Genomic DNA, 55,323 nt, shown 5'->3' with positions numbered 1-55,323 from the left:
GCTTCGGCGGGGCGATGACGCGCGAAGACATGCTCAAAAGTGCGGCCCTCATCCCTGTCGACTATGAAAAGAATTACATCATCGGCGGTGGCTACCAGCTGTTTCCCTACCAGATCGGCGGAATCAGGCTGGGCGTCGAGGCCGGCATCGCGGCCCGCTTTGGCGAAGGTTTCACCGGCGAGGTCTGGGGCGGTGGCGTTGTGCGCTATGACCAGATCCGCCTCGGCGACGGCCTCTTTCTTTCGCCTGCATTCACGGCCGGTCTGAGCTTCGTCAATAAAGCACATCCGGGCCGCGAGGCTGATGAAGAGCGCGAGGACCAGGGCAATGCCCGCGCGCTCTTTTACCTCGGGCCGGAGGTCAATCTGTCCTTTAGCGAGACCTCGAATACGGAATTCTTCTGGCGTCTGCACCATCGCTCAGGCGCCTGGCGGACACTCGGCAACATGAAGGGTGCGACGAACGCCAATGTCGTTGGCGTTCGCTACAAGTTCTGAGCCCCTAAGGCCCCGTTCAGCCGCCGACCTGGGCGATCCAGTCGGGGAGGCTGTAATAGTTGGAAATGCGGGCGACCTTGCCGTCACGGATCTCGAAGAAGGCGCCGGCAGGCAGGCGGTAGGTCTGGCCGTTTGCTTCCGGCAGGCCCTCGTCGGTTGCGAGATAGGTGCCGTTGACGATGAATTCGGCTGCACCCCGCGTGCCGTCCTCGTTGACCATCACCACCATGTCGGTGAGCTCTTCCCTGTAGCAGCGGTTCATGTGGTCCATGAACTTGGCAAAGGCGTCCTTGCCCGTCTGGCGGGCACCCTGGTTGATGTCGTGCGCGACGTCATCGGTCAGGAGTGCCAGAAAACGGTCCATGTCGCCGGCATTGAAGGCGTCGTAATAGGCGCGGATGGTGGTGGCGGCGGTCATTGGTCACTCCTCGTCGTGGAATTGCTTTCTCGGGTGGTCGCAGATGGGTATAACCACTCCGCAACGGACTGAAAACACTCTATGGCCACCACCATTCAATCCTTTTCCGGCAGCGACGCGATACCCTTCTTCGACGACCTTGCTCGGCTGAGAACTACCGTCTTCCGCGCCTTTCCCTACCTCTACGAGGGGAACCCGGACTACGAACAAACCTATCTGTCGACCTATGCCAAGTCCGAAGGCTCCATCTTCGTGCTCGCCATCGATGGCGACCAGGTGGTCGGCGTTGCCACGGGAACGCCGATGGCCGGCGAGACGGACGAGGTGAAACTCCCCTTCCTCCAGGCCGGGCTCGATCCGCACGAGTTCTTCTATTTCGGCGAAAGCGTGCTTTTGCCTCAATATCGCGGCCAGGGCATCGGCGTGCAATTCTTCGAGGGCCGCGAGCAGCAGGCCAGAAAGCTCGGCCTGCGCTACGCCACTTTCTGCGCCGTCGAGCGCCCCGCCGATCATCCGCGCCGCCCGGCCGATTACGTGCCGCTCGACTCCTTTTGGGCCAAGCGCGGCTATACCCATCACCCCGAGCTTCGCACGACATTCACCTGGCGCGACCTTGATGAGACCGCTGAAAGCCCGAAGCCGCTTTCCTTCTGGATCCGGGATCTGAACCCATGACAGCCCTCACCCTTGCCGCCTGCCAATACAAGATCGATCTGATCGAGAGCTGGGAAGATTACGTCCTCCACCTGACGGGCCTGGTGCATCAGGCCGTCGAGCGCGGCGCGAAACTCGTGCTGCTGCCGGAATATGCCGGCCTGGTGCTCGCGGGCCAGCTCGACACAGCCACCCGCTCCGACCTTCACGGCTCGATCGCCGGCATCCAGCCGCTGATCCCGGCCTGGGTCGAGCTCTGCGAGGAACTCGCCCGCACCCACGACATCGTCTTCCAGCCCGGCTCCGCACCCGTCCTCGACCCCGACGGTCAATACCGCAACCGCGCCTTCCTCTTCGGCCCCGACGGCCTTGTTGGCCATCAGGACAAAATCATCATGACCCGCTTCGAGCGGGAGCAATGGGGCATTGCCGCCGGACGCGACGGCCTCACGGCCTTCGACACGCCACTCGGCAAGCTCGGAATCCTGATTTGCTACGACAACGAATTCCCGATGCTGGCCCACACCCTCGCCGAACAGGGTGTCGACCTGATCCTCGCCCCCTCCTGCACCGACACGCTGGCAGGTGCCTATCGTGTCCGCATCGGCGCCCAGGCCCGGGCGCTGGAAAACCAGATCGCCGTCCTCTCTTCGCCCACGGCAGGAACCGCCCCCTGGTCACCGGCACTCGATGAAAACCGCGGCCGCGCCGCGCTTTACGTGCCCTCCGACTACGGCATGCCACCCAGTGGAATCTATGCCGAAAGCGAGAGCGACGAAGTCGAGGAAAGCCACTGGCTGATCACCGAGATTGATCTCGACACCGTCCGGCGCCTGCGCACGGAGGGCCAGGTCGCCACCCGCCGCGACTGGCCGGAGCAGTTCGGGGTGTGAAAAGCCCGCTTCTCCGGGCAATCGCGACAATTTCCCGCTAGGCGCGGAGAGACGTCGCTGCTATATGCGCGTGCCATGAGCACATCGTCCCGCACCCCCCTCGACCATATTCGCAACTTCTCCATCGTCGCGCATATCGACCATGGAAAATCGACCCTGGCCGACCGCCTGATCCAGTCGACCGGCGGCCTCGCCGATCGCGAGATGTCGGAGCAGGTTCTCGACAACATGGAGATCGAGAAGGAACGCGGCATCACCATCAAGGCCCAGACGGTGCGGTTGCACTACAAGGCCAATAATGGCGAGACCTATGTGCTGAACCTGATCGACACGCCCGGACACGTCGACTTCGCCTATGAGGTGTCGCGCTCGCTGTCGGCCTGCGAAGGCTCGCTGCTGGTCGTCGACGCCTCTCAAGGGGTGGAAGCCCAGACGCTCGCCAACGTCTATCAGGCGATCGACAACAATCACGAACTGGTCACCGTCCTCAACAAGGTGGATCTCCCGGCCGCCGAGCCCGAGCGCATCAAGGAGCAGATCGAGGAAGTCATCGGCATTGATGCCTCCGAAGCCGTCCTGATCTCGGCCAAGACCGGTCTCGGCATCCCCGATGTCCTCGAAGCCATCGTGCATAAGCTGCCGGCGCCGAAGAGCGAAGGCGGCGACAAGGCGCCCTTGAAGGCCCTTCTCGTGGACAGCTGGTACGACACCTATCTCGGCGTCATGGTTCTCGTCCGCGTGCTCGACGGCGTGCTGACCAAGGGCCAGACCATCCGCATGATGGGAACGGACGCAAAATACGCAGTCGAGCGCGTCGGCGTTCTCACACCGAAGATGGTGGCCGTCGATAGCCTCGGTCCCGGTGAAATCGGCTTCTTCACCGGTTCGATCAAGGAAGTGGCCGACACCCGCGTTGGCGATACCATTACCGAAGATAAGCGCCCGACCGCCAACATGCTGCCGGGCTTCAAGCCGGCCCAGCCGGTCGTGTTCTGCGGTCTCTTCCCCGTCGATGCCGCCGATTTCGAAGACCTGCGCGCTGCCATGGGCAAGCTTCGCCTCAACGACGCCTCCTTCTCCTTCGAAATGGAATCGTCTGCCGCGCTCGGCTTCGGCTTCCGCTGCGGCTTCCTTGGCCTGCTTCACCTCGAAATCATCCAGGAGCGCCTCGAGCGCGAATTCGATCTCGACCTGATCGCGACTGCCCCTTCCGTCGTCTACAAGCTGTTCATGACCGACGGCACGGAGCGCGAGCTTCACAATCCGGCGGACATGCCCGACGTGGTCAAGATCTCCGAAATCCACGAGCCGTGGATCAAGGCAACGATCCTGACGCCCGACGACTATCTCGGCGGCATTCTCAAGCTCTGCCAGGACCGTCGCGGCATCCAGACCGAACTCACCTATGTCGGCAAGCGCGCGATGATCACCTATGAGCTGCCGCTCAACGAAGTGGTCTTCGATTTCTACGACCGCCTGAAGTCGATCTCGAAGGGTTACGCCTCCTTCGACTACCATCTCGACGGCCATCGCGAGGGCAACCTCGTCAAGATGTCGATCCTCGTCAACGGCGAGCCGGTCGATGCGCTCTCGATGATGGTGCACCGCATGGCAGCCGAAAAGCGCGGCCGCGACATGTGCGAAAAGCTCAAGGACCTGATCCCGAAGCACATGTTCAAGATCCCGATCCAGGCCGCCATCGGCGGCAACGTGATCGCCCGCGAAACCATCTCCGCGCTCCGCAAGGACGTGACCGCGAAATGCTACGGCGGCGACGCAAGCCGCAAGCGCAAGCTGCTCGACAAGCAGAAGGCCGGCAAGAAGCGCATGCGCCAGTTCGGCAAGGTCGAAATCCCGCAGGAAGCGTTTATCGCTGCGCTGAAGATGAGCGACGAGTGAGGGGTGGCGGGAGCCTTTCCAAGGCTCCCGCTCGCCGTTTCCGCTTCATCACTCCACCCCGCGCGCAGCCTCAGCCGCGATCGGCAAGGTCGGCCGCGGCCGGGCAGACAGCAGGGACGGAAGATCCGTACGGCCGGAGTGCAGAAAGCCTGCAGTCGCGCTGGAGTATATCGACATCAGCATTGGCGGCTGGAAAGCATTGAGCGGCGCGCCGGCCAATGACGCACGCGCCTGTTCGAGGCTCCACGGCTGGTAGGATATGCTAAGCATTGCCGCCATATCAGGAAGGCTCCAGGCCTCGCCTCCCGACAACTCGTAGCTCGTCCCTGCATGAGCCTGCGGGTCCTTGAGAACCGTAACGGCCGCATCGGCCAGATCCTGCCTTGCCACAGGCGACAAAAGTGCTGTCCCGAACGGTGCGCGCATCACGCCATCGACCGGCGCGGCGAGCGCCCCGATCAACTCGGCATAGAGACCATTACGCAGGATCGTCCAGTCGAGCACGCTCTCCTTCAGCCGCTTTTCGGTCCAGCGATGGGCAAGCGAGAATGCAAGATGGTCACCCGTTCCGCTGAGGCTCGTATAGACGACATGTCGGACGCCGAAGCGGATCGCAGCCGCAATCACCGCATCATGGCGGCGGATGACGACATCGTCTTCCGCATAGCCCGCTGAAACCATGAACAAGGTTTCCACATCCCAGAAATCAAGGGATCGCGGGTCGTCAAAATCGATCCGGCGTCGGCTGGGATCACTCGCATCTGGCATCTGGCGGCTGCCAATGCGGATGTCGAGGCCGGCATCCCTGGCACCATGGGCGATCAAAGAAGAAAGATGGCCGGAGCCTCCGGTGAGCAAAATCATGGGTTGCGTCCTTTTCGTTGTGGGCGCATCCATCTATTGCGCCCTGAAGAACGAGGTAAGGAGGCACATTGATGTTCGCCGCGACAAAGCCGGAGATCCGCACGCTCGAACCCTGCGGCACACCGGAACACGAAGATTGCGGTCTTCGCCTCACCCTTGATCGCCTCGGTGAAAAATGGACGGTCATGGCAATTGCCGAACTGTCGGCCGGTCCGCGCCGCTACCGAGAAATCGAGCGCGCACTTTCAGGCGTCACGCAGCGCATGCTGACGCTGACACTGCGCCGTCTCGAGCGGGACGGATTGGTCGACCGTCATGTCGCACCCACCATCCCTCCCTCCGTCACCTATTCGCTTACGTCCCGCGGCATCGGCTTCTCGGCCCTCACAGCCGGGCTGGTCGAATGGTCGCGGGAACACAAGGGAGCGATCCTATCATCGCGGGAAGCCTATGACGGACGAGGCAAGGGCTGATCTGCCCATTCTCAGCGAGTTGGAGCCGTGCTAGATTTCGCTCAACGCCGGAGACCACCCATGTCGATCGAAGCCCGCAAAGCCCATGACCTAACCGTCAGCGGAGCCCTCGTTGCCGAGGCCGAAACCCTCGGTCTCGACATCACGGGCGCCGCCGAAAAGGGCATCGCGCTTGCCATCAAGGCCGAGAAAGAACGGCGCTGGAAAATCGAGAACGCCGAGGCGATCCAGGCCGACAACGACTATGTTGCAAAGCACGGTCTGCCGCTTGCCAAATACCGGCAGTTCTAACCATGGCGCGATTTCGGGTCCATCGCCTGAAATCGGAAGACCAGTTGGTCGTGGATCTCCAATCCGACTTTCTCCATGACCTCCCCACACGGGTCGTCGCAGTTGCAGCCGGTCGAAACGGTCACATGGGTGATAGCCCGCCTGACGCCTCGCTTTGAGGTAGGCGGCAAAAACTACGTCATGGCGACCCACCGTCTCGCCGCTCTTCCACTCTCTGAGATCGGCCCCTCGATCGCTGATCTCTCCGCCCGTGCTGACGAGATCACCACTGCCACGGATTTCCTCTTCCAGGGCTTCTGAGGCCTTCTTGCCCGCTCGCCCCAGTCACGCTAGCATTCGAATGCAATCATAAGCCGATGGGCAAGAGAGGGGAGACGGGCATGCACAAGTTCAAGATCCTGAAGACCGAAAAGGGCGAGTTCCGCGTCCAGTTCGTCTACAATGCCGAAATCATGGTCTGGTCGGAGAATTATGCGTCAAAGGCCAGTGCGAAGAACTGCGTCGAGTCGCTGAAGAAAAATGCGCCCGCCGCCCCCGTCGTCGACCTCACCAAGGAGGAGACGGGCAGCGGCTATCGCTTCGAGATCGACGAAGCCAAGAACGGCGAGACCTTTGTCCGCTTCCGCGCCGGCAATGGCGAGATCATGGTGCGCTCGGAAACCTACAAGTCGAAATCCAGCGCCAAGAACTGCATCGAGTCGCTTCAGAAGCGGGTGGCGGAGGCTGCGGTCGAAGAGGTGGAGTGAGCGCTGATTATGCCTCTCCCCTTGTGGGGGAGGACGACGTCGCGCAAAGACGCCATTGCCCCTCATCCGCCCCTTCGGGGCACCTTCTCCCCGCAAGCGGGGAGAAGGCCGAGACGGCCACCGCGTGGGCCTCCCTCTCCCCGCTCGCGGGGAGAGGGTAGGGTGAGGGGCTACGCCACAAACTCGGCATTTCTGGCCAAAAAAGGGGATGAATTCCAAAAATTCCCCAACAAAATCAACAAAACAAAGTTTTTTCATCCCCGCCCATTTTCCCTGTTTTACCCTAGTCCCCGTCCCGCCCTCGGATACACCTGACGATGCGATGTCAGGCGAGGCGGGGCCGGCGCCGGGGGCGAGTACTCTCGCAGGTGCAGATCCCCGGCCCGCTGCAACGGTCTCCCTCCGGACGTGGGGCTGGTAACGAAGGTGACGAGGTCGGATGCCTCTTCACCGGATACCCCGATCGGAAGGACGTGCCTCAGAGGCACACAGACAAGGCGCCCACGCCGTCGCAAACATCCAGTCGGCGGGGCGGATAAAACGGCGGGGATGAGCGCCGGGCCGCAAATGGCCAGACGATCATCCCCCGGGCGAGGGTCCCGGTCGGTATGGTGCACCATCCGCCGGGAACCTCCCGGGCCACCGGCCAGGCTGAAGCGTCATCTTGTATGACGTGGCAGCCGGACCCGCGCCCGGTCATCCTCGGGCCTGACCCAAGGACCGTCGCCGCCTTGCCAGAGAGACGCATGCAGCGGGAAGAAACGCCGAACGAGGCGCCGGAAGGAGCCACATTAAACTACTTAGACAGGTTGCTTCTGGCGCCTCGTCCGAGACAAGCATTGATCACCCGGAGGACGACGAGTCCGACCGGCGGCGAAGCTTGGGGTTTTTGACAATTGGTTTTCCCCTCACCCTGAGCTGCCGGGCGAGCCCGGCCTCGAAGGGCGAGGCCACAGATACAACAAGAAAGAGCGATGCTTCGAGGCCTGCGCTTCACGCAGGCACCTCAGCATGAGGGAGCCGAAGCACCAGCAGGGTTCTATCTCCCCCCTTGTGGGGGAGAACGGAAAATCGAAGGCTTAGGCGAGCGCAAGCCGCCTAAACTTCAGATTTTCCAAGAGAGGGGCACAGTTCCATTAGCGCATGGCCTCACCAAGCCCCCCCTCTGGCGAAATCTGAGGTTTGGCCCTGATCCGGGCCAATTTCTCTCACAGCCTTCGCGCGGCGTCGCGCTCAGGCCTCCGTTCGCTGAAATCGATTCACTGCATCGATTTCTGGCCTTCGGCCACCGCTCCGCAGTCTCCCCCACCAAGGGGGAGATATCCACCCTCACATCCCCTCGCCCGGTTTCCAGGCCCTCGGGGCCGCCCCGCGCTCGACCAGATAAAACCCGTCAGCCGCCACCGTCTGCCAATCCCCAACCTCGCCATCCGGCCAAAGCACGCGGATCTCGGTTTCTGCCTGTTCGCCCAGACCAAAGTGATGCCAGCCGGTCTTGCCGCTGACATGGCCGCCGCCGATGGTGAGCTCGCGGCGCTGCACAACATCGCCGGTTTTCACCTCGATCCAGGCGCCGCCCGCGTCGCGGTTCGGACCGTCCTGGCGCAGCGCCAGTTGCAGGAAGCGGCCAGCGCCTTCCGTCGTGTTGCGCCAGATCTCCACCGGAGACCCCTGGTTGACGACGAGGAGGTCGACCAATCCGTCGAGATTGAAGTCGGCGAGTGCGCCGCCCCGGCCCTTGGCCATCGAGGCGATGCCGGCCTTGTCGCCCATTTCGATGAATTTGCCGTCCTCGCCCTGGACGAGCAGGTTGTTGGGGTCCTTTTCGGCAAAGTCCGGCATCTCCGCGACATTGCCCTTGGCAACGAAAAGGTCAGCGCGGCCGTCATTGTTGACATCCTCGAATTCCGTGTGCCAGGCGGTCGAAGGGCGGATCTCGCCACGGGTATAGGGCCGGTGGGCCGTGGCACCCTTGGCGAAGGCGACATCGACATAAGAGGGCTTCGGCTTGCCGTCCGCGGGAATTTCGCCAAGCTTTTGCAGCTTGTTGTCGGCCATGCTGGTCAGGAAATATTCCGGATAGCCGTCGAAATCGAGGTCATGGGAAGCGATGCCCATGCCCCAGATGCGCAGGTATTTCCAGCCTTCCTCCTGGGTGTAGAGCCGTGGTGCCTTGCCCGGCGCGACATGCCACATCTGCTCCTGGCCGCCCTTGTAATATTCGCGGTCGTTGGAGACGCGCAGCGAGGGCGTGCCGGAGCGGTTCCAGTCGGTGAAGAGGATCGACAGCGGGCAATAGGAGGGATTGAGCGGTAGCGGCGGGGCGAAGCGACGCTCGGTGGCGGACAAGGGGCGATGCAGCCAGTTGTCGGTGCAGGAGCCCCAGGGCTCGAAGTCTTCGAAGCGGTCGATATAGTTGCCGATAGCGAGCGTCGGCCAGGAGTTGCCGCGCTCCCAGGTGGCGGAAAAGGCCGTCGACCAGGCGTCGCCGCCGTCAAATCCCCAGGCCTCGTTGGCGCGCTCGAAACGGCATTCGCCAAGGCCGCGCATCACGACGTTCTCACCGGAGCGCAGCAGTACGACGTCCTGCAGCCCGTCGCCATCGACATCCAGCGGATAGGCGCCGATCACCTTGTCGAGTTCGAGGCCGGACACCTGTTCGTCGAACTTGAGGGGGCCGCCAGCCTCGCTTCGGTTGAGGTAGAATTTCGCCTTGTCCTCGCCGCCAGCCAGCACGAGATCGGGGAAGCCATCGGCATTGCAGTCGAAGCTGCCGGCGCCGCCGCCGACCATGAATTCCCAGTCGCCGCGATAGGTGCTGGTGATGCCGCTGGAGGCGGTTTCGTCGGTGAAGCGGGGAACGACGGGGCCGCCATTGGCAAGCGCTGTGCCGGCTTGCAGCGCGGCGAACAGGGCGGCCGCAAGGGCGGTTCGGCGATGGTAAGAGGGGATGGCTTCGGCCGTCATCCGCGCGTCCTCAGGGCGACCGCCTTTTCGCCGATGCAGCGCCCCTGATCGAGGCCACGATCGATCGCGGCGCGGAAATGAATGCCGCCATAGAGGCGCGAAATGCCGGCTTCTTCTGCCGCGTCCCAGAAGCTCTTGAAGCTGCGGTTCGGCAGCTTGTCCTTTTCATGGGTGTTGTCGGTAAAGGCGAAGTTCTCGCCGAAAAAGGCGGTTAGCACGGTCGCTGCCGCACCGGATTGGGTGGAATGGCCGGAGGGATATTCCGGGAAGGGCGGCGTGATGAGGATCGGCTCCCATTTCGGGTCGATGACACGCTTGATATAGGTGACCGGGCGGAGCAGGTCGTATTCGAATTTCGAATGCCAGCAGCCGATGAAGGCGTCGGCGAGCGAAATCCCGAGCCGGGCAAGCAAATCGGCGTGCTCCGCAGCACTTGCATCCTGCTCGTCGAGGACCTTCAGCGCAATCACGATCCAGTGGCCGGGCGGGGTGGGCGACAGCATCGGATCATCCGACCAGAAGCGGGCGATGGCGCGCTGCTCATCGGTCACGGTGTTTACCGCCTCATAGACCTCCATCGCCTCTTTGTAAAAGTCGGAATCCTTGTCCTCGCTGTAGACGGGCGGCGCCGGCAGCGGGCAGGCATTACCGGTCTGCAGGGCGAAGGGACGGTTCTCGCCCCACTGGGGAAGAAGGGGCATTTGCTGCTGATTGATCAGACTGGTCGGCACCCAGCTGTCCTTCTTGCTCCCGAGCGCGAATTCCAGGGGAAAGCCCATGTTCTCGACCTTGGCGCCGCCGTCGTCCAGCGACCAGGTAAGGATATGCGCCGTTATGCTCTCGCCATAGGCCTGGCTGCGGGCGACGAGATCGGGGGCAAGTCCGGCGGACACTTCGGACGAGAGCTTTTCGGTCATGCGCTTCAGGGCGCGCTGACCGGTCGGACCGGTATTGCCGAAGAATTCGCGTGCGGCTGATGACAGGGCTGCCTGCATGACGACCGCCTCATCATAGGCGATACCGACCTCGCGCTGAGGTACTGGAGTGAGGCCGTTCAACTGACCGGCAAGCGAGGTCATGGTCGTGTCGCCGGCCGCCAGCGCCTCATAGGCGGTGACCCCGAGATAGGCGAAGGCGCGGCTTGCCACGGGGGGCGAATAGGTCGGCGTATGACGGACGAGTTCGAGGATCAGGCGATACCAGTCGCGCATGACCATGTCGGCGCCCACAGGGGATGCCTGGGCCGGCTGGAAGGCCAACCCGATGATGATGAAGCAGAGCGCAACCAAGCGCTTGACCACTGCCTTCATGTCCCCCTCCCACAGGTTTCTGAAGCGAACTCAATCGATTGAAGTTCGATTAAGCACGGGGGCGGATGGCTCGCAAGAGGGAGGCGAATGACGCGGGATCAAATCCAGCCGATGGCGCGGCCGGCAAGGCTCAAGGCAAAGACCGCGAGGCAGCTTGCGGCGACCCGCCCGAACAGTAGGGGGCTCGTGGTGGCCAGCCGCCGCAGCATGGCGGCGCCGGCGCTCAGCCAGCAGGTGGCGACGATGACGACGAGCAGGGAGAACACGGCGAGATAGGGGAGCGGCCGGAACAGTGCTTCCAGCGAGCCCGTTCCGGCGGCGGGAACGAGGGCGAGCCCGATGATCAAGGCCTTGGGGTTGAGCACCGTGGTGGCGTAGACGGCAGCCGCCGTCGTTCCACCCTGCGCATTGGCCGAGGGCGGACGCATCCAGAGCCGGGCGGCGAGCAGCAAGACCCAGAGGGTCGAGGCGAGCTTGATGCCAAGGGCTGCAGCCGGCTGATCAATGAGCAGTGGCGCGGCCAAGAAGACAAGCGGAACGATGGCCGTGAGATAGCCGGCGCATTCGGCACCGATCAGCGGCAGCGAGGCCTTGATGCCGCGCGTGGCGCCTGAAACGGCAAGTAGGGTATTCGTCGGCCCCGGTGTCAGCAGAAGGAGCAGGACGGCAAAGGCAAAGGTGGACAGGGACAAAGCAGAACTCCGATCAGTGAGGTCGGAGATAGCAGGTCGGATGCTGCGGCGGCTTGATGTCGGTCAAACCCGGCGAAGGGAGCCGCGTGACACGGGAGATGCGCTTAAGACGGGCGGATCTGCCGGGCCCAGGCACGGGCGAGCGCCAGCCCGGCTTCATCGGAGAGCTGCCCGTCGGTGGGTTCGAGCTCTCCGTGACGGGATAGCCAGCCGGGTTCCTTGCGTTCGATGACCTCTGGGAAATGCGTCATCCAGTTGCGCACGACGTCTCGATTGGCCTCGAAATGGAACTGGAAGCCATAAGCAGCGCGGCCGATGCGGAAGGCCTGATGGCGGGCCGCTTCGTTTTCCGCGAGATGAAGAGAGCCTTGCGGTAGGGTGAAGGTGTCGTCGTGCCACTGGAAGGAGAGGAAACGGTCGGGCATGGCAGAGAGCACCGGATCCTCTTTGCCGGCCTCGGTGCGGCCGATGCTGCGCCAACCGAATTCCGGGGCGGCGCCGATCAGGTTATCACCGCCATAGGCGCGGGCGAGCAACTGGCTGCCAAGACAGATGCCGAGCACGGCTTTGTCGCTGTCGCCGAAGCGGCGCATCAGGCTTGCGAGCGCCGGCAGATAAGGATGCTTTTCGTCGTCGCGGGCATTTTGCTCGCCGCCGAAGACAACGAGGGCGTCATGCGCGCCAAACTCCGGGAGAGGTTCACCCGCATAGGCGCGGATCGTGATGATCTCTGCTCCGGCTTCGGCCAGGGCGATGCCGACCTGACCGGCTTCGGTGACTTTGGTATTCTCGACGATGGCAACGCGCATGGGGAATCGGATCTCGTGGGCTGTTGCTTCAGAGAAAGCATGCGCCTGCGATCACGGCAAGACGGGAGGGCGGCGCTTGAAGCCCCCTCCCCCAGGCTTCAGAAGGTTCTCTTCAGGCGCGCATCAACCGACTGGCTGTTGCCGCCGCGAATCACGAAGAAGAAGGTGATCGCCGCCCAGAGCAGTGATTTTTCAGCCCCGGAGAAACCCTGATCCAGCTGGATCCAGTGGAAATAGACCGTGACCAGCAGGACGATCGTGGCTGCAAAGGCCGCCGGGCGGGTGAGGAGACCGATTGCGAGCAGGATGCCGCCGAAGAATTCGGTGATCGCCAGGAGCGGCGACCAGAAGACGCCAGGATAGAAGCCGAGGCCTTCGACCATCTGGACGGCGCCGAAGGGATCGACGATCTTGCCGGCGCCATGGATGACCAGGAAGCCACCGGCCACCAGACGCAGAAGGGTTTCGACCCCTTCGTGACCGGAACGATAGACGGGGGCAAGGGCGGGAACGAAAAGACGGTTCGGTTCAATGGACATGAACAAACTCCAAAATGACAATAACCTGCGCCTCATGGCCGAAGCTTCGGCGCGTGGCAATTGGACGCACGAGGAAAAGTTGATTAGACGGGTTAACTTATCCGTGAAGTGAGGATGTATTGATGGAAAAACCCCGGATTTCGATCACCTACTGCACCCAATGCAACTGGCTTCTGCGGTCAGGCTGGATGGCGCAGGAACTGCTGCACACCTTTGCTGACGATCTGGGCGAAGTGGCACTTATCCCTGGCACGGGCGGGATTTTCGAGATCAAGCTGAACGACGACCTGATCTGGGAACGCAAGCGTGATGGCGGTTTTCCAGGCCCGAAGGAGCTGAAGCAGAAGGTGCGGGATGCCATCGATCCCGAGCGTGATCTCGGCCATGTCGATCGTGGGAGCCGCAACGAAGGGCTCGACACATAGTGAACGAGTTCCGTCGCCACCAGTCGCGGCTTACTCGCTCGCAGCCGACAGCCTGTGCAACTCCACATATTGTAGATACCTAGCTTTGTTAGCCAGATCGGCCTCGCTAACAACGAGGTCCTCCAGCGCGCCGGTTTTTGCTGCTACTGCTTCCCTCAGAACAACTAAGAGCCCCTTTAAGACCTGCTCTAGAGCACGCCCATTTTCCAGAAAAGAAGTTAGAAACGCGACGCCATTGGTGCTTTCCGCATCACCGAATGCAGTGTGGAACTGGCGGAAATAGTTATGAACGAGAAGATTCCGATCGGAGACAAAGTTCTCGAAATCCGGAGAAGCTAACAGCAAACGTCCAGTGAACTTGTTGAGGTCCCCTAAAGTCGCCCTCATTGATTTAAAGTCACCTCTGAGGAACTGCTCTGCGGTCAAACCCTTAAATTTTCCGCTCCGGTTGAATTCCGGCTGATCGTTCAGATGGGCTATAATGCCGTAAAGCGCAAATTCAATCTTCTGCGCCTGATACACCGCACAACCAAGCAAAGTGTACTCAGTGCCATCAAGATTGGTAGTCATCTGAAACCCCGTTCTCAATAGAAGGGCGATTGGCAGACCTTGTAGTAGCCGCTCGACGAGAGGAACTGGTTGGTGCGGGGATTGTAGGAACGGTAGCGGTTCAGGCACCAGTCGACATGCCGCTCCCAGGACCGACGCGGCGGACGGTAACCCGGATCCTCGTAAACCGGCGGGCGCGGGCGCGGACGGTAGCCGGGTTCGACATAGACAGGCGGACGCGGCCGTGGGCGATAGACCGGCGGTTCGTCATAGACGGATGGCGGATAGTATTCCGGTGGCAGAGGGCGTGGACGGCGCGGCGGCGGGCGGTCCCAGGTCTCGTAGCAACCGGAGAAGTCGCAGACGAGATCGATCTTTTCCACATCGGAACTCTGTTGCGAAACCGGTGGCGTCGGCTTCGTCATCGCAGCCTCCGCCACGGAGGTGAAAAGCTGGGCACCGGCAAGCGCCACGGCCACAAAAGCGGATCGAATCGTCATATGGTCATCCCGTCGTTTATCCCGGCGGCGGGCAAACCGCCTTGCCGACCGAAAGATAGAGCGTTTCGATCACGGCTTTTTCACGACAGCGTTATCCGTGGCAAACTGTACAAAAGGCTTGTGTCTCAACGCATCTGCGAATCCGCTTCCGGCTTTTCCCGCCAATCCGGCAGACGCCTTCATCGCCCCGACATGAAAACTTCAAAAAGCCGGTTGACAGGTCGGAGCAGTCCCTTTACACGGCTCCTCGTCGCCCAGATGGCGGAATTGGTAGACGCGCCAGCTTCAGGTGCTGGTACTCGAAAGGGTGTGGAGGTTCGAGTCCTCTTCTGGGCACCAAATTCCGATTTGAGATCAGCAGCTTATGCGAACCTCAAACACTTTGAAAAGCCCGGCTTGCCGGGCTTTTTTCTTGTCTGAAATTTCAGTTTCCGGTGCTGTCGCACTGTCGTTTCCAGCGCGATTTTTCACGCATTCCCGAGCACCCCAAGACCGCCACAAGGACAGACCATGGACGAGACCGTCGCCATCGAAAGCCGCAGCGAATTCGCCCTTTGGGCGATCGAACGTGCCAAGGAAATTGTCGCCCAGGAGGGCACGGCGCTGGCGCTTGCGGCGCGCGATATGGACGAGGAAGGGTTGCGCGAGGCCGGCCACAAGCTCGGCGGCGCGATCAGCGAAGCGCTGATCGAAGTGTTCGACGGTTTGCTCGGTCAGGACGATCAGGGTTGATCGCCCCGGAGCGGGATATCAGTCGATAACCCTTGGGTTGACGCCGGGATACCACATGCGGCCGGACCGCGGCGGCTCGGTGCCTTCATAGACAATGCCGTTCTTTTCGCAGCGGTAGACCGTGTAGGGCAGACTGTCGCGCAGATCACGGCGACCGAAGTGATGGCGGTTAGGGACAACCGTCCGCGTTTCACAACTGACGTTTTCACCGAACTGGTTCACCGGATCCTGCGGCTTGACACCCGGCAGGTCCTTGAAGCTTTCCTGGCCGGCCCTGCCCCAGGCGATGCCTTCGGAGGCTGAGGCGGGGGCGACCGCTGCGAAGACGGCCAGCGATGCCAGCACCAGAGCCGTGCTGATCTTGGTGGAAGTCTTGTTCTCTTGGCAGACCGGCAGCATGGGCAATCTTCTCGTCAGCTCTAATGGTGCCGATATAAGCGCTCGCCACGGCTGCACCAAGACCGGGATCATCACGTTTCGGCGACGGGGCGGCGGTAGCCGGTTGGGGTGCCGTAGAGCCAGCCGATCCGCTCGATGGCGGCTTCGAGCGTTTCACGCGCCACGGACATGGTGTTGCCGTTGGCGTGGATCATGGTTGTTTCGTTTTCCATGATCGCGACATGGCCCTTCCAGAAGACGAGGTCGCCGCGCCTGAGCTCGGCACGCTCCACGGGCACGCCGAGGCCCGATGCCTGCATGTCGCTATCGCGCGGGGCTTCCTGCCCGGCCATGCGCATGGCCAGCTGCACAAGGCCCGAGCAATCAATACCGAAGCCGGATTTGCCACCCCAGAGATAGGGGGTCTCAAGGAATAGTCCGGCGACAGTGACGTAATCCGGCACGGGCGGGTCCGAGATCGGGCTCAGGTGGCGGGCGACGAGAGCACCTCCATCTGATAGCAGCAGGTAGCGGGTTCCACGGGTTTCCGCCTCGCCCACGATTGTTAGCCGGCTTCCCATCGACAAGGCCATGCGCGTGGGGAAGCGCAGGTCGGGGCCCGAATAGACGAAGGTGCGCGGCACGGTGACGACATGGGTGGTCGCAGCGACCGGGCCAAGCGCTTCTTCTGGCAGGTAGCCGACGTAACCATCGTCCACCGCCTGCACCCAGGCCCAGCCCCTGTTGCGTTCGAAGACGTGGACCTCTTCACCCATCAGGAGTTCGGTATCGATGCCGACATTCAGGTCCGGTTTTGGGCGAAGCGCCACCACCGGCCGGGTGACCATGGCGGGTTCCGGCGCGACGAAACGTTCGGCCTCGACTTGGCCCTTCAGGGCGATGTCGGCGAGATCAGAACGGAATGCGTTGAGGCGCCGGTCGAGCATGATTTCAGTCTCCGTCAGCCGAGCGTGCGGCCCCGGGCGATGATGTTATCGCCGAATTTTTCGAGAAAGAGCGCACCGCCGACGGTGCGCTTGACGATGACGCTGCGGCGGTCGAGCTCGTCCCTGATACGGTCAACGAGACCCATCTCTCCCAGCGTGTCGAGGGCGCGGGTGATGACGGGCTTGGTGACATTGAGGGTTGCGGCAAGGCCGCGCACTGTATGGGGCGGCGGCACAAGATAGATCTCGAGCAGGACGGCGAGCTGACGCATGGTGAGGTCGTGGCCGTCTTTCTGGACCTGATCCAGGGTCACCCTGTGCCACAGGCAAAGCGCCTGGGTTGCCGTCATTTCGAGGCCCATGGCCCCTCCCCCTCGTTCTGATCCGGGCCAGCAGCCCCTCGCGAGTATCATTCCGGCAAAGGAACGATCTGGCAAGGGGCTGGTGGATTTAGGCTCAGTCGGCGCCGGACTGCAGGTAGCGGTAAAGGGCGCGGATCGCCTGCGCCTCGCCGCCGACGGGCGAATGGGCGCGCTCCGTCGGCGACCAGCCGAAGATGTCGAAATGCGCCCAGCGACGGCCCGGCGAGACGAAGCGTTTGAGGAACAGGGCGGCCGTGATCGCGCCCGCCATGCCGCCGGAGGGGGCGTTGGTCACATCCGCGATCTGGGCCTTCAACATGCGCTCGTAGCCCTTGTAGAGCGGCATGCGCCAGAGCGGATCGTCGACCTCAAGGCTGGCATCGGCGATCTGGTCGGCGAGCTCCTCGTCGTCGGTGAAAAAGGGCGGAAGGTCGGGCCCGAGGGCCACGCGTGCGGCCCCCGTCAGCGTCGCCATGTCGATGATCAGATCGGGCTCGTCGGCATCGGCGTAGGTCAGCGCATCGGCGAGGATCAGGCGGCCTTCGGCATCGGTGTTGTCGATCTGGACAGTCAGACCCTTGCGGCTCTTGTAGACATCACCCGGGCGGAAGGCGTTGCCGGCGATGGCGTTTTCGACGGCGGGGATGATGACGCGCAGATCGACCTTGAGCTTGGCATCCATGATCATCAGGGCAAGGCCGAGCACATTGGCGGCGCCACCCATGTCCTTTTTCATCAGAAGCATCGAGGACGCCGGCTTGATGTCGAGGCCGCCGGTGTCGAAGCTCACGCCCTTGCCGACGAGGGTGATCTTACGGTGGCCCTTCTTGCCCCAGCGCATCTCGATCAAGCGGGGGGCGACCGTGGAGGCGCGGCCGACGGCATGGACGAGCGGGAAGTTCTTCTCGACGAGTTCGTCGCCGATGATGACGGAGACTTCGGCCTTGTAGTGTTCGGCGAGGCGACGGACTGCGGCCTCGATATCGGCCGGGCTCATGTCGTTCGCCGGGGTATTGATCAAATCACGGGCGAGATAGACGCCCGCCAACTGGCGCTTGATGTCGGCGGCATCGGCATCCTGCGGGATCAAAAGGCGCGGTTCGGTGACCCGTTCAGAGCGATAGCGGTCGAAGCTGTAGGCGCCGAGACCGTAGCCGAGCAGAAGGCGATTGGCCGTGAGCGGAGCCGTTTCGATGTGCCATTCGCCGGCCGGCAGCGCGCGGGCGAGCTTGCCGGTCAGATAGGGATTTTCAGAAGGGTTGGCGCCGAGCCCGAACAGCGCGCCGCCAACATGCCCGTCGGCCGTAGGAATGAGCAGTACCGATCCCGCCTCGGCCTTGAAGCCCGCCTTCTTCGCCCAATCGAGGGCGAGTGGTTCAAGCGTGCCGGTCTCGACATGGGCCGGGGTGACGGCGAAGACCGGGAGCGTCTTGCCGCCCTTGGTGCTGAACGGGGACGGTCTTTCAATGTATTGGAACGGGGCCATGGGGAGACGCTTTCTGGAGATCCGGCTGAAGAATCGATGGGGAGCTCGATTAACACTCCGTTAGGGTTAACAGATTATTGCTTGAGTGGAGATTGCGCCGCCCGGACGAGGTGCGGCGGCGGGGACTAGCTAACTCGGGACGATCACCATGCGCATGCGAATTCCAGGCTCGGCAAACCATCTGCGGATCGTGGCCATGACAGGTCTGGTGATGGCGGCCATGACGCTCACCGGCTGCGGCTCGGCAAAGAAGGAGCTGACAACCGGTTCGATCCCCAAGGCAAGCCAGCAACTCGATTCGCTCAGCGGCCCTCAGCTGAGCCGCGCCGTGGAGGGTATCGGCCAGGCCTATGACCGCAACCCGAAGGACCGGAATATCGGTCTCTCCTATGCCAATGGTCTGATGATGACCGGCCGCAACACGCAGGCGCTCGCCGTCATGCAGCAGGTGGCGATTGCTCATCCAAACGATCGTGAGGTGCTCTCCTCGCTTGGCAAGGCGCAGGCTGCGGCGGGACAGCTCGAAAAGGCGCTCGGCACCATCCAAAGGGCCCAGACGCCCGACCGGCCCGACTGGCGGCTCTACTCGGCGGAGGGGGCAGTGCTCGACCAGCTCGGCCGCTCCAGCGAAGCGCGCTCGCGTTACCGCATGGCGCTGCAGATGCAGCCGAACGATCCAAGCGTCTTGTCGAACATGGGCATGTCCTTCGTGCTTTCCGGCGACCTGAAGACGGCCGAGGACTATCTGCGTCAGGCATCGCAGCAGCCTCGTGCCGACAGCCGGGTTCGCCAGAACCTCGCGCTGGTGGTCGGCCTGCAGGGCCGATTCCAGGAGGCAGAACAGCTGGCGGCGCAGGAACTTGATCCGCAGCAGGCGGCGGCCAATCTGCAATATCTGCGCGGCATGCTCGCCCAGCAAAATTCTTGGAAGCAGCTTTCCAGCCAGGACATGCCGAAAAAGAAGAGCTGAGGCTTCAGTCGGGAAAAATCAGACTTGAACGGCCGCTGGTGAGATCGCGCACCAGGCGGATCGCCTGATTCTCATCGCCCTGCCTCAGTGTGACCGTGAGATCGACACCGTCTGCCGTGAAGCTTTCGATGAAGGTGAGGTGCGGGATTGCGGCGAGCCGTGACTTCACGAGAGCGAGGTCCGAGAAGTTCACCGATGATTCGCCTGTTATCATCGGGATGATCTCGCGTTGTTCGGCGGCCCGCAGCATCTGGGCTGCCGTTCCGCCATAGGCACGCATGAGCCCGCCACTGCCGAGCAGGATGCCGCCGAAGAAGCGGGTCACGACCACGACGACACCATCGAGATCCTGACCATCGATGGCCTGGAGGATCGGCTTGCCGGCCGTGCCCGAGGGCTCGCCGTCATCGGAGAAACGATAGGCCTGACCGATACGCCAGGCCCAGCAATTGTGATTGGCTGCGGGATCGGAGACCGAGGCGAGGAAGGCTTTCGCTTCCTCCTCGCTGGCGATGGGTGCTGCCTGCGCGATGAAGCGGCTTTTCTTGATGTCCTGAACGAACTCAACCGGCGCGACGAGGGTGAAGGGCATGGCCTCGAACCTTAGCCGTCCGCATCGTGGGCGGCGAGCCATTCGGCAAGCGCTGCGATCACGGAGAGGCGCAAGGCAGCTTTCATGGCCAGTGCACGGGTGAGCGAGGCGTCGCGGCTGGAGAAGCCGAGTTCGGCCATGACACCGGAGGGCGAGAGTTTTCGAGCGCGCATGACGGCTTCGACCCTCTCGATCGTCGACGGCAGCAGATAACGGCCATTGGCGATGAGGGCTGCGGCATCGTCCGGAATCGGTTCGGCACCGGACGGATCGGGGGCGGCCGATGCGCGGGCCCGCACTTCTGCCGAGACCAGATCCAGAAAGGCCTGGCGATCCTCAGGACCTGCTGCTGTCCATGCCTTCAGGAGCTTCTTCAGGGGACTGGGCTTCTCTTTCTTCGACATGACCGGCTTTCTGTTCGTCCCCGTCCATAGCCCGAGCGGAGACATGGTGCGAGAAAAAAACTTAAGGGCCCGCATCTTCCGGCAAGGGGCCAAATTCGGCTTTGGCAACAGCGGCATCGGGGGCGAAATCGCCCTTTTCGGACCCTTCGTGCATTAGAAAATTCTGGCGGACGGAAAGCGGTCGTTAACCTTTATTTTCTACTCAGATAGCTCAGTTTTCGTGTTCTTGTATCCCGCCAGCGTTCAGGTTTCCGATGCACCCTCCCCGTTCAAATTCCGCGTATCAGCTCAATCAGTTAGGGGACGACAAGGGTGAAGGTGCCGATCAGTCGGCGGCCGACCAGATCGAAGGACGCGAGGAAACGCCCGTGTGGCAGAAGGCCTTCGTGCTGGGCCCCAATGTGCGCTTCACCCGCACGCCCGATCGCGTGCCAGGCAAGGCCGAGCCAACGCCTGCGCCCGCCGCTCAGCCGGGCGCGCCGCCTACACGGACGGTTGCGCAACAGCCGGCGGCGCCGCAGGCACCGACACGGCAGGCCTATCAGCCGACACGTCAACCCGTAGCCCCTGCCCCGACAAAACCTGCCTCGTCCACCACGAGCAGCGTCCCCTATGCCGGGTTGCCGCGCACGGGTGCGCCCGCTGCTGCACCAAAGCCCGAAGTGCCGCGTATGCCGGCATCCGTGACCTTGCCGCAGCCGCCAGACGCGGTGGGCGCCCGCGCGCTCACCTACAAGCTCCGCCGGGAACTGGCTCGGCAACAGGCCGAACAAGCCGCCTGGGAAGCTTCGATGGCCGACGGCGCTTCGCCACACGAGATCGGCCCTGCCCCGCAGCCTTTGCAGCCGGCACCGCTGGTTCAAGGCATGCGCAGCGTGCTTGCTAGCACCCAGGCCGCGAGCGTCGGGACAAGCGCTCGACCCACCAACGAGGCCCATGTGCCGCCGCATCTGCAGCGGTCGCTCGCCCAGCAGGCAGCGCCTGCGGCGCGTGCGCCCATGGTGCGCAATGCGTTTCTGCGAACACCGCCGACAGCGGCTGCACCTCAGCCGGTTGCGGCTCCTGTCGTTGCTCCGCCATCCGTCCGGCCTCTTGCCACGGCTCCAGCCGTCACGGGGTCCATGACATCCGGTTTTGTCGCATGGGCGCAGATGACCCCACCGACGCAGCCCGAGACAGTGATGGCGGTCGCGCCAGAAGCGCAGACTGAACGTCTGCCGATCGCAGCGCTGTTGTCGGACCACATCTTCTTCGAGGCGATGATCGCGCCGGTGGACGCTCCATTGGAGATCGAAATGGCGCGTCCGGCGATCGCGCAACCTGTCTCACAGGCCAGCAATCAGGCAGCGCCGCAGAAGGCGCAACAGATTGCGCCACAGCCGGTTGCGACCGCTGCAATGCCGGCAGCTCAGTCCGTTTCCCCCGTTCGCGCCGAAGTCGTGCGCTATCGCCCGGAAGGGGTTTCCGCCGCACAGCCGCTCCCCAGCGCAATGCGCAAGCCGGTCTTTGAGGCAACCCCGGGCTCGGTCGTCGCGCTCTATCGGGAAATCGCATATCGCGAGGTTTCAGCGCCGTCCTACGCGTTGCAGCAGGCGCAGGCAGCCGCGAGCGAAACCGTTGCCCCACTTGAGGCCGTTTCTCCGGCGCCGCCTCAGGCGAACCATTCGTCGATTGCTCCCATGTCTGCCGCCCTGCCACGCCAGCCGCTCTTCAAGGCGCAGGAAGCTCTCGGCGAAGGCGAATATGAGTTGCCATATATCGACTTCCTGCAGATGCCGCCGATCCAGACGGGTGTCACGATGACGGCGGAGGCGCTGGAACAAAGCGCCGGTCTTCTGGAAAGCGTGCTCGAGGATTTCGGCATCAAGGGCGAAGTGATCGACGTGCGCCCCGGCCCCGTCGTGACGCTTTACGAATTCGAACCGGCCCCGGGGGTCAAGTCCTCGCGCGTCATCGGTCTTTCTGACGATATAGCCCGCTCTATGTCGGCGCTGTCGGCGCGTGTCGCCGTCGTCCCCGGCCGCAACGTCATCGGCATCGAGCTGCCGAACCCGGTGCGCGAGACAGTCTATCTGCGCGAACTGATCGAGACGCCCGATTATGCCGAGACGCGCTACAAGCTGCCGGTTTGTCTGGGCAAGACCATCGGTGGCGAGCCTGTGATCGCGGAACTCGCGAAGATGCCGCATCTGCTCGTGGCCGGCACCACCGGTTCGGGCAAGTCGGTTGCGATCAACACTATGATCCTGTCGCTGCTCTATCGGTTCCGGCCGGACGAGTGCCGCTTGATTATGGTCGATCCGAAGATGCTCGAGCTTTCCGTCTATGATGGCATTCCGCATCTCTTGACCCCCGTCGTTACCGACCCGAAGAAGGCCGTGATGGCCTTGAAATGGGCGGTGCGCGAGATGGAGGACCGCTATCGCAAGATGAGCCGCCTCGGTGTGCGCAATATCGACGGCTACAATGCCCGGGCAGCCCAGGCGCGCGAGAAGGGCGAGACGATCACTGTTTCCGTGCAGACCGGCTTTGACCGGCAGAGCGGCGAGATCGTCTACGAGGAGCAGGAACTCGACCTTTCGCCCATGCCGTATATCGTCGTCGTGGTCGACGAGATGGCCGACCTGATGATGGTGGCCGGCAAGGAGATCGAAGGTGCGATCCAGCGGCTGGCGCAGATGGCGCGTGCGGCCGGCATCCATCTGATCATGGCGACCCAGCGTCCCTCCGTCGATGTCATCACCGGCACGATCAAGGCGAACTTCCCGACCCGTGTCTCCTTCCAGGTGACCTCGAAGATCGACAGCCGCACCATTCTGGGTGAACCTGGCGCCGAACACCTGCTCGGCCAGGGCGACATGCTGCACATGGTCGGCGGTGGCCGCATTGCCCGCGTACATGGCCCCTTCGTTTCCGACGAAGAAGTCGAGAAGGTTGTCGCGCATCTGAAGATGCAGGGGCGTCCGGATTATCTGGGCACCGTCACCGAGGATGCCGACGAAGTCGAGGAAGAGCCGGAAGAAGATACGGCCGTCTTCGACAAGGGCGCCATGGCCGAAGAGGACGGTAACGATCTCTACGACAAGGCGGTCAAGGTGGTGCTGCGCGACAAGAAGTGCTCGACCTCCTACATCCAGCGCCGCCTCTCGATCGGCTACAACAAGGCCGCTTCGCTGGTGGAGCGCATGGAGCAGGAGGGCATCGTTGGTGCCGCCAATCATGTCGGCAAGCGGGCGATCATCGTCGGCGGACGAGAGGTGAATACCGAAGGCGACTTCGAAGGCTAACAATCCGTCAAAGGGTCCAGAGATAGGGCCGCCAACTATTTGTCATTGAGGCACGCCCTGCCAGGCGTGCCTTTTCCTTGACCGAGCCCGAATCTCGACCACCGGGAACCCTTCCGCAGGCTCACGGTTCGAAGGCGGTCAGATCAAGGAGGCATAACCAATGGCAGAAGACAGACGTTCGCTTTTCGTGACAGGCCTGCGCAATGCGCACGCGATGGAAAACCAGGCAATCTCGATCATCAAGCCACAGCTTTCCCGGATCGAGAATTATCCTCAGGTAGCAAGGCGGCTTGAGCAGCATCTGCAGGAGACGGAAGCGCAGTTGAAGCGGCTCGAAGACATTCTCGCCAGTCTCGACGAGGATCACTCAACCATCAAGGACTGGATGCTCTCGGCGGGCGGCAGCATGGCCGCGCTTAGCCACGCCATGGCAGGCGACGAGATCCTGAAGAATTCCTTCGCCAACCAGGCTTTCGAGAATTACGAGATCGCCGCCTATAATTCGCTCATGGTCATGGCGGAGATGGGTGGCTTCCAGGGCGCGACCAACGGCCTGCAGCAGAACCTCGCGGAAGAAGAGGGTATGGCCCAGTGGCTGCGCGATAATCTGCGTGAGGTAACATTGGAATTCGTCTCGCGCCAAGAGGCTGGGGAAAGTGCGAAGGCCTGAACCCGTCGACTCCGAAAACGACAACGGCGGAAGCGTGCTCAACTCGCTTCCGCCGGTTTAAAAGAGATCAGCCGTGCGCCGATCAAATCTGCACGGGTCTGATCGTGTCTACGCCGATCTCGCCCTCGATGAGGCCGCGGGTGAGACCCTGCTGATCCCGCGCGATCTCGATGACCGTATAGAGTTTTTCCGAACGAAAGGCGCTTGCCATGCCGGTCGTGACGTCCTCGGCTGGCTTGGCGTCGATCTCCATATAATCCAGCTCCTGCGAGGCCGCGACGAGGCGGGCATCGCCCGTTGACCGGGCAGCCACAGTCACGACCCCATGGCTGGGGGCATTGTCCCAACGCGGATCGTCCGGCGCGGCGATGGGTTCCAGTCGGTAGATGTTGAGCAGTTCGCCATGCAGCGACATTCCATGTTCTGCAGCGGCTGCGTCCGACCGGCGCGCGGCCACTTCGACGGGCTGCGCCAGATGAGGATCGATGCCCTCACGCGCATCGTTCTTCCGCACTTCGTGATCATTGTTGTCGGACATGGTCTTCTCCCTGTGAAACAGTTTGATCTCCAACCGATCTCGGCCTGATACGGTTCCGTCCTGCTTCTCGCGCCTCGAGATGGAACATGGCGGCCTGCGGACCAGTTTCCCTGACAACAAGGAGCCCGACATGCCGCCAGTGACCCCTTCATCCCCAGCCCTCACCGCTTCCCATGTCCGTGACGACCGGGGACGGGATGCGCGCAGCCCCGGTGACATTCCGGTGCGGGGTCTGTGGGACGTGTCGCTCAGGGTCCTGTCGCGGCTGACATCCGACCGGGTTATGCTGGCCGCGGCTGGCGTGTCTTTTTATGTGATGCTGTCGTTGTTTCCGGGTCTTGCAGCCCTGGTCTCGCTTTATGGCCTGATCGCGGACCCGACCACGATCGCCGGACGTCTCGACTTCCTCTCAGAACTGCTGCCCGCCGATGGGGTCGCGATGATCCTCGGGCAGTTGCAGGCGCTGGCCGACGAGAACGACAGCACTCTGAGCACCGGTTTTCTCGTCGGCCTTGGCGTTTCGCTGTTCAGCGCCCGCAACGGCATGGTGGCTCTCTTCGAGGCCATGAACATTGCCTATCAGGAGCCGGAGAAACGCGGTTTCGTCCATACCACGCTGCTCGCCATCGCCTTTACGCTCGGTGCCATGGCCATTCTCGCCGTCGTCGTCACGGCGCTGGCGATCCTGCCGCTGATCATGTCCGTGGTTTTCATCTCCGAACGGGCCGAGATGGTCGTGGGATTGATCCGCTGGCCGATCCTAATCGGCGTTATCTGGCTCGGGACCGTGATGATCTATCGCTACGGGCCGAGCCGCGAAAACGCGCAACTTCGATGGCTGACCTGGGGCACGCTGCTGAGCACGCTTATCTGGATGATCATGTCGCTCGGCTTCACCTTCTATCTGGAGAATTTCGCCGACTTTAACGCGACCTATGGCGCGCTCGGCACCTTTATCGGCTTCATGTTCTGGGCCTGGTTGTCGGTAGTGATTCTGATTGTCGGGGCGATGCTGAATGCAGAGCTCGAGCATCAGACGGCCGAGGACACGACGACGGGGCCGGCTCAGCCGATGGGTCAGCGCGGCGCGCATGTGGCCGACACACTCGGCGAATCGCAGTAACGGCAATCGATACGCGTGAAAGAGGGGCGGCATCGGAATGCCGCCCCTCTTTCACACGCTCCGTTTCACGCCTGCTTTCAGGCGTTGCGGCGCTCGCGGGCGCGGCTGCCGGGGAACAAAAGCTGGATGAAGCTCTCGGCCGTCGGTTGTGGCTCGTGATTTGCAAGCCCTGGGCGCTCATTGGCTTCAATGAAGACATAATCCGGTTCGGCTGGATCCCGGACCATGAAATCGATGCCGACGACCGGGATCTTGATCGCCTTGGCGATACGGCAGGCGGCATCGACGAGATCGAGATGTGCCTGGGCCGTGACGTCGTGGATCGTGCCGCCGGTATGGAGATTGGCGGCCTTGCGCACGGTGATCTCGCGGCCCTCTTCCAGCACGCTGTCGAGATCGAGGTCCTGCTCGGCGAGGCAACGTTTCGTCTCGGCATCAACAGGAATGCGGCTTTCACCGCCGGTTGCGGCAGCGCGGCGGCGGGACTGCTGTTCGATCAGCTTTCGGATCGGCGAGCGACCATCACCAACCACGCGCGGTGGACGGCGGACGGCCGCGGCAACGAGTTTGTAGTCGATGACGACGAGGCGCAGGTCCTCCCCTTCGAAACAGGCTTCCAAAAGCACGCGGTCGCAGACCTGACGAGCCTGGCGGATGGCGGCCTGCAGGGCATCCATCGAGGAAATACCGACCGAGATACCACGGCCCTGCTCGCCTCGCGCGGGTTTTACCACCAGCTTGCCGTGCTTTGTCAGAAAGGCCTGCTTGTCGGCATCAGAGGCCTCAGCGGAGAGCTGTTCCGGCACGCTGAGACCGGCTGCCTCGGCGAAGCGGCGGGTGACCGCCTTGTCGTCGCAGATCGACATGGCGACCGAGGAGGTGAGGTCCGAGAGACTTTCGCGGCAGTGAATGCTGCGGCCGCCATGGCTCAACCGGAAGAAACCGCCCTCGGGATCGGTCACTTCGACATGGATGCCGCGGCGGAGCGCCTCGTCAACGATCAGGCGCGCATAGGGATTGAGCGCCTCATAGCCCTCGACCGGCTGGGCGAAGAACTTCTCGTTGATGGCGTTCTTGCGCTTGACGGCAAAGAGCGGCACGCGGCGGAAGCCGAGCTTGTCATAGAGGCCGATCGCCTTGTCGTTGTCGTGCAGGACGGAGAGATCGAGATAAGCGAGGCCTCGCGCCTGGAAATGTTCGGCGAGGATGCGCACGAGACCTTCTCCGATGCCCGGCTGGCGGGCTTGCGGATGGACAGCGAGGCACCAAAGCGAGGCGCCGCGCTCCGAGTCGTCGAACAGCCGGTGATGGTCGATTCCGGTGACGGTTCCGACGATCTCGCCGGTCAGATCGTCCTGTGCGACGAAATAGGTGACGGGGCGGTTGTCTCGCTCGCCGGTGAAGAAGTCCTCGCGCACCTGGACCATGCCGCAGCTGGCATAGACCGCATTGATGCCCGCCGCATCGCTTTCGGACGAGAAGCGCCTGAAGGTCACGCCCTTCGGGCGACGACCGCCGGCGCGATAGGTGGAAAGATCGAGCCTAAAGGTATGGGACGGATCGAGGAAGATCTCCTGTGGCGCCTGGGCGAGCAGGACATGGGGATCTCCGACGTGAAAGGCGATGTCGCGCGTATCTGGGGCTTCTTCGCGCAGCGCTTCGAGGAGGTCGGGATAGGCGTCGAAGGTCGGCGTGAAAAGAAGCCGACCCCAGCCGCAATCGAGGGCGACGTTGCGGTTGCGCGCATCCGCTTCGCAGGCGCGACTGGTCGCTCCCTGACTGCCGCCGCCCGGGGTGCGGAGGCGGGTCAACCGGTGTGACAGGGCATTGCCGCGACGGGCCTTGCGCGGCTGGGTGGCGGGCTTCTTCTCTGCCTTGCTCACGTCAGTTCTCCTGGGCCTGCAACCACATTTCGAGAAGGCCGATCTGCCAGAGCTCGGAGCCCTGCAGCGGCGTGATATGCGAGGCGGGATCGGCCACCAGACGATCGATGTAATCCTGGCGGAAGAGGCCACGTTCGCGGGCAGCCTGGGACGACAGGGCGTCACGGAGCATGTCGAGATAGGGACCGGCGATGTATTTCAGCTGCGGGACCGGGAAGTAGCCTTTCTTGCGGTCGATGACCTCTGACGGGATGACCTTGCGGGCGACATCCTTGAGGATGCCCTTGCCACCGTCCCGCAGCTTCTCCTCAGGGGGAATGCGGGCGGCGAGTTCGACCAGTTCGTGATCGAGGAAGGGCACGCGGGCTTCCAGGCCCCAGGCCATGGTCATGTTGTCGACGCGCTTGACCGGGTCGTCGACGAGCATGACATTGCTGTCGAGGCGAAGCGCCTGGTCGACCGGACTATCGGCACCGGCCCGTAACAGATGTTCGCGCAGCAACTCGCCGCTGACATCGCTGCCGGCGATCCAGCGATCCTGCAACTGAGTTGCGAGCGTTTCATGCGATCGATCGCGGAAGGCACGACCGTAGTCGCCGACGACATCGGTGGAGCCGACCAGCGGCGGGTACCAGTGATAGCCGCCGAAGACCTCGTCGGCGCCCTGGCCTGACTGGACCACCTTGATGTGTTTCGAGACTTCCTTCGACAGGAGATAGAAGCCGACATTGTCATAGGAGACCATGGGTTCGGACATGGCGGCGATGGTCCCGGGAAGCGCGCCCATCAGATCGGCGGAGGGCACGAAAATCTTGTGATGGTCGGTGCCGAAGCGTTTGGCGATCAGATCCGAATAGACGAATTCGTCCCCCTTTTCGCCATTGGCTTCCTCGAAGCCGACGGAGAAGCTCATCAGGCCTGTCTGGCCGGCTTCCGCGAGCAGGCCGACGATCAGGCTGGAATCGACGCCGCCTGACAGCAAGACGCCCACGGGCACGTCGGCAATCATGCGGCGCTTGACGGCGAGACGCAGCGCATCGAGCAATTGCTCCTGCCAGTCTTCGCGGCTCATGCCTGCATCTTCAGCCCGGCGCGTATAGGCTGGGTCCCAATAGCGCGTGTCTTCAAAGCTGCCATCGGGCTGGTAGACCCGGATGGTTGCCGGGGGCAGTTTGCGCACGCCCTTGTAGATGGTGCGAGGCGGCGCCACGACGGCGTGGAAGGTCATGTAGTGATGAAGGGCCGTGACATCGATCGCGGTGTCGACACCACCGGCCTTGACGAGGGCCGGAAGCGAAGAGGCGAAGCGCAGACCACCCGAGACTTCGGCGAGATAGAGCGGCTTGATGCCGAAGCGGTCGCGTGCCATGACGACGCGACCGGTGTCGCGTTCATGGATGACGAAGGCGAACATGCCATGGAAGCGGGACACGCAGTCTCTGCCCCAGGCATGCCAAGCCTTCAGGATGACCTCGGTGTCGCCATCGGAGAAGAAGCGGTAGCCCTTGGCTTCCAGTTCGCTGCGCAGTTCACGGAAGTTATAGATACAGCCGTTGAAGACGAGCGAAAGGCCGAGATCGGGATCGACCATCGGCTGCTGCGATTTGTCGGAAAGGTCGAGGATGCGCAATCGTCGATGGCCGAGCCCGACATTGCCCCTGACCATCACGCCGGCCGAATCCGGCCCTCGTGGGGCCAGAACATCCGCCATGATCGAAACTGCCGCTACCGACGGCGATGCGCCATCGAATCTCACTTCTCCACAAATGCCACACATGAACCGGGCTGAAACCTCCGTTGAAAGACCAAACGAAAAGGTGCCGGCAAACCGTTCTTCGGTTTACCGGACACATGATTTGCAAATGGTCGAGAGGTTCCATTGTTCCATTCTTTTTTCGGAACATGGCAGACGCTTGCTCGGCGCCCCGCTTTTGGGGGCGCCGATATTCAATCAGCTCACGGCCTTTTTCAGCGGAGTGATGTGGCGAAAGACGAGGAAGTCTAGGAGAAGGACTGCCACCAGGACGGCGCCGGAGAGTGGGAACAGAAGTGCTGTCGCCAGCATCACAAAGGCGCCGGTCTTCCAGAGTGGTCCAGGCTCGCCAACGGTCGGGGCCATCAGACGGGCCGCGCCCTTCGGCCGGCGCTTCCACCACATGACGAAGCCGCTGACCGAGAGGAAGATGATCGACAGACAAACGATATTGACCAGCACCAGATTCCAGAGGCCCATATCGCCCTCATGGAAGGCGATACCGGCGGCCATGGCCTTGCCGGCTGCGCCGTAGTCGTGGAAGCCGACATCGGCGAGGATGCGGCCGGTATATTGGTCGATATGCACGGTCCGATCGTCAAGCGGATTGGCGCTGTCATTGCTCATCGTGTCGCGCGAGATGGTCCAGACGGCTGTCTCATCGCCAGGGAAAGCCAGCTGGAAGCGCTGATCAAAGCCGATGGTGCGGGCGAGCGAGACGACGGCGTCGAGCGAAACGGGCTCACCTGCCGGTGTGCCGGTGACACCGGCATCCGAGCCGGACGCGGGCATCGGGGTCTGTTCCAGCGTCCACGGCACCTGCTTGACGCCGCCATGGTTCATGCTGGCATGGGTCTTGTCGGACAGCGGAACATTGTCCCATTTCTCCGCCGGGAAGGTGCTCCAGGCTTGGGTGAACTTTTCGCCCCAGATGCCGGCCCAGGTCAGGCCCGACAGCAGAAAGATGACGAGGAAGAGCGAGGCATAGAAGCCGATGGTCAGATGCAGGGACTTCCACAGCTGGCGACCTTTGGCAGAGAGCTGCGGGACGAGCACGGAGCCGAGGCCGCGGCCATCTCGAGGCCACCACAGATAAAGACCGGTGACAACGAGGACGATGCCGAAGCCGGCCGCGATCTCGATCAGGCGGTTGCCGAGTGTGCCGATCAGCAGCGTGCCGTGAATGTTGTCGGCGAGATCGTAGAGGCCGGTGCGCCGGTCCCAATACCCGAGGACTTCGGCACGGTAGGGGTCGACCGCGACCATGTAGGACGCATCGCCTTGGTTGATGCGAAAGAGGGCGGCCTGTTCAGGCGTGCGCGGGGCGATGTACTGGATGATCTGGCCGGGGATTTCGAGGGTCGCGGCTCCCGCCTGGTCCGATACGGAGGAGACTGCGGCCCGCGGCTCGACCGTATAGGTCTTCTCGCCATCGCGACCGAACAGGGTTGCCGTCCACAACATCATCAGGCCGGTGACGGCGAGCATGATTATGAAGGGCGCGACATAAAGGCCGGCATAGAAGTGCCAGCGCCAGGCGGTGATATAGAAGCGGCGCGACAGATCCTTGTCTGTCGCCTGGGCGGGGGTGAGGTCGGAAACGATGGTCATCCTAATACTCTGTTATCTTGAGAAAATTCAATTGGTGAGCGCACGGGCGCCGGCGGCGACGCCCGAGAGCTGTTCGGGATCGAGCACAGTGACGAGATCTCCGTGTCTGATCTCAATGAGCCCGGCCTTCTTCAGGCGGGTGAGGCAGCGGCTGACGGTCTCGATGGTGAGGCCGAGCCAGTCGGCGAGATCGCCGCGCGTCGGGTAAAGATGGAAGGTGACGGATCTCCGCTTCCTGTCGCGCGCGGAGCGGCCGAATTGCTCCGCAAGATCGATGAGGGCAGAGGCGACACGCTCCGGTGCGGTCTTGCGACCGAGCAACATGACGAGGCTTTGCGACCGGGCCAGCATTTCGCTCAGCGCCAGATCACGCTCGCCCTGGGCCATGCTTTCAGACACGGCCTCCAGCCGGGTGAAACCCAGCGTCTCGGCGGAATAGCGGTTCTGATCGCCAAAACCGAGGCCGATCAGGCGTCCGGAGCCGATGAGATCAATGATCTGGCGCCGACCATCGACCAATGTCTGGGCGGTGGCGACACAACCATCGACGACGCGGTATTGCGGGGAGCGGGCCAGGCCTTCGAGAAAGACGACGGTGCGCGGCGGCAGAAGCGGACCGGCGAGCGACATCGCCCGTTGTGAGGACAAGGTTGACGAGACAGGCGGGAACGCAGGCGGCGCCCCGCAATCGGCAAACATTTGCAGCATGACAGACATCCGATTTCGACCGGAGCTGCGACTGCTAGCTCACCGGCCTGACGACACGGACAGCCGGGCGCAGACATGCGCCGGCCATGGCTTTCGATCAGGCGGTGATAGGGGGCGCGCGGGGATGGCTGTCGGGCGGGAATAGCTGGCGATAGTGAGCCTCTGCCGGCTGCGGCAAGGTCACTGCTGCGATGAGCGGCATGCGGAAGCCGACCGAATCGGCCGGGGCAGGCAACAGGGCTGATGCCGCGATGCGGCAAGCTTCACAATCGGACGAGGCGGTGTGCCCCTTGGCCTTGCCGTCCTCTGTGGGCAGGCAGAGCTCAGGCAGGCTGCCATCCGGCAAGATGAGGGCCGCGATTTCCTGCGATGAAAGCTGCGGTGTGGATGGAACGGCAGGGCGATGCGCGAGGCCGAGCAGCACCAGCGCGATGACGCAGATCATGCGTATCGCCCGGTCAAAACTCAACTCAAAGCCCCGTTCGGCCATTCTATCCCCCGACAGATCTCTGCTGGATAGCACCGGCCGAGCCGGCTCACAAGCGGGCGGCCGGGGCCTTTGCGTCGCAGGCAGCAGACCTAAAAAAGGTCCCGCTCATGCACTCGCTGCGCCGACCCGTGCCGACGTCAAACCGTCGGATGGCTGCGCATCTGGCCGGGTGTTCTGCCATAGGTGCCCTTGAAGACACGGGTGAAATGGGAGGTGTTCTGGAAGCCGACCTGAAGGGCGATATCGATCAACGACGCATTGGTTTGGGTGACCAGCATCTTGGCGCGTTCCATGCGCAGCTTGGTGTAGATGCGGGCGGGTGAGACATCGATCTTCTGGGCGAAGAGGCGCTCGAGCTGGCGGCGCGAAAGGCCGACCGAGCGGGCAAGCTGATCGATGGTCAGTTCGTTTTCGAGGCTCTGCTCCATCAGGATCAGAACCGCCTTCACACGGGGGTCGTCGCATTCGATGGTGAGCGGGCGGCGGACCTGGATGTCCCTGTTGGTGCGGGCCTTCTCTATCTGTAGAACTTCGAGTGCATTGCGTTCGGCGTCGTGGCCGAGATACTGGCGGACGATGAAGGCTGCGAGATCTGCAGAACTGCTGCCGCCGGCACAGGATCCGCGGCGGCGATCGAGATTGAACAGACGGTCGGAGCGGACCTCGTGATCGGGAAAGCGGTCGCGGAACTGCTGATAGTGTAGCCAGCTGACGCAGGTCTGGTGGTTCTTCATCAGACCCGCTTCCGCGAGGATGAAGGTTCCGGTGCAAAGGCCGATCAGCGGCACCTTCTGGGCATCGGCCCTTTTCAGAAAGGCGATGGTTTGATCGTCCACGGCGGCCTGGCGTCCGAGAAGGCCACCGACCACGACGATGTAGTCAAAGCGGCTCGGATCGACGAAGTCGCTGGTCGGTGCGACCTGCACGCCGCAGCTGGAACTGATCAGGTGGCGCGTGCTGCCGAGCACCTGCCAATCGGCAAGCACGCGGCCCGAACGATCATATTCGTCGCTTGCAAGACGGATCGTATCGATGAAGAGCGCGAAAGCGGACAAAGTGAAGGAACGCGACAGCACGAAGCCGATCTTCAGCCGCGGCCTTTTCGTTGCCTCGTCGCCCGACATTGTCTCACTCTCCGCAGCTTCGGCGCATCCGCCATTCCGAACGCTAGCAGGGGGAAACAATCGCCGCAATCGGATGTCAAGCCATGCGCAAAACTTCGCAACAATCGCGCCTCAAAAGCGGCTTCAACTGTGGCGATCCGCGACGTGGGCGGATGGTTCGACGTGCCAGAATTATGGTTCGTCGGGTTCGTTTGCTCGAAGCACCTGCTCGGCTGGCGCCACCTTCTGTCGGGTGAAGCCGCGCAGACCGGACACCTCTTCGGAATCGCGCTCGATCTGGACTTCGCTCGCGGCGTAATGGACCACCAGCTTGGCGACCGAGATCAGCGCATGGAGATGAATGCGCTCATAGCCGTGCGAGGCATCGACACCGAAGGCGAGCAGTGCGGTGCGCACATCATGACCGGCCTCGACCGCCGAGGCGGCATCGGAGCGATAGTAGCGGAAGACATCCTTCTGGACGCGGATGCCATGTTCGCCGCACAGTTCGAAGAGCTTCTTGGACAAATGATAGTCGAAGGGGCCAGTCTGGTCGGCCATGGCGAGCGTCACGCCGAATTCGTCGGAAGCCTGGCCGGGTGCTGTGGTGCCATTGTCGATGGCGACCAGGGAGGCGATCTCCGGCACGAGTGCGGCGGAGGCGCCGACACCGACTTCTTCGCCGATGGTGAACAGCCAATAGGTATCGACCGGTGTCTCGATGTCCTGCCGCTGCATTGCCTCGAGTGCTGCCAGCATGATGGCGACGCCGGCCTTGTCGTCGAGATGACGCGAGACGATGAAGCCGTTTTCGAGAAACTCCGGCTGTGGATCGATCGCGACGATGTCGCCGATATCGATGCCCAGCTGCACGATGTCCTTGCGGTCACGCGCCAGAGCGTCGATGCGCATTTCAATGTGCCGCCAGCCTGTCGGCTGCGTGTCGACCTCGTCGTTGAAGGTATGCCCGGATGCCTTCAATGGCAGGATGGAGCCACGGTAAATGCCCTTGGTCGAAAAGATCGAGGCGCGGGCGCCCTCGGCGAAGCGGGCCGACCAATGGCCGATGGAGACCAGCTCCAGACGTCCGTTGTCTTTCAGCGCCTTTACCTGGGCGCCTAGGGTGTCGAGGTGGGATACGATGCCCCGGGCGGGTCTGTCGGCGGCTCCCGGTCGACGGGCGCGGATCGCACCCCTGCGGGTCAGCTTGACCTCAAGTCCGAGACGTTCAAGTTCGCGGGCGGTGTGCCGGACGGCCTCGTCGGTGAAGCCTGTGGGGCTCGGAATGGCGAGCAATGCCTTCAGCCGAGACCTGAGATAATCCGGGTCGATATCGATCGGTGTATGCATCCGAGCCTTGTCGCAGTCCTTGGCGGGCGGGTCAACACCGATACGGATTTGCCGATCCAGGGGCCGGTTCAACACCAGCGCCTCCAACGCCTTGCATCAAGCCTTGTGGAGGGCATCCGGCTTGTGCGCAGCGCGCTTGCCGGTCTTTGCGCTTTCGACGATGTATTGCGGATCGGATTTGGACGCCTTGACCGAGTGATCCTTGATCTTCGTCGGGCTCGTCTGCTTCTTCACCACCTTGCCTTCGGTCTTGCCCTGGCTGGTCTTCCATTCGACTTTGTCGCCCTTGTGAAAAGTCTGGGTCATGTCGGTTCTCCCTGGTCCTGTTGGCTTCGGCCTGCGTCCATGTCAGGCGAGCTTGTCCTTCACCCAGTCGCGCCCGGCATCACCGCCCCACAGGAGCCAGGCGATGTAACCCGCAGACGGGTTATCATCGTCGCCGAAATTCTTGGCGCGCTTGTCGACCTTGTGGCGGGCGAAATAGCTTTTCATTCGCTTGAGCGTGTCTTCGCTCAGGTTGCGCCGGTTTTTCAGGTCCCGTGCGCGGGCGACGCCGACTGCGGTTCCGCCGCGCTTGAACTTCTCGCGCAGTTCCAGACCACGGGCTGCTTCATCCGCCATGGCGGCCGTCGGCTTGAAGGTGTCGGTCATGGGGTCCTTCCTCGGTCGGGGCAGGACAGCACGGCGCCGCTCAATCCTTCGGAATGTGCGCACCAATTGCCGTCTGGGCGATGAACGGGAAAGGGATCCGACAGGTTCCCACCGGGCGGGTCGGCTCGGGATAGAACTGGCTGGCCGCCTACGGCTCGAGGCCGGCGCAACGCGCAGTGTTGCGAATATGGGTTTCCATCTCGAGCTTAGCGCGCGCGCCGTCGTTGGAGCGCAGGGCAAGGATGATCCTGCGGTGTTCCGCAATGGATTCCCGCATGCGTTCGGGATCGGTGATCGGGATCGGCTGGCGCTGCGTTTCCGTCACCAGATCGCGGACGGTCTGGTAGAGGGCCTTCAGCATGGCGTTCGAGCAGGCGGAGACGATCAGCCCGTGAAATTCGAGGTCAGCCTCGACATTGGCCAGCAGATCCTGATTGGCCCAGCACTCTTCCATGGTGCGCGTCGCCTGCTCCATCTTGTCGAGCTGCAGCTGTGTGAGGCGGCCGGCCGCCAGGCGGGCGATCTCGCCTTCCAGCAGGATGCGGGTCTGGAAGACATCGAAGACCGAATGGCTGTCGGAATAGCGCCAGGGGGCCATATGACCGGTGGCAGCGGAGGCTGGCGTGGCAGGACTTGCGACGAAGGTGCCCCTGCCCGCCTCCGTCTTCAACAGACCGAGTGTTTCCAGCGTCAGCAGCGCTTCTCGCAGAGAGGCGCGGCTGATGCCGAACTTCTGCGAGAACTCCCGCTGCGAGGGGATCTTTTCGCCGGGCTTCAGCTGCCCGGACTGGATCATGCCCTGGATCTCGCGTGCCACCGATTGTGGCACGAGCGTCTTGTTGAACATGCGGTCCCTTCCCCGGCGGCGTGCTTAGACACCCAATCTATTTTTTTCGGCATCCCCTTGCCAAGCGGAAAGCCGCATGCTTGTTTGGCCTGACTGGTCTGACCAGTTAGACCAATGTAGATTGAGTCATGTTCAAAAAACAAGGGGAACTCTCATGACACGTTCAACCACATTTAAAGCATCCATCTTCGCGGGCCTGCTTGCCGCATTCGGTACGTCCGCCCATGCAGCAGATCTGACCGTCGGCGCCAATATCGGCAACGTACCCTGGGAGTTCGAAGACGCCAGCGGCAAGGTCACGGGCTTCGAGGTCGATCTCGTCAACGAGATCGCCAAGCGCCTCGGCAAGACGGTCGAATTCGTCAACACGCCGTTCAACGGCCTCTTTCCGGCCGTGCAGTCCGGCCGCATCAACATGGCGATCTCGTCGATCACGATCACCGAAAAGCGTCTGGAATCGGTGTCCTTCGCGCAGCCCTATTATGACAGCGACCAGTCGCTCACCGTGACCGCCGCCTCCGGCATCATGGGCCTCAAGGACATGGGCGAGAAGGTCGTCGGCGTCGACACCGGCTCGACCGGTGACATGTGGGCGGAGGCCAACAAGGGCGAATACAAACTCGGCGAAATTCGCCGCTTCGAAGGCCTGCAGCCCGCGATGCTCGACCTGGTTGCCGGTCGCATCGATGGCTATATCTCCGACATCCCGGCACTTCTCTATTACGCGAAGGACAAGCCGGAACTGAAGGTGGTCGAGCGCATTCCGACCGGCGAGAAATACTCGATCATGTTCAACAAGGACGATCCGCTCGCAACGGAAGTCAATGCCGTGATCACCACGCTCAAGCAGGAAGGCTTCATCGCCCAGTTGCACGAGACCTGGTTCGGCGCCAAGGCCGAGGACACGACTTCGACGGTCACCGTACTCGACATGCCCAAGGGCAAGTAACCTGTGATGCATCCGGCGGGACGGATACGTTCCGCCGGTTCACCAAGGGAGCCGATGCGGCATGACACTTCTGAATACCTTCTTCAATCTGCAGGTCCTCGCGGACAGCCTGCCGGCCCTCCTCTGGGGTCTGGTGGTGACCCTGCAGATCGGCGTGACCAGCATTCTGGTCGGCCTTGCCGGCGGACTGTTTCTCGCCGTCGCCCGCCTTTACGCACCGAATTTCTTCAAGCTTTTGATCCGCGTCTACATCGACATCTTCCGCTCGATCCCGCTTCTGGTCCTGCTGATCGTCGTCTATTACGCGCTGCCCTTCGTCGGCATCCGGCTGTCGCCCTTTCTGTCGGCGGTCACGGCGCTCTCGCTGGTGTCTGCCGCCTATACCGCCGAGATTTTCCGGGCTGGTATCGAGGCAATCCCGCACGGCCAGTTCGAGGCGTCGGCTGCACTCGGTCTTTCCAATCGTCACACGATGATCGACGTGATCCTGCCCCAGGCCATCCGGATCGTCATCCCGCCGCTCACCAACAACTGCATCAACGTGATGAAGGATACGGCGCTGGCCTCCGTCGTTGCCATGCCGGATCTCCTGAAGCAGGCGACCCAGGCGCAGGCGCTCTCGGCCAATCCGACGCCACTGATCGGGGCGGCTCTGATCTATATCGCCCTGCTCTGGCCGATGGTTGCCATCGTCTCGCGTCTCGAGAAACATTTCAGCCGGGGGAAACGCTGATGACCGGACCCACAGCCCCGCTCATTTCCATCCGCGGGCTCACCAAGGCCTATGGCACCTTCACCGTTCTGCACGACATCGACCTCGATATCGCCGAAGGCGAAGTCGTCTGCGTCATCGGCCCCTCGGGCTCGGGCAAGTCTACGCTGATCCGCTGCATCAATCATCTGGAGGCCTTTGCGCCAGAAAGCCGGATCACCGTCGACGGCATCCGCGTCGAGCCGGGCCCGGCGCTTGCCAAGGTGCGGGCGGAAGTCGGCATGGTCTTCCAGTCTTTCAACCTCTTCCCGCACATGACCGTGCTCAAGAACGTCATGCTCGCACCGATGCGGGTGCGCGGCACGTCGGAGGCGGAGGCCGCGCGCAAGGCAGGCGAGCTTCTGGCGCGGGTCGGCATCTCGGAGCAGGCAGAGAAATTTCCCGGGCAGTTGTCCGGTGGCCAGCAGCAGCGCGTGGCGATTGCCAGAGCGCTCGCCATGGAGCCAAGAGTGCTGCTCTTCGACGAGCCGACATCGGCGCTCGACCCGGAAATGGTCGGCGAGGTGCTCGACGTGATGCGCAAGCTTGCAGGATCCGGCGTCACCATGATTGTCGTCACGCACGAGATGGGCTTTGCCCGCCAGGTGGCCGATCGGGTGATCTTCATGGATGGCGGCCGCCTCGTGGAAAGCGGTGCGCCCGCCGAAATCTTCGACGCCCCACAGCATGAACGGACGCGCGGCTTCCTGCGCGCAGTCCTCAACCACTGAACAAAAAAGACCGGAGGACACCCCGCCATGGCAACCCCATCCCCCAGAACGCTCGATCTCGACTATGTCCGCAGCCAGTTCCCGGGCCTTGCCCGCGGCTGGACCTTCTTCGACAATGCGGGCGGCTCGCAGATCCTCAAAGGTGCAGTCGAGCGCATCAACACCTTCCTCTATGAGAAGAACGTCCAGATCGGCGGCTCCTACGAGGTCTCGCAGGCGGCAGCCGCAGCCCTCTATGAGGCGCGCACGGCGGCCATGCATCTGGTCAATGCCGCACGCCCTGAAGAAATCGTCTTCGGCAATTCTACGACAGCGCTGTTGCAGAACCTCGCACGGGCCATGCATAGCCAGCTATCGGCAGGCGACGAGATCATCATCACGATTGCGGACCACGAATCCAATATCGGACCCTGGGACCGGCTGCAGGAACGCGGCGTGGTGCTGAAGATCTGGCCCTTGAACAAGGAGACGCTGACGCTTGATCTCGCCGATCTCGCACCGTTGATGACCGAACGCACGAAACTCGTCTGCGTGACCCATTGCTCGAACCTGCTGGGCTCGATCAACCCGATCCGCGAGATCGCCGATTTCGTGCATGCCCGTGGCGCCAAGATCTGCGTCGACGCGGTGGCATACGCACCCCATCGGGCCGTCGACGTGCAGGCCTTCGACGTCGATTACTACGTCTTCAGCCTCTACAAGACCTATGGTCCGCATTACGCGCTGATGTATGGCAAATACGATCTGCTTCTCGAGCTCGACCCGCTCTATCACTACTTTTACGGCAAGGATAAAGTGCCGGGTAAACTCGAGCCGGGCAACCCCAACTACGAGCTCGCCTATTCCACATGCGGTATCGTCGACTACCTGGTGAGCCTTGGCGAACGGGCCGGGGAAACTGGCAGCGTGCGCCAGAAGATCGAGGCCGCCTATGAAGCAATCACGGCGCAGGAAGACGCGCTGACCGAACGCCTGCTGACCTATCTGCGCTCGCGCAACGACTGCATGATCGTTGGCCAGTCTGCCAACCAGGAGAGCCGCCGGGTGCCGACCATCGCCTTCCGTTTCGACGGTCGCGAGGCCGGCGAGATGTGCAGGGCGATGGATGCAGAGAAGATCGCCATGCGCTTCGGCGATTTTCACTCGCGCCGGCTCGCCGAATATCTCGGCCTGACGGATCATGGCGGCATGCTGCGCGTCTCGATGGTGCATTACAACACCCTGGAGGAGGTGGATCGTTTCACGGCAGCGCTCGACCGGATCCTCGCCGGACAGGCCGGGCTCGCCAAGGCGAGCTGAACCGCAACTGAGAAGGACGAGCCCCATGCATTTCGACACGGTGATCCGCAACGGAACGGTGGTGACCGCAAGCGATACCTTCGTCAGCGATGTCGGCATCAAGAACGGGCGGATCGTGTCGCTGGCAGCCGATCTGACGGATGCCGACGAGGTGATCGATGCGACGGGGCTCTTCGTCCTCCCCGGCGGGATCGACAGCCATGTGCATCTCGACCAGCCGTCCGGCGAGGGCATCGTCATGGCCGACGATTTCGACAGCGGCACGCGCTCGGCTGCGATCGGCGGCAACAGTAGCGTGCTTGCCTTCTGCATGCAGGAAAAGGGTCAGTCACTGCGCGAGGCGCTCAAGATCTATCACGGCAAGGCCGAGGGGAAATGTCATATCGACGTCTCCTTCCACCTCGTCGTGACCGATCCGACGGCGGAAGTTCTCGGCCAGGAACTGCCGGCGCTTATCGAGGATGGCTATACCTCGCTCAAGGTCTTCATGACCTATGAGGGCTTGCGCCTGCGTGACGATGAAATTCTGGCCACGCTGGATACGGCAAAACGCACCGGTGCGCTGGTCATGGTCCACTGCGAAAACGAAGACGCGATCCGCTATCTGATCGGCCGGCACGAGGAAGAGGGGAAGTACGCCCCGAAATATCACGCCACCACCCGGCCGGTGGCGGCCGAACGCGAAGCGACCCATCGGGCGCTGTCGCTCGCCGAAATCGTCGATGTGCCCATCGTGATCGTGCATGTCTCCAACCGCGAGGCGATGGAAGAAATTCGCCGCGCCCGCCAGCGCGGACAGAAGATCGCCGGCGAGACCTGCCCGCAGTATCTGATGCTGACGGCGGATGACCTCGATCTAGAGGGTCTGGACGGCGCAAAGTTCGTGTGCTCGCCGCCGCCGCGCGACAAGCCGAGCCAGGATGCCTGCTGGGAGGGCATCGAACAGGGCGTTTTCGACCTCTTCTCATCCGATCACTGCCCCTTCCGCTTTGATGATCCCGAGGGCAAGCTGAACGAGAAGGGCAAGCGGCATTTCCGCTGGATCCCGAACGGCATTCCGGGCGTGGCAACGCGCCTTCCCATTCTGTTTTCCGAAGGGGTGATGAAGGGCCGGATCGATATCAATCGCTTCGTTGCGGTGACGTCGACCAACCACGCCAAGCTCTACGGAATGTATCCGCAGAAGGGCACGATCGCGATCGGCTCAGATGCCGACATCGCGCTTTGGGACCCAAGAAAGCAGCTCAGCCTGACCAATGAGATGCTGCAGCACGGAGCAGACTACACGCCCTATGAAGGGCTTGCGGTGACGGGGTGGCCGGTGCGCCTGCTGGTCCGCGGCAAGACCGTGATGGATCAGGGATCCATCGTTCGTGCGGAAGAGGGGCGTTACCTCAGCCGCAAACGATCGGCCTTGAGCACCGCACCGGCCTAAGTTGGGCTAGAACCGGTTCAGGCTCTCGCGATTTTTGAACGGAAGCGGTCTGCACCCGTCACGATGTGATCCAGAATGGTTTCCACGGCCCAGTGGCGCTCCGTGATGTCATGTGGCACGGCGCGGCTGTGAACATTGGCGAATGTGCCGATACGGCGGTGGAAATGCTTGGCCAGCTTGGGATAGCCGAGGCTCTCTGACATCGCCGATAGGACGAGGAAGGTGTCCAGTTCCGCGGCCAGTTCCGGATGGGCTTTGCCGTGGTCGTAGAGCCAACGATAGAGATCCGGGTGGAAGTTGTTCATCACGCCGGAAAAGCCGTGGCCGCCGGCCTGAAGGAAGGGCCAGGCGATCGCTGCATTGGCATTGTTGATCGCAAGCGGCGTGTTTTCGACCAGGGTAAGCCTGCGGCGGATATGGTCAAGATCGCAGGAGACATCCTTTAGGAAGGCGAAGCGACCGCTTTCTGCGCACCAGCGGACCTCATCATCGGTCAACAACCGGCGATAGGGTGCGGGGCACTCATAAAGTCCGAGCGTCATCTCGGTCGGGATCGCACTGAGCAGGTCCTGCATCCTAGAGCGGAAGACGGTCGCATCCTCGTCGGCAGACGCAAGGCGGTTGGTCACGAGCACGACGGCATCGACACCCGTTTCCGCCATGGCCCGAAGCTCTGCCTTCTGGTCGTCCATGCTCTCGGAAATATGTCCGGACGCGACGACCGGGACGCGACCCTTGACCTGTTTGACGGTGAAGGAGGCGAGCTCGGTTCGCTCCTCGAGCGTCAGAAACAGCATTTCTGAAGACTGGCACACGGCGAACAGGCCATGGCAGCCATTGTCGATGTACCATTCGATCAGCCTGGCATAGCCATCCCAGTCGATCGCGTTGTTGTCGTCGAAGGGCGTGATCATCACTGGGACGATCCCGTGGAAGTTATGCGTCATTGAAGCGGTCCTCGAAACAGGGGCATTTGCGATCAGCCGGCATAACCGAGGGCACGCGGCAGCATCAGTGTGATGTCGGGAATGAGAATCAGCAGCAGCAGGGCAACCATCAGGGCCGCCAGGAAGAGCCAGATCTCTCGGATGATTTCGGCCAGCGGTATGCGCGTCACGGCATTGATGACGAAGAGCAGGATGCCATAGGGCGGGGTGATCAGGCCGATCATGCAGTTGACCACGGCGACCACACCGAAATGCACGAGGTCGATACCGAGCGCCCGGCATGTCGGAATGAACAGGGGAATGATGACCAGGATGATCGTGGAGGCATCCAGGAAACAGCCGAGAACAAGCAGAAGCACGTTGACGGCGAGCAGGAAGACGAGCGGATGTACATCAAAGTCAACCAGGGCATTGGCGACGACGGTCGGAATGTTCTCCGAGGCGACGATGTAGTTGAGGATGAGCGCGCCGCCGATGATAAGGCCGACAGCCGCCGACGACCGGGCGCTGGTGACCAGGATTTCGTAAAAATGCTTGAAGCTCAGCGAGCGGTAGAAGATCGTCGCCAGGATCAGCGCATAGAAGGCCGCGACGGCTGCTGCCTCGGTCGGCGTCGTGACGCCGCCATAGATGCCGTAGAGCAGGATCGCCGGCATCAACAAGGCAGGGCCGGCATTGATGGTCAGGGCCGGGAATTCCCGCAGCGGTACTGGCTCATGCTTGGCAAAGCCGCGTCTGTGGGAGATCCACGCGTTCATCGCCATCAGCATGGCCCCCATCATAAGGCCGGGGACGATGCCGCCAAGGAAGAGGAAGCCGATGGAGGTGTTGGACACGAGGGCATAGAGCACCATCGGGATAGACGGTGGAATGATCGGGCCAATAGTGGCGGATGCAGCCGTGATCGCAGCGGCATAGCCGCGCGTGTAGTGGCCGGACTTCACCATCATGTCGATGATCATCTTGCCGATGCCGGCCGCATCGGCAATCGCCGAGCCTGACATGCCGGAAAAGACCAGGGAAGACAGGATGTTGACATGGCCAAGGCCACCGCGGAAACGGCCGACCAGGGCAACGCAGAATTGCAGCAGCCGATCGGAGACCGATCCGGCATTCATGATGTTGGCCGCGATGATGAACAGCGGCACGGCGAGCAGAATGAAGCTTTGGTAAAGGCCATCGAGCAGGATCTTCCCGCTGATGCCGATGCTCTGACCGCTGGCGGCGAGATAGGCGAAGGAGGCGACCAGGATCGCATAGGCGATCGGCGTGCCCATCACGGCAAGCCCGAGCAGAATGACGATGCAGAGGAGAAAGGCGATGCTCATGCCTGGCCTCCCGTCCGTCCGCTGTCACCCGTGCCTCCAAGGCTTTCGCGCAGTGCCTGCCAGACCTGCCAGAGATAGCGGCCGGCGACGGCGACGAGGAAGACGATATAGATCATGTAGACATCCCGCATCCGGATCCAGTCGCCGAAGAGATCGCCGAGGGTAGCTGTCTTCTTCAGGCGAAGGATGGCGAGGCGATCCCAGGTGGGCGCGATGGACAGAAGCAGCGCGATGGCGACGGCAAGGCCGGTAACGACGGCGAAGATCCGGCGGATGCGCGGTGACACCGAGACATAGAGAACGTCGAAGGTGACGTGATCCTCAACCCTGACGACAAAGCTGTTGCCCCAGAAGATCAGCCAGACCCAGAGCGCGAGGCAGAATTCCAGCGTCCAGCCGAAATTGGTCGGCTGGAGAAAGGGCATGTTCTCGGCGACCCAGGGCAGGCGTGCCGTGTAGCGAACGAGGACCTGCAGGATGAAGGTCGCAAACATGGCGGCCATCAGCGCGGCAGCCACGGCCTCCGCCGAGGTCCGAAACAGTCTGGTTAGAGAAGACACACCATCACCTTCGACAGGACATCATGTTCGACGATGGGCCGGAGATCGCTCCCCGGCCCGGTTCAGGTCAGATCGCGCTCAGTCAGCGATGGCGTTGATCTTGTCGAGAACACCTTCCGGCCAGGCCTTGGCGAAGTCCGAGCCGACATACTGTGCCTGGACATGGGTGCGGAAGGCGTCGAGATCGGGCTCATAGACCTCAAGGCCCTGATCCTTGAGGAAGGCGACCAATTCGTCTTCCTTCTTCAACTGGCCTTCACGGCCGGCCTGGGCTGCATCTTCTGCTGCCTTCTGGACCGTGGCCTGCTGTTCCGGCGTCAGTTTGTCCCAGACGGCCTTGGAGAAGGCGACGTAGTTCAGGTCAACGAGGTGGGCGGTCAGGCTCACCTGCTTGGTAACTTCGTAGAACTTTGCATCGACAACCGTCGGCAGCGGATTGTCCTGACCATCGACCGAGCCGGTCTGCAGGCCGGTGTAGATTTCGGTGAAGGCCACCGGCGTCGGGTTTGCGCCGAGCGCGCGGCCGAGGAACTGCCAGGCGTCGCTGCCGGGCATGCGCAGGTTGACGCCAGCGAGATCTGCCGGGGTCATAATGTTCTTTTCAGAGCGCGGGAAGCGCAGGTTCACGTGACGCTTGCCCAGATACATGACGGCGAGGAGCTTCACGCCGAGTTCGCTTTCGACCTTCTCCTTGAACGGATCCATCAGCGGGTCGCTGAAGACATTGACCTGATGCTGGGCGCTGCGGTGAACATAGCCGGTGGCAAAGATCGAGAATTCCGGCAGGAAGTTTGCAAGTTCCTGCGCCGACGTGATCGACATTTCGAGGTCGCCGGCCGCGATGGCCTCAAGCTCCGAGCCCTGCGGCACGAGGGAGGCGTTGTAGTGCGGCTGGTAGGTGGCAAATTCGCCGATCGCCGGGCCGAAGACGGTTGCGAGCGCCACGGATCGCTGATCGGTCTCGGAGGCCGGAGTGGACATGCGGATCACCGGCTTGTCCTGGGCGATTGCGAGCGGACCGCTCGCGGCGAGTGCCGTAAAGGTGATGGCGGATGCCATCAGGAAGCGGCGGGTCAGTGTGAGTTTCATTGCGTAGTCTCCTCCCGTTTGACTATGGAACTTCTGGTTGTCTTTCCGCCCCAACTCGCTTCCGGTCCTCCAAACCTGTGAAAACGCGCTGATGGCAGAGATCCTGCCTTACTGATATCGAACTAACATGTTAGTGTGCTGTTATCAATCCCGAACAACGACAGTGTGATCCCATGAGAGACCAACCGAGCGCCCGGCAGGCAGTTATGTCGACGACAGGTGAAAGCTCCCTCAGGCAGCTCGCCTATAGTCGAATTGAAGAACTTCTGAACTGGGGTCGGCTGAAGCCGGGCCAGGTCATCTCCCAGCGCGCGCTGGTCGAGACGACGGGTCTGACCTTGAGCGCCATCCGCGAAGCCATCCCGCGGCTCGAGGCCGAAGGCCTTTTGCAGACGCTGCCGCAACGCGGGCTGATGGTGCCGAGCCTCGACGTGACCTTCGTGCGGGAAGCGTATCAGATGCGCCGCATCATCGAACTCAGCGCCATCCCGGACATGATCCAGCGCCTCGACCGTGCCGTGATCGCGAACTGGCTCGACTGGCACATCCAAGCCAGCGCGCGGCTCGGCGGCGACGACATCACCGACCTTCCGGCCTTCCTGCGCGAGTTGCAGGTCTATGACTGGCAGATGCATGCCGACATGGTCGATGTCATGGAGAACAGCCTGATCTCCAATGTCTACCGTGTCACGGCGATCAAGATCCGGATGACCGCGCAAACCAGAGTGCGCGTGACCCGGGACAATGCCAAACGGGTTATCTCCGAGCATCTGGCCTTCCTCAACCCGCTGATGGAGGGGTCTGCCGAGCAGGCTGCCGCGGCTCTGTCGCGTCACATCGACCAGTCGCTGACGATCGCGCTCGGTGGCACGGTGGCGAACTGAACGGCCGCGGCCGGCTGCGTGGATAATCCGGGCGCTCATTTCGGCATTCCCTTTGGACGCAGATGGCGCTTGAGGGCAGCGATGCGGAAGATCGCATTCGGCGCTCCGTAGCCACGATAGCCCCGACGCTCGACGATTTCGAAGAAGAAACCCTCGCCATAGGTCGGCGAGTAAAGCTGGAAATACTCCCCCGCTTCATCCTGATCATAGAGGATATTCGCCGATTTCATCCGCTCGACGAGATCGGGATCGAGACCAAAGCGGGCTTCGATGTCGTCGTAATAATTGGGCGAGATCACCAGGGATCGGAAACCTTTCGCGGCAAGCGCCTCGGCGGTGGCGAAGATGTCGTCCGTCTCGAAGGCGATGTGCTGGATGCCAGAGCCGAAGGTTTCGGCGATGAAGCGGCCGGCCAGCGTGTTGCGGTTTTCAGCGCCGTTCAGGGTGATTCGCAGGCGCCCGTCCGGGGTCTCGACCACCTGACTTCTGACGAGGCCCGCCGGATCGATGATGTCGACCATCGGCGTCTTCCGGGCATCGAGCTGCGATGTGTAGAAGAGCAGCCAGGTGAGCATTTCCTCATAGCGCGTTGTCTGGGCGATGTGGTCGACCCGGGTCAGGCCGATGTGGACGCTGCTCTCCGGCGTTTCATCGAGAGGCATGAACTCGACGTCGAATATCCGCGCGAGTTCACTCTTTTGGTCGAGGAAGTAGACGAGCCCTCCGCCGACGCCGCGGATCGCCGGGACCTGCAGTTCGCCTGGACCGACGGACTGGCGGAAATCCTCGGCACCGAGCTGAAGCGCGCGCCTGTGGGCCTCTGCCGCGTCATCGACCATGAGTCCGAAGGCATAGGCATTGGCCCCATGGACGAGATAGGATGCGTTGGCGAAACCCTTCTCTTCCCTGTTGATGACGAGATTGATGTCGCCCTGGCGATAGAGGGTCACGGCCTTCGAGCGATGCCGGGCAGTGGGCACGAAGCCGAGAAGCGTGAAGAGGGCTTCGAGTTCGCGCTCCTCGTCTTCGCCGGCGGCGAATTCGATGAAGGCGATGTCGGATACTTTGGCGCGATCGGGCATGGCCGGCACCGGTATGCTGATCTTCGGTTCGGCCCGGGCCACCTGATCCATTAGGTTGACCAGCGAGCGACGTCCGTCGCGCGATATCGCGTCGGGTGAGCCCCCGCGAAACTGGTCATTGAAAATTTCCAGCGACAGATAGCCGTTGTACCCGGTGGCCGCGACGGCCTGCATGAAGGCGGTGACGGCCAAGTCGCCTTCGCCCGGCATGTTGCGGAAATGGCGCGACCAATAGAGGAGATCCATTTCGATCAGCGGCGCATCCGCGAGCTGGACAATGAAGATGCGATCGCCGGGGATCGACCGGATCGAATTCAGCTCGATCTTGCGAGACAAGGTATGGAAGCTGTCGAGGATCAGGCCGATGCTGGGGTGATCGGCGCGGCGGACGATCTCCCAGGCGTCGCGATGGTCGTTGATATGCCGGCCCCAGGCGAGGGCCTCGTAACCCACCCGCAAGCCGCGACGGGCCGCGCGCTCGCCGAGCGCATGGAAATCCTCGGCGGCGCGATCGATCCCGCCCAGCGCGACCGGTGAGGCGTTCGAGCAGATCAGCATCAGATCCGTGCCGAGCTCGGCCATCAGATCGAATTTGCGCTCGGCGCGATCGAAATTGCGAGAGCGGAACGGTTCGGGCATGCCTTCGAAATCACGAAACGGCTGGAAAAGCGACACAGCAAGTCCGTGATCACGAACCATCTGCCCGACCTCGGCCGGCGAACGGTCGAAGGCTAGGAAGTCGTTCTCGAAGATCTCGACGGCATCGAAGCCGGCGCGCGCGATGGCGGCGAGCTTTTCCTCGAACTCACCGCTGATGGAGACGGTCGCAATCGAGGTCTTCATGCGGGCCTCCTCTTATGGACGAGAGCGGTCAGCAGAGCGGATCGTATGCAATGAATTGGCGTACGGGAGAGCGACGCGTGACGCACAGCCTGGGAGTTCAGGATGTCGATGATGCCGGACATGTCTTCCTCCTCCCTGCCCTTCCAGGCCAACCGTTTCAATCCAGCCAGGCTGTCAGCGCCTGACTTCCCACCACTCCAAATGCACTCTCCGCCTCAAGCCGTCTGAGGCTGGCGTGTGACACCACCCTCAGTCAGCGCTTCAAAATGGCGGAGCATGCGACCGACATCGGGCTCAAGGCCCGTGAACAACGAGAATGCGCCGACCGCCTGGAAGACGGCCATGCCGCCGCCGTTCGCCACGCGACATCCGCGCTGACGGGCGGCCTGCAGCAGCGCCGTCTCCAAGGGGAAATAAACCACCTCGGCGACCCAGAGGCCCGGGTGCAACAGTTCTGTGGGCACGGGCATGCCGGGATGCTTGTCCATTCCAATCGGCGTGGCATGGACGAGCCCGGTTGCGCGGCCGATGGCAGTCTGCAGATCGGAAGCCACGCTGACCGACGCTTCCGGGAAATGTCTCGCCATGAGGGACGCGAGTTCCGATGCCTTCTCTAGATCAATATCGAAGATCGCCAGTGACCGCGCGCCCATTTCGAGCACGGCATAGGCCGTCGCCGCGCCGGCACCGCCGGCACCGATCTGAACCACGGACGACAAGTCCGCGTCAGGCAGTTGGCGGGAAAGCCCTTGCGCGAATCCCCACCAGTCGGTGTTGTGGCCGATGCGCTTTCCGTCGCGCAAGATCACCGTGTTGACGGCGCCGAGCTTGCGCGCGTCCTCGGAGATGTCGGTCAGCAAGGGCAGGATTCTCTGCTTGCAGGGATAGGTGATGTTGAGGCCGCAGAAGCCGCGTTGCTCAGCCTCGGCGACAAGCGCGTCGAGGTCTTCGGGGCCGAGCTTGCGCTCATTGAGGTCGATGAGGTCGTAGCGATAGTCGACGCCCTGGGCCTCGCCTTCGCGCATGTGCATGGCAGGGGTCAGCGAGCGCTGAATGCCGAACCCGATCAGTCCGGCGCGCAAGATATCGCGCTTTTGCTTCATAACCGCCTCCCAATGTCGAAGCCCGGACCTCGTCCACGCTTCCGGCCTCCCAACCTGACAACGACGATAATGTACTAACTAGTTAGTGTCAACGCTGGCTGGCTTGAAGCGTGGTCCCGAGACCACTATGAACTGAAGGCGCGCTGCGTTGGCAATGGCCGCAATCGCGATCGGGGATGGAGACTATGGCGAAAACGGCGAGGGAAACGCGCAGGAACGACCCTGAGCGGACACGTGAAGACATCCTGGATGTCGCAACGGAAGAGTTCGCCGAGTTCGGGCTGTCGGGCGCACGGGTGGATCAGATTGCCGAGAAGACGCGCACGTCCAAGCGGATGATCTATTACTACTACGGCAGCAAGGAGGGGCTGTATCTGGCGGTGCTGGAAAAGGCCTATCGCAAGATCCGATCGCTCGAAGCGGACCTGCAGCTGTCGGAACTGGCGCCAGACGAAGCTCTGCGCCGGCTGATCAGCACGACCTTCGACCACGACGAGCACAATCCCGACTTCGTGCGGCTCGTCAGCATCGAGAATATCCATCATGCTATGCATATGAAGCGATCGAGTGAAATCGCCGATCTGAACATCTCCGTCATTCGCACGCTGCAGGACATCATCGACCGCGGCCTGAAGAGCGGCCTGTTCCGGCGTCCAGTCGACGCGATCGATCTGCACATGCTGATCAGCGCCTTCTGCTTCTTTCGCGTCTCAAACCGTTACACCTTCGGCACGATCTTCAAGCGCGACCTCTCCGAACCGGACCTCTACGACCGTCACAAGTCGATGATCGCTGACGCCGTGCTTGGATATCTGCGTAGCACCGATCTTTGAGCGCGTGGAAAATCGAGGAACTCTCCGAGGCCGGGCGAAACGCTCCGGCAACGAATGCTGGCCGCTATTGATGTGTGTCAACCGCCAGTCGGCGCTTTGCCGATAGCCTTCCCCTTGGGTTCGCTTGAAGCAACCCGTCCCTGGAGGAGGTAGGCATGCATCATGTAACAACTCATGTCGTCTGGTTTGATGACCTCAAACGCTCGGATGTCGCCAAGGTCGGCGGCAAGAATTCCTCGCTCGGAGAAATGATCCAGGAGCTCAGCCTCCAGGGCGTCGATGTTCCGCCGGGTTTTGCGACCACCTCCGATGCCTACTGGCATTTCATCGACGAAAACCAGATCCGTGAATCGATCGGCAAATCGATCGCCGACTGGACTGCCGGCAAGGCAAGCCTTTCCGAGACGGGGGCAGCCATCCGCCAGCTGTTCCTCAGGGCAGACTGGCCGGCTGCCACGGCCGCTGCCATCGTCGAGGCCTATCGCGGCCTGGCAGACAGAGCCGGTCAACCTGACGTCAGTGTCGCCGTCCGCTCCAGCGCAACGGCCGAAGACCTTCCGGATGCGAGCTTTGCCGGACAGCAGGAGACATTTCTCAACATCGTCGGGCAGACGGAACTCTTGCAGGCCTGCAAGCGCTGCTTTGCCTCGCTGTTTACCGACCGGGCGATCTCCTATCGTCAGACGAAAGGCTTCGACCATATGAAGGTCGCGCTGTCTGTCGGGATCCAGCAAATGGTGCGTTCCGACATTGGCGGATCGGGCGTGATGTTCTCGATCGATACGGAAACAGGGTTCGACAAGGTCGTCCTGATCGATGCCGCCTGGGGGCTCGGCGAAAATGTCGTCCAGGGTGCCGTCGACCCGGACGAATATCAGGTCTTCAAACCGCTCCTGGACGATCCGGCGCTCAGCCCGATCATTTCAAAGAAGTGCGGCGGCAAGACCATCAAGATGATCTATGGCTCTGCCGAGCAGCCGACGCGCAACGTGCCGACATCGAAAGCGGAGCGCGCCGCCTATGTGCTATCAGACGCCGAGATCCTGACACTGGCACGCTGGGCGACGACCATCGAACGCCATTACGGCTGCGCGATGGATATGGAATGGGCCCGGGACGGGCATACCGGGCGCCTCTATATCGTCCAGGCACGGCCGGAAACGGTCCAGTCGAACCGCGAAACCGCAGTGTTCAGCTCGTATCAGATCAAGAGCAAGGGCAAGACACTGCTCACGGGCCTGTCAATCGGCGACGCCGTCGTCTCCGGCCAGGTCTGCCTGATCGAGAATGCCCGCGACATCGGGCAATTCGTCGACGGATCGATCCTGGTCACGTCCACGACCGACCCCGACTGGGTTCCGATCATGAAGCGAGCGGCTGCCATCGTGACCGACCATGGCGGCCGCACCTCGCATGCCGCCATTGTCAGCCGGGAACTGGGGCTACCGGCAATTGTCGGGACGGGGACAGCCACCCAAGTCCTGCATTCCGGCCAGGAGATCACCGTGTCCTGTGCCGAGGGCGACGAGGCGTCGATCTATGAGGGCCGCGCCGACTACGAGGTCCAGACACTCGACATGGAGGATATTCCGGCGACGAAGACGAAGGTGATGCTTAACCTAGCCAATCCAGGGGCCGCTTTCCGCTGGTGGCGACTGCCGGCGGACGGCGTTGGCCTGGCGCGCATGGAATTCGTCATCAGCAACGCTATTCGTATCCATCCCATGGCGCTGGTGAATCTCGACAGCCTGACGGATCAGAGTGCCAAGGCCGAAATCGCCGAACTGACGGCCGGCTATGCCGACAAGTCCGCCTACTTCGTCGACAAGCTCGCCGAAGGACTGGCGAGGATCGCAGCTGCCTTCTACCCGAAGCCTGTCATCGTCCGGATGAGCGATTTCAAGACCAATGAATATGCGGGGCTTCTTGGCGGTGCCGCGTTCGAGCCGACCGAGGAAAACCCGATGATCGGTTTTCGCGGCGCCTCGCGCTATTATTCGCCGCGATACCGGGACGGATTTGCCCTGGAATGCAGAGCCATTCGAAAGCTGCGCAACGAACTTGGCTTCAAGAATGTCGTGGTGATGATCCCCTTCTGCCGGTCCGTTGCGGAGGCCGAAAAGGTGCTGGACGTGATGGCCGAAAACGGACTGAGGCGCGGGGAAAGCGACCTGCAGGTCTTCGTCATGTGCGAGATCCCCTCGAACGTCATCCTTGCCAAGCAGTTCGCCCAGCATTTCGATGGATTCTCCATCGGATCGAACGACCTGACCCAGCTGACACTCGGGGTCGACCGCGATTCCGGCGAACTGGCCGATCTGTTCGACGAGCAGGACGAAGCGGTCAGATGGATGATCCGCAGCGTGATCGGCGAAGCCAAGGCTGCCGGGGCCAAGATCGGCCTTTGCGGCCAGGCACCGAGCGACCATCCGGAATTTGCCAAGTTCCTCGTCGAGTGCGGGATCGACAGCATCTCGGTCACGCCGGACAGCTTCATCGCGGTCAAGCAGAATGTTTCGGAAGCCGAGAATGCAAAGGGAGTTGCCGGCGGCGCGGAGCCATATGGTTGAATGACCTCAAGTTACCATCAGAAGCAGCGAGACCGAACATTTTTGTTGTCCGGGTCATGGTGGCGCGCAGCGAGGCTGTTCTCGCCTGGGCGCCTCGCCCGGCAGAGCGCAGGTGTTCGCATTCACGCCGGCGCTACCGATGATGCCTTTGGAAGCGGGTGTTTGTCGCTCGATTGGTCGCCGACCTTCACGCCCCGTCCTCATCTCTCTGAGAACGCAAAGATCATCGTACTCCATAATTCGTCAGCCTTCTGATCGTATCGAGGGTTGACGAGAAAGGCAGGAGTTCCATGTCGCATCATGACCAAATTCGATTGAAAGCGACACATGATCACTCTTCGCCACCTCGTCAGCCTTCTGGCGCTCCTAGCGCTATTCGCCCTGCCGCCAGCTGCCGACGCGCAGGAGAACGATCAATCGACGCCGCAGACCGTGACGGGCGTCGACGAGCTTATCCGTATCCTGGAAAGTGAAGAGGCCCGAACAGCACTTCTGACCAGGCTGAAGACCGAGGCGGCAACACAGGCGTCCACGGATCAACCGAGCGGCGAAGCCACCATTGCGCGGCAAGTCGCAGAACAAACACGAGCGGCAGCCGAGCAGATCGTGGCCGGTGGGAGCACGGTTTGGACCGGGCTGGTGGCGCTCGCCGCGATGATCACGGATCCCGACCCGGGCGACTACACAGCGCTCCGTTCTATCATCCTGAACGTAGTGCTGGTGGCCGCCGGGCTATTCACCTCGTTCCTTGTCTTGCGGATACTTGTCCATCCTCTTCAGCGCAGCTTCGACAATCGCGCCGCCGGTCGTCACTGGTTCGTCAAAGCGACATATGTGCTGGTCGCCACCGTCGCGGATGTCGTCACCGTCGCTCTGGCCTGGGGCGTGGGCTATTTCCTCGCTCTGCAAGTGGTCGGTGGCGGAACCGGCCAGATGGATATCAATCAGACTCTCCTCCTGAATGCCTTCCTCCTGGTTGAGTTGATCAAGGTGACGATGCGCCTACTGCTGCATCCGCGGTTTTCGAACCTCAGACCCATACCGGTCTCGGACACGTCGGCAGCCTATTGGTATTTCTGGATCGCGCGCATCGTTTCGCTCATCGGTTATGCCTTCATGTTCGTCGCACCGATCATGGCAACCAATGTTTCGGAGTCCGCGGCCCAGGCCGTTCGCGTGTTGGTCATGTTCACCGCCCTGGTGATCGGTGTCGTCATCATCTTGCAAAACCGGGACCGTGTGCGCCACGCCCTGTCGTCGGGCGCCGCTCAGGGGAGAAGCGATTTCGTCAGTCGCAGCAGCGCTTTGCTCGCCGGGATATGGCACCTGTTGGCCATCGCCTATCTCTTCGCGATTGTACTGGTCTGGTTGGTCAATCCTTCCGGCGCCCTTCCGTACATGATGGCAGCCACCTTGAAATCCATCGTCGCAATTGTTGTGGGCGGGCTTGTGACCGCCTTTATCGGACGCTTCGCAAATGCCGGTCTTAGGCTTCCGGATGACCTTCGTGCCCGGCTTCCGGCACTGGAGGCACGACTGAAAGCCTTCGTGCCAGGTGTGATGCAGATCATCCGGGCCATCGTGACCTTCGGCGTGATCATCGCCATCGCCCAAGCCTGGAGACTGATCGATTTTCTTGCCTGGCTCGCGTCCGACAGTGGCCAGCGGGTCAGCGGCTCCACTCTGGCGGCGCTGATCATCCTGTTGTTCGGCTTCGTTGCCTATCTGGCCGTGTCTTCCTGGGTCGAATACAGGCTCAACCCCCAATTCGGGACAATTCCGACCAGCCGTGAAAAGACCCTTCTGTCACTCTTTCAGAACGCCTTTACGATTGCTCTGGTCGTTCTCGTCACCATGCTGGCGCTCGCGCAGATCGGCGTCAACATCGCGCCTTTGCTGGCCGGCGCCGGCGTCCTGGGTCTGGCGATCGGCTTCGGCGCGCAGAAGCTGGTCCAGGACATCATAACCGGGGTCTTCATCCAGCTGGAAAATGTCATGAACGAAGGTGATGTCGTCAGCCTCGGCAGCGTCAGTGGGGTCGTGGAGCGGCTGACAATCCGTTCGGTGTCGATCCGTTCGCTCGACGGGACGCTACATCTGATCCCCTTCTCCTCTGTCGACACCGTTTCCAACATGATGAAGGGTTTCAGCTACCACGTCGCCGAGATCGGGGTGGCCTACAGAGAGGACATCACCGAGGTGAAGGAGGCGATGCACGAGGCCTTCGACCTTCTGATGCAAAGCGAATGGCGGGAAATGATCGTCGACAAGCTCGACATGCATGGTGTAACCGCTTTCGGCGACAGCGCCGTGATGGTGCGCGCACGCATCAAGACCGTTCCAGGGGGGCACTGGGCAACCGGTCGCGCTTACAACGAGCTGATCAAGCAGGTCTTCGACCGCCGAGGCATAGAAATCCCGTTCCCGCACGTCACGCTCTACATGGGTGAGGACAAGGCAGGTATGTCGCCACCATTGAGGGTAAAGAACGAGGTGCGGACAGAGTCT

General features: G+C 62.1%; 55 protein-coding genes and 1 tRNA gene (2 of these 56 only partly in view). 24 read left to right on the top strand and 32 right to left on the bottom strand.

All coding sequences use genetic code 11. The annotated features are described in order from the left end of the window. Positions 1–497: the 3' portion of a hypothetical protein gene (locus ACQKP1_RS01095; protein ID WP_427273879.1), read on the top strand. Its footprint begins 184 nt before the window's first position; only the last 497 of its 681 coding nucleotides appear in the window; its start codon lies beyond the left edge, outside the window; it ends in the stop codon at positions 495–497. 16 nt (positions 498–513) lie between these two features. On the opposite strand, the gene ACQKP1_RS01090 is transcribed toward ACQKP1_RS01095, so the two are convergent. Further along, a complete protein-coding gene (locus tag ACQKP1_RS01090) occupies positions 514–915 on the bottom strand; it encodes a ketosteroid isomerase-related protein (protein WP_427273878.1) in 402 nt (133 codons plus the stop codon). 81 nt (positions 916–996) lie between these two features. Here ACQKP1_RS01090 and ACQKP1_RS01085 point away from each other — a divergent pair, with 81 nt between their 5' ends. From ACQKP1_RS01085 to lepA, 3 genes are all read left to right on the top strand, one after another. After that, on the top strand, positions 997–1,590 hold the full coding sequence (locus tag ACQKP1_RS01085) for a GNAT family N-acetyltransferase (RefSeq protein ID WP_427273877.1): 594 nt from the start codon (positions 997–999) through the stop codon (positions 1,588–1,590). Next, a complete protein-coding gene (locus tag ACQKP1_RS01080) occupies positions 1,587–2,462 on the top strand; it encodes a carbon-nitrogen hydrolase family protein (RefSeq protein ID WP_427273876.1) in 876 nt (291 codons plus the stop codon). Before ACQKP1_RS01085 ends, ACQKP1_RS01080 begins: the two co-directional genes overlap by 4 nt. 75 nt (positions 2,463–2,537) lie before the next feature. Further along, positions 2,538–4,361, top strand: a complete 1,824-nt coding sequence (lepA, locus tag ACQKP1_RS01075; protein ID WP_427273875.1) for a translation elongation factor 4 — start codon at positions 2,538–2,540, stop codon at positions 4,359–4,361. Positions 4,362–4,409: 48 nt separating this feature from the next. Here lepA and ACQKP1_RS01070 read toward each other — a convergent pair whose 3' ends face one another. Continuing rightward, on the bottom strand, positions 4,410–5,225 hold the full coding sequence (locus ACQKP1_RS01070; protein WP_427273874.1) for an NAD(P)H-binding protein: 816 nt from the start codon (positions 5,223–5,225) through the stop codon (positions 4,410–4,412). Positions 5,226–5,296: 71 nt separating this feature from the next. On the opposite strand from ACQKP1_RS01070, the gene ACQKP1_RS01065 reads away from it, so the two are divergent. From ACQKP1_RS01065 to ACQKP1_RS01050, 4 genes are all read left to right on the top strand, one after another. Then, on the top strand, positions 5,297–5,698 hold the full coding sequence (locus tag ACQKP1_RS01065) for a winged helix-turn-helix transcriptional regulator (RefSeq protein ID WP_427273873.1): 402 nt from the start codon (positions 5,297–5,299) through the stop codon (positions 5,696–5,698). A 60-nt stretch (positions 5,699–5,758) separates the two neighbouring features. Continuing rightward, positions 5,759–5,989, top strand: a complete 231-nt coding sequence (locus tag ACQKP1_RS01060; protein ID WP_427273872.1) for a type II toxin-antitoxin system CcdA family antitoxin — start codon at positions 5,759–5,761, stop codon at positions 5,987–5,989. A gap of 75 nt (positions 5,990–6,064) precedes the next feature. Further along, positions 6,065–6,289 carry a CcdB family protein gene (locus ACQKP1_RS01055; protein ID WP_427273871.1) on the top strand — a complete coding sequence of 75 codons (225 nt, stop codon included), beginning with the start codon at positions 6,065–6,067 and terminating at the stop codon, positions 6,287–6,289. Between the two features lie 80 nt (positions 6,290–6,369). Next, on the top strand, positions 6,370–6,735 hold the full coding sequence (locus ACQKP1_RS01050; protein ID WP_203019152.1) for a YegP family protein: 366 nt from the start codon (positions 6,370–6,372) through the stop codon (positions 6,733–6,735). Between the two features lie 1,329 nt (positions 6,736–8,064). On the opposite strand, the gene ACQKP1_RS01045 is transcribed toward ACQKP1_RS01050, so the two are convergent. The 5 genes from ACQKP1_RS01045 to ACQKP1_RS01025 all read right to left on the bottom strand — a co-directional run bounded on the left by ACQKP1_RS01045 (position 8,065) and on the right by ACQKP1_RS01025 (position 13,052). Further along, entirely contained in the window at positions 8,065–9,702 is a 1,638-nt protein-coding gene (locus ACQKP1_RS01045; RefSeq protein WP_427273870.1) for a CRTAC1 family protein, read from the bottom strand. Further along, positions 9,699–11,012 (bottom strand): vanadium-dependent haloperoxidase, encoded by a 1,314-nt coding sequence (locus tag ACQKP1_RS01040; RefSeq protein WP_427273869.1) that lies wholly within the window; start codon positions 11,010–11,012, stop codon positions 9,699–9,701. Before ACQKP1_RS01040 ends, ACQKP1_RS01045 begins: the two co-directional genes overlap by 4 nt. Positions 11,013–11,110: 98 nt before the next feature. Beyond that, positions 11,111–11,704 carry a LysE family translocator gene (locus tag ACQKP1_RS01035; RefSeq protein WP_427273868.1) on the bottom strand — a complete coding sequence of 198 codons (594 nt, stop codon included), beginning with the start codon at positions 11,702–11,704 and terminating at the stop codon, positions 11,111–11,113. 104 nt (positions 11,705–11,808) lie between these two features. Further along, positions 11,809–12,513 (bottom strand): type 1 glutamine amidotransferase, encoded by a 705-nt coding sequence (locus ACQKP1_RS01030; RefSeq protein WP_427273867.1) that lies wholly within the window; start codon positions 12,511–12,513, stop codon positions 11,809–11,811. Positions 12,514–12,611: 98 nt separating this feature from the next. Next, positions 12,612–13,052: a DoxX family protein gene (locus tag ACQKP1_RS01025; RefSeq protein WP_427273866.1), complete on the bottom strand. Its 441-nt coding sequence runs from the start codon at positions 13,050–13,052 to the stop codon at positions 12,612–12,614. Positions 13,053–13,171: 119 nt separating this feature from the next. Here ACQKP1_RS01025 and ACQKP1_RS01020 point away from each other — a divergent pair, with 119 nt between their 5' ends. Continuing rightward, positions 13,172–13,477, top strand: coding sequence for a SelT/SelW/SelH family protein (locus tag ACQKP1_RS01020; RefSeq protein ID WP_427273865.1), 306 nt, complete (start codon positions 13,172–13,174; stop codon positions 13,475–13,477). Between the two features lie 30 nt (positions 13,478–13,507). On the opposite strand, the gene ACQKP1_RS01015 is transcribed toward ACQKP1_RS01020, so the two are convergent. Both ACQKP1_RS01015 and ACQKP1_RS01010 read right to left on the bottom strand, forming a co-directional pair. After that, positions 13,508–14,047 (bottom strand): hypothetical protein, encoded by a 540-nt coding sequence (locus ACQKP1_RS01015; RefSeq protein ID WP_427273864.1) that lies wholly within the window; start codon positions 14,045–14,047, stop codon positions 13,508–13,510. A gap of 14 nt (positions 14,048–14,061) precedes the next feature. After that, positions 14,062–14,526 (bottom strand): BA14K family protein, encoded by a 465-nt coding sequence (locus ACQKP1_RS01010; RefSeq protein ID WP_427273863.1) that lies wholly within the window; start codon positions 14,524–14,526, stop codon positions 14,062–14,064. 252 nt (positions 14,527–14,778) lie between these two features. Between ACQKP1_RS01010 and ACQKP1_RS01005 the strand changes: the two genes are divergently transcribed. Further along, positions 14,779–14,865: transfer RNA gene (locus tag ACQKP1_RS01005), tRNA-Leu, on the top strand. Between the two features lie 171 nt (positions 14,866–15,036). Then, on the top strand, positions 15,037–15,258 hold the full coding sequence (locus ACQKP1_RS01000; protein WP_006725114.1) for a hypothetical protein: 222 nt from the start codon (positions 15,037–15,039) through the stop codon (positions 15,256–15,258). 18 nt (positions 15,259–15,276) lie between these two features. On the opposite strand, the gene ACQKP1_RS00995 is transcribed toward ACQKP1_RS01000, so the two are convergent. The 4 genes from ACQKP1_RS00995 to ACQKP1_RS00980 form a co-directional block, all read right to left on the bottom strand. Continuing rightward, a complete protein-coding gene (locus ACQKP1_RS00995) occupies positions 15,277–15,657 on the bottom strand; it encodes a hypothetical protein (RefSeq protein WP_427273862.1) in 381 nt (126 codons plus the stop codon). Between the two features lie 71 nt (positions 15,658–15,728). Next, on the bottom strand, positions 15,729–16,583 hold the full coding sequence (locus ACQKP1_RS00990; protein ID WP_427273861.1) for an NlpC/P60 family protein: 855 nt from the start codon (positions 16,581–16,583) through the stop codon (positions 15,729–15,731). 14 nt (positions 16,584–16,597) lie between these two features. Next, positions 16,598–16,945, bottom strand: a complete 348-nt coding sequence (locus ACQKP1_RS00985) for a MarR family transcriptional regulator (RefSeq protein ID WP_427273860.1) — start codon at positions 16,943–16,945, stop codon at positions 16,598–16,600. A gap of 94 nt (positions 16,946–17,039) precedes the next feature. Beyond that, on the bottom strand, positions 17,040–18,431 hold the full coding sequence (locus ACQKP1_RS00980; protein ID WP_427273859.1) for a leucyl aminopeptidase family protein: 1,392 nt from the start codon (positions 18,429–18,431) through the stop codon (positions 17,040–17,042). 196 nt (positions 18,432–18,627) lie between these two features. On the opposite strand from ACQKP1_RS00980, the gene ACQKP1_RS00975 reads away from it, so the two are divergent. Continuing rightward, positions 18,628–19,401 (top strand): tetratricopeptide repeat protein, encoded by a 774-nt coding sequence (locus tag ACQKP1_RS00975; RefSeq protein WP_236759373.1) that lies wholly within the window; start codon positions 18,628–18,630, stop codon positions 19,399–19,401. A gap of 4 nt (positions 19,402–19,405) precedes the next feature. Here the strand turns inward: ACQKP1_RS00975 and ACQKP1_RS00970 are convergent, their stop codons facing one another. Together ACQKP1_RS00970 and ACQKP1_RS00965 are read right to left on the bottom strand one after the other, a co-directional pair. After that, positions 19,406–19,993 carry an IMPACT family protein gene (locus ACQKP1_RS00970; RefSeq protein ID WP_427273858.1) on the bottom strand — a complete coding sequence of 196 codons (588 nt, stop codon included), beginning with the start codon at positions 19,991–19,993 and terminating at the stop codon, positions 19,406–19,408. Between the two features lie 11 nt (positions 19,994–20,004). Further along, a complete protein-coding gene (locus ACQKP1_RS00965; protein WP_427273857.1) occupies positions 20,005–20,397 on the bottom strand; it encodes a hypothetical protein in 393 nt (130 codons plus the stop codon). A gap of 254 nt (positions 20,398–20,651) precedes the next feature. Between ACQKP1_RS00965 and ACQKP1_RS00960 the strand changes: the two genes are divergently transcribed. Continuing rightward, positions 20,652–23,684 (top strand): DNA translocase FtsK, encoded by a 3,033-nt coding sequence (locus ACQKP1_RS00960; protein WP_427273856.1) that lies wholly within the window; start codon positions 20,652–20,654, stop codon positions 23,682–23,684. 160 nt (positions 23,685–23,844) lie between these two features. Continuing rightward, the gene (locus ACQKP1_RS00955; RefSeq protein ID WP_427273855.1) at positions 23,845–24,354 is read left to right on the top strand and encodes a ferritin-like domain-containing protein; all 510 of its coding nucleotides are present in this window, start codon (positions 23,845–23,847) and stop codon (positions 24,352–24,354) included. 82 nt (positions 24,355–24,436) lie between these two features. Here ACQKP1_RS00955 and ACQKP1_RS00950 read toward each other — a convergent pair whose 3' ends face one another. Then, positions 24,437–24,892, bottom strand: coding sequence for a hypothetical protein (locus tag ACQKP1_RS00950; protein WP_427273854.1), 456 nt, complete (start codon positions 24,890–24,892; stop codon positions 24,437–24,439). 130 nt (positions 24,893–25,022) lie between these two features. Here ACQKP1_RS00950 and ACQKP1_RS00945 point away from each other — a divergent pair, with 130 nt between their 5' ends. Continuing rightward, entirely contained in the window at positions 25,023–26,015 is a 993-nt protein-coding gene (locus ACQKP1_RS00945; RefSeq protein WP_427273853.1) for a YihY/virulence factor BrkB family protein, read from the top strand. A 77-nt stretch (positions 26,016–26,092) separates the two neighbouring features. Here ACQKP1_RS00945 and ngg read toward each other — a convergent pair whose 3' ends face one another. From ngg to ACQKP1_RS00895, 10 genes are all read right to left on the bottom strand, one after another. Further along, on the bottom strand, positions 26,093–27,898 hold the full coding sequence (gene ngg, locus ACQKP1_RS00940; RefSeq protein ID WP_427273852.1) for an N-acetylglutaminylglutamine synthetase: 1,806 nt from the start codon (positions 27,896–27,898) through the stop codon (positions 26,093–26,095). Between the two features lies 1 nt (position 27,899). After that, entirely contained in the window at positions 27,900–29,675 is a 1,776-nt protein-coding gene (locus ACQKP1_RS00935; protein ID WP_427273851.1) for an N-acetylglutaminylglutamine amidotransferase, read from the bottom strand. Positions 29,676–29,849: 174 nt separating this feature from the next. After that, entirely contained in the window at positions 29,850–31,262 is a 1,413-nt protein-coding gene (locus ACQKP1_RS00930) for a PepSY-associated TM helix domain-containing protein (protein ID WP_427273850.1), read from the bottom strand. 27 nt (positions 31,263–31,289) lie between these two features. Beyond that, entirely contained in the window at positions 31,290–31,970 is a 681-nt protein-coding gene (locus tag ACQKP1_RS00925; protein ID WP_427273849.1) for a Crp/Fnr family transcriptional regulator, read from the bottom strand. Positions 31,971–32,067: 97 nt separating this feature from the next. Then, positions 32,068–32,460 carry a hypothetical protein gene (locus ACQKP1_RS00920; protein WP_427273848.1) on the bottom strand — a complete coding sequence of 131 codons (393 nt, stop codon included), beginning with the start codon at positions 32,458–32,460 and terminating at the stop codon, positions 32,068–32,070. A gap of 137 nt (positions 32,461–32,597) precedes the next feature. Continuing rightward, positions 32,598–33,584, bottom strand: coding sequence for a GlxA family transcriptional regulator (locus ACQKP1_RS00915; protein ID WP_427273847.1), 987 nt, complete (start codon positions 33,582–33,584; stop codon positions 32,598–32,600). Between the two features lie 171 nt (positions 33,585–33,755). After that, the gene (locus ACQKP1_RS00910; RefSeq protein ID WP_076391426.1) at positions 33,756–34,913 is read right to left on the bottom strand and encodes an osmoprotectant NAGGN system M42 family peptidase; all 1,158 of its coding nucleotides are present in this window, start codon (positions 34,911–34,913) and stop codon (positions 33,756–33,758) included. Positions 34,914–35,009: 96 nt separating this feature from the next. Continuing rightward, a complete protein-coding gene (locus tag ACQKP1_RS00905) occupies positions 35,010–35,219 on the bottom strand; it encodes a DUF2945 domain-containing protein (protein ID WP_427273846.1) in 210 nt (69 codons plus the stop codon). A 42-nt stretch (positions 35,220–35,261) separates the two neighbouring features. Then, a complete protein-coding gene (locus ACQKP1_RS00900) occupies positions 35,262–35,564 on the bottom strand; it encodes a hypothetical protein (RefSeq protein WP_427273845.1) in 303 nt (100 codons plus the stop codon). 148 nt (positions 35,565–35,712) lie between these two features. Continuing rightward, a complete protein-coding gene (locus tag ACQKP1_RS00895; RefSeq protein ID WP_006725136.1) occupies positions 35,713–36,411 on the bottom strand; it encodes a FadR/GntR family transcriptional regulator in 699 nt (232 codons plus the stop codon). Positions 36,412–36,565: 154 nt separating this feature from the next. Between ACQKP1_RS00895 and ACQKP1_RS00890 the strand changes: the two genes are divergently transcribed. The 5 genes from ACQKP1_RS00890 (at position 36,566) to hydA (ending at position 41,576) form a co-directional block, all read left to right on the top strand. Next, entirely contained in the window at positions 36,566–37,360 is a 795-nt protein-coding gene (locus tag ACQKP1_RS00890; protein WP_427273844.1) for an ABC transporter substrate-binding protein, read from the top strand. Between the two features lie 61 nt (positions 37,361–37,421). Beyond that, positions 37,422–38,093, top strand: a complete 672-nt coding sequence (locus ACQKP1_RS00885) for an amino acid ABC transporter permease (RefSeq protein ID WP_203019118.1) — start codon at positions 37,422–37,424, stop codon at positions 38,091–38,093. Continuing rightward, complete coding sequence (locus ACQKP1_RS00880; RefSeq protein ID WP_427273843.1) at positions 38,093–38,842, top strand: amino acid ABC transporter ATP-binding protein; 750 nt, start codon at positions 38,093–38,095, stop codon at positions 38,840–38,842. The genes ACQKP1_RS00885 and ACQKP1_RS00880 overlap by 1 nt, the downstream gene beginning before the upstream one ends. 27 nt (positions 38,843–38,869) lie before the next feature. Beyond that, positions 38,870–40,141 (top strand): cysteine desulfurase-like protein, encoded by a 1,272-nt coding sequence (locus ACQKP1_RS00875; protein WP_427273842.1) that lies wholly within the window; start codon positions 38,870–38,872, stop codon positions 40,139–40,141. A 25-nt stretch (positions 40,142–40,166) separates the two neighbouring features. Beyond that, positions 40,167–41,576 carry a dihydropyrimidinase gene (gene hydA / locus ACQKP1_RS00870; protein ID WP_427273841.1) on the top strand — a complete coding sequence of 470 codons (1,410 nt, stop codon included), beginning with the start codon at positions 40,167–40,169 and terminating at the stop codon, positions 41,574–41,576. A gap of 17 nt (positions 41,577–41,593) precedes the next feature. On the opposite strand, the gene ACQKP1_RS00865 is transcribed toward hydA, so the two are convergent. From ACQKP1_RS00865 to dctP, 4 genes are all read right to left on the bottom strand, one after another. Next, positions 41,594–42,523, bottom strand: a complete 930-nt coding sequence (locus tag ACQKP1_RS00865) for a dihydrodipicolinate synthase family protein (RefSeq protein ID WP_427273840.1) — start codon at positions 42,521–42,523, stop codon at positions 41,594–41,596. Positions 42,524–42,555: 32 nt separating this feature from the next. Further along, positions 42,556–43,851 (bottom strand): TRAP transporter large permease, encoded by a 1,296-nt coding sequence (locus tag ACQKP1_RS00860; protein WP_427273839.1) that lies wholly within the window; start codon positions 43,849–43,851, stop codon positions 42,556–42,558. After that, positions 43,848–44,411, bottom strand: coding sequence for a TRAP transporter small permease (locus ACQKP1_RS00855; protein WP_427273838.1), 564 nt, complete (start codon positions 44,409–44,411; stop codon positions 43,848–43,850). The genes ACQKP1_RS00860 and ACQKP1_RS00855 overlap by 4 nt, the downstream gene beginning before the upstream one ends. 78 nt (positions 44,412–44,489) lie before the next feature. Next, positions 44,490–45,500 (bottom strand): TRAP transporter substrate-binding protein DctP, encoded by a 1,011-nt coding sequence (gene dctP, locus ACQKP1_RS00850; RefSeq protein WP_427273837.1) that lies wholly within the window; start codon positions 45,498–45,500, stop codon positions 44,490–44,492. 206 nt (positions 45,501–45,706) lie between these two features. Between dctP and ACQKP1_RS00845 the strand changes: the two genes are divergently transcribed. Beyond that, a complete protein-coding gene (locus tag ACQKP1_RS00845) occupies positions 45,707–46,384 on the top strand; it encodes a GntR family transcriptional regulator (RefSeq protein WP_427273836.1) in 678 nt (225 codons plus the stop codon). 35 nt (positions 46,385–46,419) lie between these two features. Here ACQKP1_RS00845 and ACQKP1_RS00840 read toward each other — a convergent pair whose 3' ends face one another. Next, positions 46,420–48,309, bottom strand: a complete 1,890-nt coding sequence (locus ACQKP1_RS00840; protein WP_427273835.1) for a bifunctional sugar phosphate isomerase/epimerase/4-hydroxyphenylpyruvate dioxygenase family protein — start codon at positions 48,307–48,309, stop codon at positions 46,420–46,422. A gap of 215 nt (positions 48,310–48,524) precedes the next feature. Beyond that, positions 48,525–49,412 (bottom strand): shikimate dehydrogenase, encoded by an 888-nt coding sequence (locus ACQKP1_RS00835; RefSeq protein WP_427273834.1) that lies wholly within the window; start codon positions 49,410–49,412, stop codon positions 48,525–48,527. Positions 49,413–49,597: 185 nt separating this feature from the next. Between ACQKP1_RS00835 and ACQKP1_RS00830 the strand changes: the two genes are divergently transcribed. The 3 genes from ACQKP1_RS00830 to ACQKP1_RS00820 form a co-directional block, all read left to right on the top strand. After that, positions 49,598–50,245: a TetR family transcriptional regulator gene (locus tag ACQKP1_RS00830; protein WP_203019105.1), complete on the top strand. Its 648-nt coding sequence runs from the start codon at positions 49,598–49,600 to the stop codon at positions 50,243–50,245. A gap of 155 nt (positions 50,246–50,400) precedes the next feature. After that, positions 50,401–52,815 (top strand): phosphoenolpyruvate synthase, encoded by a 2,415-nt coding sequence (gene ppsA, locus ACQKP1_RS00825; RefSeq protein ID WP_427273833.1) that lies wholly within the window; start codon positions 50,401–50,403, stop codon positions 52,813–52,815. Between the two features lie 327 nt (positions 52,816–53,142). Next, a protein-coding gene (locus tag ACQKP1_RS00820; RefSeq protein ID WP_427273832.1) for a mechanosensitive ion channel domain-containing protein crosses the window boundary here: on the top strand, positions 53,143–55,323 show its 5' portion. It continues 42 nt past the right edge of the window; 2,181 of the gene's 2,223 nt are visible here — the first part of the coding sequence; the start codon lies at positions 53,143–53,145; its stop codon lies off the right edge, out of view.

The sequence above is a fragment of the Allorhizobium sp. NPDC080224 genome, from assembly GCF_050281005.1.
In the GTDB taxonomy this organism is placed as follows: Bacteria; Pseudomonadota; Alphaproteobacteria; order Rhizobiales; family Rhizobiaceae; genus Allorhizobium.
This window is presented reverse-complemented; position numbering and strand designations above follow the sequence as displayed.

What these genes read in the sequence shown, in the direction of transcription:
- hydA (WP_427273841.1), top strand. Translation starts at nt 40,167, where the DNA reads ATGCATTTCGACACGGTGATCCGCAACGGAACGGTGGTGACCGCAAGC.
- ACQKP1_RS00840 (WP_427273835.1), bottom strand. Translation starts at nt 48,309, where the DNA reads ATGAAGACCTCGATTGCGACCGTCTCCATCAGCGGTGAGTTCGAGGAA.
- ACQKP1_RS00880 (WP_427273843.1), top strand. Translation starts at nt 38,093, where the DNA reads ATGACCGGACCCACAGCCCCGCTCATTTCCATCCGCGGGCTCACCAAG.
- ACQKP1_RS00865 (WP_427273840.1), bottom strand. Translation starts at nt 42,523, where the DNA reads ATGACGCATAACTTCCACGGGATCGTCCCAGTGATGATCACGCCCTTC.
- ACQKP1_RS01045 (WP_427273870.1), bottom strand. Translation starts at nt 9,702, where the DNA reads ATGACGGCCGAAGCCATCCCCTCTTACCATCGCCGAACCGCCCTTGCG.
- ACQKP1_RS00930 (WP_427273850.1), bottom strand. Translation starts at nt 31,262, where the DNA reads ATGACCATCGTTTCCGACCTCACCCCCGCCCAGGCGACAGACAAGGAT.
- ACQKP1_RS00955 (WP_427273855.1), top strand. Translation starts at nt 23,845, where the DNA reads ATGGCAGAAGACAGACGTTCGCTTTTCGTGACAGGCCTGCGCAATGCG.
- ACQKP1_RS01080 (WP_427273876.1), top strand. Translation starts at nt 1,587, where the DNA reads ATGACAGCCCTCACCCTTGCCGCCTGCCAATACAAGATCGATCTGATC.
- ACQKP1_RS00885 (WP_203019118.1), top strand. Translation starts at nt 37,422, where the DNA reads ATGACACTTCTGAATACCTTCTTCAATCTGCAGGTCCTCGCGGACAGC.
- ACQKP1_RS00845 (WP_427273836.1), top strand. Translation starts at nt 45,707, where the DNA reads ATGTCGACGACAGGTGAAAGCTCCCTCAGGCAGCTCGCCTATAGTCGA.
- lepA (WP_427273875.1), top strand. Translation starts at nt 2,538, where the DNA reads ATGAGCACATCGTCCCGCACCCCCCTCGACCATATTCGCAACTTCTCC.
- ACQKP1_RS01050 (WP_203019152.1), top strand. Translation starts at nt 6,370, where the DNA reads ATGCACAAGTTCAAGATCCTGAAGACCGAAAAGGGCGAGTTCCGCGTC.
- ACQKP1_RS01015 (WP_427273864.1), bottom strand. Translation starts at nt 14,047, where the DNA reads ATGACTACCAATCTTGATGGCACTGAGTACACTTTGCTTGGTTGTGCG.
- ACQKP1_RS00915 (WP_427273847.1), bottom strand. Translation starts at nt 33,584, where the DNA reads ATGTCGGGCGACGAGGCAACGAAAAGGCCGCGGCTGAAGATCGGCTTC.
- ACQKP1_RS00935 (WP_427273851.1), bottom strand. Translation starts at nt 29,675, where the DNA reads ATGTGTGGCATTTGTGGAGAAGTGAGATTCGATGGCGCATCGCCGTCG.
- ACQKP1_RS01025 (WP_427273866.1), bottom strand. Translation starts at nt 13,052, where the DNA reads ATGTCCATTGAACCGAACCGTCTTTTCGTTCCCGCCCTTGCCCCCGTC.
- ACQKP1_RS00890 (WP_427273844.1), top strand. Translation starts at nt 36,566, where the DNA reads ATGACACGTTCAACCACATTTAAAGCATCCATCTTCGCGGGCCTGCTT.
- ACQKP1_RS00995 (WP_427273862.1), bottom strand. Translation starts at nt 15,657, where the DNA reads ATGCTGCCGGTCTGCCAAGAGAACAAGACTTCCACCAAGATCAGCACG.
- ACQKP1_RS01070 (WP_427273874.1), bottom strand. Translation starts at nt 5,225, where the DNA reads ATGATTTTGCTCACCGGAGGCTCCGGCCATCTTTCTTCTTTGATCGCC.
- ACQKP1_RS00835 (WP_427273834.1), bottom strand. Translation starts at nt 49,412, where the DNA reads ATGAAGCAAAAGCGCGATATCTTGCGCGCCGGACTGATCGGGTTCGGC.
- ACQKP1_RS01065 (WP_427273873.1), top strand. Translation starts at nt 5,297, where the DNA reads ATGTTCGCCGCGACAAAGCCGGAGATCCGCACGCTCGAACCCTGCGGC.
- ACQKP1_RS00950 (WP_427273854.1), bottom strand. Translation starts at nt 24,892, where the DNA reads ATGTCCGACAACAATGATCACGAAGTGCGGAAGAACGATGCGCGTGAG.
- ACQKP1_RS01085 (WP_427273877.1), top strand. Translation starts at nt 997, where the DNA reads ATGGCCACCACCATTCAATCCTTTTCCGGCAGCGACGCGATACCCTTC.
- ACQKP1_RS00905 (WP_427273846.1), bottom strand. Translation starts at nt 35,219, where the DNA reads ATGACCCAGACTTTTCACAAGGGCGACAAAGTCGAATGGAAGACCAGC.
- ACQKP1_RS00895 (WP_006725136.1), bottom strand. Translation starts at nt 36,411, where the DNA reads ATGTTCAACAAGACGCTCGTGCCACAATCGGTGGCACGCGAGATCCAG.
- ACQKP1_RS01010 (WP_427273863.1), bottom strand. Translation starts at nt 14,526, where the DNA reads ATGACGATTCGATCCGCTTTTGTGGCCGTGGCGCTTGCCGGTGCCCAG.
- ACQKP1_RS00900 (WP_427273845.1), bottom strand. Translation starts at nt 35,564, where the DNA reads ATGACCGACACCTTCAAGCCGACGGCCGCCATGGCGGATGAAGCAGCC.
- ACQKP1_RS00830 (WP_203019105.1), top strand. Translation starts at nt 49,598, where the DNA reads ATGGCGAAAACGGCGAGGGAAACGCGCAGGAACGACCCTGAGCGGACA.
- ACQKP1_RS00975 (WP_236759373.1), top strand. Translation starts at nt 18,628, where the DNA reads ATGACAGGTCTGGTGATGGCGGCCATGACGCTCACCGGCTGCGGCTCG.
- ACQKP1_RS00945 (WP_427273853.1), top strand. Translation starts at nt 25,023, where the DNA reads ATGCCGCCAGTGACCCCTTCATCCCCAGCCCTCACCGCTTCCCATGTC.
- ACQKP1_RS01055 (WP_427273871.1), top strand. Translation starts at nt 6,065, where the DNA reads ATGACCTCCCCACACGGGTCGTCGCAGTTGCAGCCGGTCGAAACGGTC.
- ACQKP1_RS00910 (WP_076391426.1), bottom strand. Translation starts at nt 34,913, where the DNA reads ATGCATACACCGATCGATATCGACCCGGATTATCTCAGGTCTCGGCTG.
- ACQKP1_RS01030 (WP_427273867.1), bottom strand. Translation starts at nt 12,513, where the DNA reads ATGCGCGTTGCCATCGTCGAGAATACCAAAGTCACCGAAGCCGGTCAG.
- ACQKP1_RS00970 (WP_427273858.1), bottom strand. Translation starts at nt 19,993, where the DNA reads ATGCCCTTCACCCTCGTCGCGCCGGTTGAGTTCGTTCAGGACATCAAG.
- ACQKP1_RS01090 (WP_427273878.1), bottom strand. Translation starts at nt 915, where the DNA reads ATGACCGCCGCCACCACCATCCGCGCCTATTACGACGCCTTCAATGCC.
- ACQKP1_RS00875 (WP_427273842.1), top strand. Translation starts at nt 38,870, where the DNA reads ATGGCAACCCCATCCCCCAGAACGCTCGATCTCGACTATGTCCGCAGC.
- ACQKP1_RS00965 (WP_427273857.1), bottom strand. Translation starts at nt 20,397, where the DNA reads ATGTCGAAGAAAGAGAAGCCCAGTCCCCTGAAGAAGCTCCTGAAGGCA.
- ACQKP1_RS00990 (WP_427273861.1), bottom strand. Translation starts at nt 16,583, where the DNA reads ATGCTCGACCGGCGCCTCAACGCATTCCGTTCTGATCTCGCCGACATC.
- ppsA (WP_427273833.1), top strand. Translation starts at nt 50,401, where the DNA reads ATGCATCATGTAACAACTCATGTCGTCTGGTTTGATGACCTCAAACGC.
- ACQKP1_RS00960 (WP_427273856.1), top strand. Translation starts at nt 20,652, where the DNA reads ATGCACCCTCCCCGTTCAAATTCCGCGTATCAGCTCAATCAGTTAGGG.
- ACQKP1_RS00920 (WP_427273848.1), bottom strand. Translation starts at nt 32,460, where the DNA reads ATGGCCGAACGGGGCTTTGAGTTGAGTTTTGACCGGGCGATACGCATG.
- ACQKP1_RS00860 (WP_427273839.1), bottom strand. Translation starts at nt 43,851, where the DNA reads ATGAGCATCGCCTTTCTCCTCTGCATCGTCATTCTGCTCGGGCTTGCC.
- ACQKP1_RS00925 (WP_427273849.1), bottom strand. Translation starts at nt 31,970, where the DNA reads ATGCTGCAAATGTTTGCCGATTGCGGGGCGCCGCCTGCGTTCCCGCCT.
- ACQKP1_RS00985 (WP_427273860.1), bottom strand. Translation starts at nt 16,945, where the DNA reads ATGGGCCTCGAAATGACGGCAACCCAGGCGCTTTGCCTGTGGCACAGG.
- ACQKP1_RS01040 (WP_427273869.1), bottom strand. Translation starts at nt 11,012, where the DNA reads ATGAAGGCAGTGGTCAAGCGCTTGGTTGCGCTCTGCTTCATCATCATC.
- dctP (WP_427273837.1), bottom strand. Translation starts at nt 45,500, where the DNA reads ATGAAACTCACACTGACCCGCCGCTTCCTGATGGCATCCGCCATCACC.
- ACQKP1_RS00980 (WP_427273859.1), bottom strand. Translation starts at nt 18,431, where the DNA reads ATGGCCCCGTTCCAATACATTGAAAGACCGTCCCCGTTCAGCACCAAG.
- ACQKP1_RS01000 (WP_006725114.1), top strand. Translation starts at nt 15,037, where the DNA reads ATGGACGAGACCGTCGCCATCGAAAGCCGCAGCGAATTCGCCCTTTGG.
- ACQKP1_RS01060 (WP_427273872.1), top strand. Translation starts at nt 5,759, where the DNA reads ATGTCGATCGAAGCCCGCAAAGCCCATGACCTAACCGTCAGCGGAGCC.